This is a genomic window from Microvirga brassicacearum (genome assembly GCF_008757455.1).
Classification (GTDB): domain Bacteria; phylum Pseudomonadota; class Alphaproteobacteria; order Rhizobiales; family Beijerinckiaceae; genus Microvirga; species Microvirga brassicacearum.
This window is the reverse complement of record NZ_VCMV01000010.1, coordinates 57,672-98,642: the sequence shown is the minus strand read 5'-3', so window position 1 is coordinate 98,642 and position 40,971 is coordinate 57,672. Positions and strand designations below refer to the sequence as shown.

The window sequence follows — 40,971 nt, the reverse complement described above, 5'->3', positions numbered from 1 at the left end:
CACCCCTGCCCCTCCCCGCAAGGGGGAAGGAAGAGAGATCCTACTCCTCCCCGTCGATCGCCATCAGCTTCTGCCGCACCCCTTCGAGCCCACGGCTGAGCACCGTCAGTTCCTCGGTCATGGCGGTCTGCATGGCGATGGCGGCTTTGGGGAACTCCTCCAGCACGCGGCGCATGAGGCTCGGCGAGATGCGCATCACGGTCGAGGGTTCGCGCGCGGTGGCGGTGGCCGGGCGCTCGATGCGGGTGAAGAGCGCGGCCCGTCCGATCACCGCGCCGGGAGCGGCAATGAAGGTGGCGGGCGAGCCGTCATCCTGGGCATCGAGCGCCACGGCGCCGCGCGTGACCACGTAGCCTCCATCCGATTTGTCGCCCTTTCGAAACAGCATGTCGCCCGCGCGCAGCTGCCGGCTTTCCGCCGCGAAGGCGACGAGCCTCAGGGCATCCCGGTCGAGCAGGTTGAAGAGCGGCGCGCCGGAGAGGGTCGCGATGTCGTCGTCGAGGGCCATTTCAGGGAATCAGCTTGTAGCCGCCGGGCTCCGTCACAAGGATGCTCGCCTTGGATGGATCGGTCTCGATTTTCTGACGCAGGCGATAGATATGGGTCTCGAGCGTATGCGTCGTGACGTTGGAATTGTAGCCCCACACCTCCGCCAGCAGGGTTTCGCGCCCCACCACATTCTGGCCCGCGCGGTAGAGATAGCGCAGGATCGCGGTTTCCTTTTCGGTCAGCTTGAGCTTGGAGCCCTTCTCGCTGGTGAGCAGCTTCGAGCCCGGCCGGAACGTATAGGGGCCGATCTGGAACACCGCGTCCTCGCTCGCCTCGTATTGGCGCAACTGGGCGCGGATGCGGGCGAGCAGAACCGCGAACTTGAACGGCTTCACCACATAATCGTTGGCGCCGGCCTCGAGGCCCATCACGGTGTCGTTCTCGGAGGCCTGACCGGTCAGCATGATGATCGGGCTGCGAAAGCCGTCGCGGCGCATCTGCTTCACGGCGTCGCGTCCATCCATGTCCGGCAGGCCCACATCCATGATGGCGAGATCGATCCGGTCGCCCTTGATCGCCTGCAATGCACCTGCGGCGGTTTCCGCGGTGGTGATCTGAAATTCTTCGTAAAGTCCGAGCTGTTCGACGAGGGTATCGCGCAGGTCCTGATCGTCGTCCACGACGAGGAGGCGGCTCGCATTCGACATCTCAAACCTTTCAAGAGGATAAACGCACAATCGGCTCGCGATCTTGGCGCTATAGACAGATTTGGCGCTTTGGACAGATAGAGTATTCGTTCCCGGCTTGACAACAAGAGGACGGGGCGACCCTTCCACTGCTCATGATACGATCCTACGTCAACACCATTCGCGTTTATCGATCCGCTCTCGATCATTCGAAAGGCCGGATCGTCGCAGGCCCTCTCGTCATACCCTGCGCACTGGGACGCGGCGGCACCCGCCACGACAAGCGCGAGGGCGACGGTGCATCGCCGATCGGCCGCTTCGGCCTCTTAGGCGCGTTCTACCGGGCCGACAACCTGTCGCGACCGCGCACCGGCTTGGCTCTGCGCCGGATCCGGCGGCAGGACGGCTGGTCCGACGACCCGCGCGACCGGCGCTACAACCGGCTGATCCCGTTGCCATGCGCGACCGGCCACGAAAAGATGTGGCGCGACGACCATCTCTACGACGTGGTGGTCGATATCGGGTGGAACCGCGCGCCCACCGTGCGCGGCCGCGGCAGCGCCATCTTCCTCCACCTGGCACGACCGGGATTCACGCCGACCGAGGGGTGCATGGCTGTCGATAAGCGCATGATCGCCCGATTGCTGGCGCTGATCGGGCCGAGGACGCGGATCGAGATCGTCGGATGACCTGCGATCACGCCCTCTCGCGCATCACCGCCTCGTAGAACACCTCCGGCGCGTCGATTTCCCTCATCTTCGCGCCTTCGACGAGCAGAAACCGGGTGCCGATGGTCGCAACGAAGGTCCGGTCGTGCGACACCACCAGGCAGGTCGCCTTGGCGGCGAGGATCTCGGCCTCCAATTGCTCGCGGCCGGTGATGTCCACATGGTTGGTGGGTTCGTCCATGAGATAGAAATTCGGCTCCGTGAGACGCAGTCCGAGCAGCGCGAGCCGGGCCTTCTCGCCTGGCGACAATCGGGCGATCGGCTGTTTCTGCTTCTCAACGCTGAACCCCGCTCCCGCCAGAAGCGCCCGGCTGCGCTGATCGCCGAGGCGGAAAGCCGATAGGATGAAGTCATGGGCGGTGGCTTTTTCCGGCAGCTGCGACATCTCCTGATCGGTGTAGCCGACGACCACTGATGGGCTCACCTTCACGCTCGGATTCGCATCCGGCGCGCCCATCGCTTCTTGCAGCAGCCGCACGAGCCGCGACTTGCCGACGCCGTTGCGGCCGAGAACGATAACGCGATCGCCCTGTGCCACGATCAGCTTGGGAATGCCGAACAGCTTGTCGCCATCGGGCTTTCGCACCACCACGTTGTCCAGCGACACGAGCACCCGCGCATGGGTGCCGCGATTGGAGAGCTTGATCTCGCCCGATCGCTCCTGATGCGCAGCCTGCAGCCCCTGTTCGAGCGCGTCGGCGCGCCCGCCGAGCTGCTTGGCTTTCTTGAGCAGCAGATCGCTGCCGCTGTTGACGCCGATATTGCGCAACTCGCCCGCATTCTGCCGCAGGCGGCGAAGCTCGCGACGATCCTTTTCCAACCGGTTCGCCTGCGCGTCGTCATGCGCGGCCAAGAGGGCGCGGGCACGACCATACGGATGATGGAACGCGATGCAGGTATCGGGCCGCAGAAAAAGCGTCCGGGTCGTGCAGGCATCGAGAAAATTCCGGTCGTGGCTCGCAATCACGACCGGAATCTGCTGCGCCGTCGTGTTGATCCAGGATTCGAGCTGGTAGAGCTTGGCGAGATCGAGATGATTCGTCGGCTCGTCGAGCAGCAGCGCGTCCGGCTCGGCGATCCACGCGCGGGCGATCAGAGCCAGCCGCTGCCAGCCGCCGCTGAGCGCGCGCAAGGGCAGGCGGCGCATGGCGAGCGGCGTCTCGAATTCGTCCAGCACAATTTCAGCCCGCCATTCCTGCCCGTCGCGTTCCAAAGGAGGAAGCGCCTCCAGGATGGCGTCGCTCAAGGGCATATCGCGCAGGCGCGCAGGCACATCCTGCTCCACGAGGCCTACGCGCATGCCCCGCGGGCGGGTTATCTCGCCGTGGGTCGGCTCGAGCGTTCCGGCGAGGCACTTCAACAAGGTGGTCTTGCCGGCGCCGTTGCCGGCCACGAGACCGAGCCGGTCGCGCTCACCAAGAACGAGATTAAGGTCCTGGAAAAGCGGAGTCTGGGCGAGGAACGTTACATTGCGAAGGCTGATCGAGCCCATCTGTCATCTCATCGGTGCTGCGCGTCGGCCCGGGGAGGGCTCAAATCGCGCGGATACGTGAACGTCTGTCAGACACGCCGGCCGAGGGGGCAGCGGCGCGGTAAGCCGTTCAGAGCTGACCGGGATGAGATTTCGTCGACGCCGAGAAGCGTCAGATCGGTAGCGACCTCAGATCCGTGGCCGGCCCTGCAACAAGCTGCTGCAGGGCGTTCCAGGGGCCGAACATGCGAAGATGGTGACGCTCACACATGCAGCCCTCCTGTGGTTGGTGCCGGATCGACGCAGGACCATAGCGGGGCAAAGCGATCGTTTCAACTCTACCATCGGGGCTCGCAGGCAAGGCCGCGAGCTTCGCGGTGTGAAACGTCACATCAATCGCATTCTGACGATATAATGTATCTCGCATGAACATTAACTCAGGTCTCAAACCATGATCCGTGCGTCCCTCCGTGCCCTCGCGAGTATCGCATTCCTAGGGCTGGCGTCGGCTGTCAGCTCAGCGCAAGATCTTGGCGAATGGCGAGCGCTGACGGCGGAGGAAGAGCGAGCGCGCATCGCGGATACGCCGAGCGCCTCGATTGACCCCTCAATGATCGAGGCCGATTTCGACGGCAATGGGATCAAGGATCGCGCGCAAATCGCTATCCGCAAGTCCGATCAGGCCCGCGGCGTGATCGTGACCACGAAAGGCCGTGTCCACCTTCTGCTGATCCTCAGCGAAGGTGACGAGATCAGGGCCGATCACAGCGATCTGAAAGATAATGGCCTTGGATTCGCCAAGCCCGGTCGTTGGGATACCGTTTGCGGCAATGCCTTTCGTGAGTTTCAAGAAGAGTCCTGCGAGGATTATCCGAAATCCGTCAGGCTGAGGAATCCTGGAATTCTCGTCGTGAGCAATACGTATGCCCTCCTCTACTTTTGGGACCGAAAGAAAGAGAAGTTCGACGTGGTATCGTTGAGAAATTAGGTGGCGTAACCGTCGCCGGTCGCTGTCACGGCTTCATCCGCTCCCCGAAAATCGCGCTCCCGACCCGCACATGGGTGGCGCCGAGTTGGATCGCCGGGTCGTAATCGGCGCTCATGCCCATGGAGAGGGTCTTGAGATCGTGCCTTGCCGCCATGCTGTTGAGCAGGGCGAAATGCGGCGAGGGCGGGTCTTCGGCCGGCGGGATGCACATCAGGCCCTCGATGACGAGGCCATGGCGGGTCCGGCAGAGGTCCAGAAAGGCGTCGAGATCCGCCGGCATGACGCCGCCCTTCTGCGGCTCCTCGCCGGTATTGACCTGGACCAGCAGGCGCGGCGTTTTTCCCTGCCGGGCGATTTCCTTCGCCAGCGCCTCAGCGAGCGAGGGGCGGTCGAGGCTCTCGACGACGTCGAACAGCGCCACCGCGTCCCGCGCCTTGTTGGATTGCAGCGGGCCGATCAGATGCAGTTCCACGTCCGGATAACGCTCGCGCAGCGGCGGCCATTTCTCGGCGGCTTCCTTGACGTAATTTTCGCCGAAGACCCGGTGGCCGGCGGCCAGAACCGCCTCGATATCCGCAGACGGAAAGAGTTTCGAGACCGCAACGAGCGTGATCGAGGCGGGATCGCGGTCATAGTCCGTTGCGGCGCGTGCGATGCCGGCTTCGACCTCTTTCAGGCCCGCGACAGGATCGTGTTCGGTCATGGATTCGTGTGCCTTGCTTCTTGCGACGCCCTCGTGCGCGACGACCTGCGCCGGGAGGCGTTGACCCCGCGGGAGAGCTGTGTCCTAGTCCGCGCAAACCCGGCGGCGCAAGCCGCCTGATGCATTGGCGCATTTTCCCGACGGGAAATGCTTTGAGACGGATGTGTTACGAAAAATGAGGCCCGAGCGCTACAACGCCAAGGAAGCCGAGCTGAAATGGCGCAAGGTCTGGAACGACCACGACCTCTTCAAGACCGAGAACGACGATCCGCGCCCGAAATATTACGTGCTCGAGATGTTTCCCTATCCGTCGGGGCGCATCCATATGGGCCACGTGCGCAACTACACCATGGGCGACGTGGTGGCGCGCTACAAGCGGGCGCGCGGCTTCAACGTTCTGCACCCGATGGGCTGGGATGCCTTCGGCATGCCGGCCGAGAACGCCGCCATGCAGAACAAGGTCCACCCGCGGGAATGGACCTACGCCAATATCGCCAGCATGCGCGCGCAGCTGCAATCCATGGGGCTTGCGATCGACTGGAGCCGTGAGATCGCCACCTGCGATCCGAGCTATTACCGGCACCAGCAGCGCATGTTCCTCGATTTTCTTGGGGCCGGGCTGGTCGACCGCAAGACCGCGAAGGTGAACTGGGATCCGGTCGACCACACGGTGCTGGCGAACGAGCAGGTCATCGACGGCCGCGGCTGGCGCTCCGGCGCCCTCGTCGAACAGCGCGAGCTCACCCAGTGGTTCCTGAAGATCACCGATTACGCGCAGGATCTGCACGACGCGCTGGACGGCCTCGACCGCTGGCCTGACAAAGTGCGCCTGATGCAGCGCAACTGGATCGGCCGCTCCGAAGGGTTGCTGGTTCGGTTTGCCCTCGACGCCACCACCACGCCGCGTGGCGAGGATGAGGTCGAGATTTATACGACCCGGCCCGATACGCTGTTCGGCGCGAAGTTTCTGGCGCTGGCGCCCGACCATCCGCTCGCGAAGGCCGCGGCCGAAACCAATCCGGAGCTTGCCGTCTTCATCGAGACCGCCAAGCGCACCGGCACCGCGCAGGAGGCCATCGACAAGGCCGAAAAACTCGGCTTCGACACCGGCATGCGCGCGGTCCATCCGCTTGATCCGAACTGGACGCTGCCCGTCTATGTGGCGAATTTCGTGCTGATGGAATACGGCACCGGAGCGATTTTCGGTTGCCCGGCGCATGACCAGCGCGACCTCGATTTCGTCAACAAATACGGCCTCGGCAACACGCCGGTGGTGTGCCCGCCGGATGTAGACCCGGCCTCGTTCGTCATCACCGACACCGCCTATGACGGCGACGGCCGCATGATCAATTCTCGCTTCCTCGACGGCATGTCCATCACTGACGCCAAGGAGGAAGTCGCTCGCGTTCTCGAAAGCGAAACCCGCCAGAACCGGCCGGTGGCCGAGCGCAAAGTGAATTTCCGCCTGCGCGACTGGGGCATTTCGCGCCAGCGCTATTGGGGCTGCCCGATCCCGATCATCCATTGCGATGATTGCGGCATCGTTCCGGTACCGAAAGATCAGCTTCCCGTGGTGCTGCCCGAGGATGTGTCGTTCGACGTGCCGGGCAACCCGCTCGATCGTCACCCGACCTGGAAGCATGTGGATTGCCCGCAATGCGGCAAGGCGGCCCGACGCGAAACCGACACCATGGACACCTTCGTGGATTCGTCGTGGTATTTCGCGCGCTTCACCGATCCGACCCTCACCGACCGGCCGACCGATCGCGAGACGGTGGATGCCTGGCTGCCGGTCGATCAATATATCGGCGGCATCGAGCACGCGATCCTGCACCTGCTCTATTCGCGCTTCTTCACCCGCGCCATGTCGAAGACCGGCCATGCCGGCATCGACGAACCCTTCGCCGGACTGTTCACGCAAGGGATGGTGGTGCACGAGACCTACAAGGACGCGAGCGGCGGCTGGGTGCTGCCGAGCGACGTGCGCTTCGAGCAGGATGGCGCGGCGCGCAAGGCCGTCCACATTGCGACCGGCGCGCCGATCGAGATCGGCTCGATCGAGAAGATGTCGAAATCGAAGCGCAACACGGTCGATCCGGATGAGATCATCGGCTCCTACGGCGCCGATACGGCCCGCTGGTTCATGCTCTCCGATTCGCCGCCCGAGCGCGACGTCATCTGGACCGAGGAGGGCGTCCAGGGCGCCGGCCGCTTCGTTCAGCGCGCGTGGCGCCTCGTGTCGGAGATCGCGGATCGCACGGCGGGGGACACCGACGGGCGCTCCGAAGGTCCCATCGGGCTTGCGGTGCGCAAGGCGGCCCACAAAGCTCTTGCGGCTGTGGGCGAGGATGTAGAGCGCCTGCGCTTCAACCGCTGCGTGGCGCATCTCTACGAACTCGCCAACAGCCTGTATGACCTGCTGGCGCAGTCGAAGGGCACTTCAGAACCGGGGCTTGGCAACGCGTTCGGCGAAGCGGGCCGGATCTTCGTGCAGCTTCTCGCCCCCATGATGCCGCATCTGGCGGAGGAGAGCTGGCAGGCGCTGGGGCAACCCGGGCTCGTCGCCGACACCGCCTGGCCCGTTTTCGACCCGGCGCTGCTGGTGGAGGATTCCATCACGCTTCCGGTTCAGGTCAACGGCAAGAAGCGCGCCGACGTCACGGTGGCGCGCGATGCGGATCAGGCGGCGATCGAGGCCGCCGTGCTTGTGCTCGACGCCGTGCAAAGGGCGCTCGAAGGCAAGCCGCCTCGCAAGATCATCGTCGTCCCACAGAGGATCGTGAATGTCGTCGCTTAACCTCACCCACCTTCGCGGGCTGGCGCGCATCGCCATCGTTGCCGGTCTGGCGCTCGGTGTTTCGGCTTGTTTGCGGCCGCTTCACGGCCCGACAGCATCGGGCGCATCGCTCCAGACGGTCATGGCCGCCATCGAGGTGCCGGAGCTGGATTGGGCCGACGCGCAGGCGCGCATCGGCCATTATCTGCGCAGCGAACTGGTCTATGGCCTCAACGGGTCCGGCTCGGACACGACCAAGCAATATGTGCTCAACCTGTCGTTCGAAGAGCGGCTGAGCACGCCAATCGTCGATTCGATCTCGGGCCGCGCGCAATCCGCCACCCTGGTCGGAAAACTGACCTATACCTTGACCAATCGTGACGGCTCCAAGGTCATCACCAGGGGCACCGCCACCGCGGAGGCGACCTACGATCGTTTCAAGCAGCGCTTTGCCACCGTGCGCGCCGCCCGCGATGCGGAAATCCGGCTCGCCAAGGCGCTCGCGGAACAGGTCAAGACACGGCTGGCCGCGACCCTGTCGCAGATGTGAGGCCGCATGGTCGCCGTCAAAGCCGCTGACGTGGAAGGGGTGCTGCGGCGCTCCGATCCGCGGATTGGCGTTTTCCTCGTCTATGGGCCGGATATCGGCCTGGTGAACGAGCGCGCCCGGACCCTGGCCGAGCGTTCGGTCGACGACGCGGCCGATCCGTTTCAACTGATCCGCATCGACGGCGATGACGTTGCGGCCGATCCCGGACGACTTGCCGACGAGGCCGGGACCATGGGTCTCTTCGGCGGCCGGCGTGCGCTCTGGATCCGTGCCACCTCGCGTAATATCGCGCCCGCCGTCGATGCCGTTCTGAAGACCGAGTTACAAGACACGGCGATTGTCATCGAAGGCGGCGATCTTGCCAAATCCTCCCCCTTGCGCACCCTGTGCGAGAAGTCGCCGCGCGCCCTGGCGCTGCCGTGCTACGCCGATACGGGCCGCGATCTCGGCGCCGTGGTCGATGAGGCGATGAAGGCCGGCGGTTTCTCGATCTCACGCGAGGTGCGGGCGGCCATCGTGGCATCCCTCGGCGGCGACCGGCTGGCGACCCGTGGCGAATTGGCGAAGCTGATGCTCTATGCGCACGGCCAGCAGGACATCAGCCTCGATGATGTGGACGCCATCATGAGCGATGTCTCAGGCTTGGCCATGGACGCCGTGGTCGACGCCGCCTTCGCCGGCATGGGAGCGGAGCTAGAGATCGGCTCGAGGCGCCTCGCCGCAGAGGGAATTCACGCATCCGTCGTGCTGGGTGCAGCCCTTCGTCATGCGCTCACGCTGCTTGCGGCCCGCCACGCGGTCGAGGAAGGGCGTTCAATCACGAATGTGATCGAGGGTATGCGCGGCCTGCATTTCAGACGCAAACCTCTCGTCGAGCGCCAGCTTCAACGGTGGAATGCCGCCACCCTGAAGGACGCCGTGGCGTCGATTCAGGACGGCATTCTGCAGACGCGAAGGCTTGCCGCGCTCGGCGATGTGGTGACGGCCAAAACCCTGCTCGATCTCGCGCGTTCGGCGCGACGATAACTGAAGGCCGCAAGAGGTTGTTTCGCGCCGATTACGGTGAGCGAATCCTGCTGCGTCTCCCGGTCACGGAAAACCTCTTTCCTATTGCGGATTGAGCCGCCGGCAGAGACCGTCGAGTTGCTCCAACGTCTTGTAGCGAATGCGCAATTCGCCCCCCTGCCCCTTGTGGGCGATCTCCACATTCAGGCCGAGCACATCCTGCAGGGCCCGTTCCAGCGCCCGGGTGTCGGGGTCCTTGCCGGGCTTGTGCGCCGACTTGGTTTCCAGGTTTCGCGGCATGGTCTGATCGGCCTGCGCAATCTCCTCGACCTGACGCACGCTCATGCCCTGGTCGACGATGCGCCGCGCCACCGCTTGCGGATCGTTGACGGCCAAAAGCGCGCGGCCGTGGCCGGCAGTGATCTGGCGGCTGACCAGCAAGGCTTTCACGGGTTCGGGCAGATCCGATAGCCGCATCATGTTGGCGATGTGGCTGCGACTCTTGCCGATGATTTTCGCGAGATTCTCCTGCGTGTAGGAAAACTCGGCCATCAGGCGCGAATAGCCCTGCGCTTCCTCGATCGGGTTGAGATCGGCGCGCTGAACGTTTTCGAGAATGGCATATTCGAGCGAAGTCTTGTCGTCGATCTCCACCACCACGACCGGCACTTCATGCAAGCCCGCATGTTGCGCCGCGCGCCAGCGGCGCTCGCCGGCGACGATCTCGAAGGCGTCGGACTTGTTGGGCAGCGGACGGACGATGATGGGCTGGATGATGCCGCGATCACGAATCGACTGGGACAATTCCAGCAGCTCGCTTTCCTCGAAAAACTTGCGCGGGTTGCGCGGATTGGGGCGCAGAAACTCGACCGGAACGCGTCGCTGGCCACGCCCGCGCTCGACGACCGACATTTCATCCCCGACCTCGCCGATGAGTGCAGCCAGTCCTCGTCCCAGGCGCGGCTTAACGTCTTCTGCCATTGCGTGTCTTTCGGGTCTTTAAGCGGCGCGAAGCGCGCGCTCTCGTTGAATGATTTCGGAAGCGAGACGAAGATAGGCCTGAGAGCCGGCGCATTTCAGATCGTAGAGCAGAACCGGCTTGCCGTGGGACGGCGCCTCGGACACTCGCACATTGCGCGGAATCATCGTCTCGTAAACCTTGCTGCCCATGAACTGCCGAACGTCCGCGACCACCTGCCCCGAAAGGTTGTTGCGCGGGTCGAACATGGTCAGGACGACACCATGAATCGTCAGGGTGGGATTGAGAGCGGACCGGACCTGTTCGACCGTCTTGAGCAGCTGGCTGAGGCCTTCCAGCGCGAAGAATTCGCATTGGAGGGGGACCAGAACGGCGTCAGCTGCGGTCAAGGCGTTGATGGTCAGAAGATTCAGCGAAGGCGGGCAGTCGATCAGAATATAGGTAAAGGGATCACTTACCTCAGAGGTCATGAGAGCGGAAATCGCCTTCTTGAGCCGCTGCACGCGATCCCGCTCGCCGGAAATCTCCAACTCGACTCCCAGGAGGTCGAGGGTCGACGGCGCGACGAACAGGCGCGGCACCGCGGTGGGCGTAATGGCGCTCTCAAGCGACGCTTCACCGGTCAGAACATGGTAGGTCGAGACCGGGCGATTCTTGCGATCCAACCCTAAGCCGGTCGAGGCGTTGCCTTGCGGGTCAAGGTCGAGAATCAGAACCTTCTCGCCGATGGCGGCGAGCGCCGTTCCCAGATTGATGGCCGTCGTGGTTTTGCCTACGCCGCCTTTCTGGTTGGCAAGCACCAACGTGCGCGGCAGGGCCGGGCGCGCTCCGGCGGGAGATTCGCTGCGTTCGGTGATCATGACATTCTCTCGATGGAGGTTATGCGAAGAATCCGGGCATCAGAATCAGTCTGGCTTGGCAGGATCTCCGCATTGAACTTCCACGATCGCGCCGCTTCGGTCAATTCCGCATCCACGTCCCGTCCCTTGGGGAACAGGCCGGTTGTCCCCGTTTTCAACAGGGGCTCGGTCCATTCGAGGAGCTTGGTTAACGGCGCCAGGGCCCGCGCCGACACCACCTGAGCGCGCCCGACGAATTGCGGAATGACCGCCTCAAGCCGCGCTTCATGGATTTTCGCGTTGGCGCCGGTCAGTCGCGAGACGTGCCGCAGGAACGCGCATTTCCGGGAATTGCTCTCCACCAGATCCACGCTCAATCCCCGCTCCTGCCCCGCGATAGCGATCACCAAGCCGGGAAACCCCGCACCGGAGCCGAGATCGAGCCAGGTTTTTGCCCCCGGCGCTGCAGCGAGAAGCTGCAGTGAATCGACGATATGGCGGGTCCAGATGTCGTCCAGGGTCCCCGGTCCCACAAGATTCTTGATCGCCTGCCAGCGCAGCAACTCCGATTCGAGCAGCTTCAACCGGTCGAGTGTTTCACGTGAAACATCGGCGAGGGACGTCTGCGAAACCGTCATGACGGCTCGACTTTCCTGGTCTGCGGCGCGCTTTCGCGTTTGGCAAATGCCGCCAGCAGCGTGAGGGCAGCCGGGGTGACCCCCTCAATCCGCGCCGCCTGGCCGAGGGTCAGGGGTCGAACCCGGTCGAGCTTGCCCCGGACCTCATTCGAGATGCCCGGCAGGCCCGCGAAGTCGATGGCGCCGAGCTCGATGCTTTCGTCGCGCCGGAACGCCGCGATATCGGCGCGCTGACGGTCGAGATAGACCGCGTAGGTCGCGTCGGTCTGGATACGATCCTTCACGGCCGCCGGAACTTCGGCGAGCATCGGCCAGACGCGCTCGAGGTCGGGCCAGGCAATCGTCGGGTAAGAGAGCAGCTGGTAGGCGCTGCGGCGAACCCCATCCTGATTGATCCCGAGTCCGTGTTTCGCGGCCTCCTTCGGGGTGATCATCAACTCTCGCAGCTCGGCTTCCGCTTCCCTGAGTTTGGTATGCGAAGCGGCGAAATGGCTTCTCCGCGCCGCCCCCACGCACCCGATCTCCACACCCTTCCCGGTCAAACGCTCATCGGCATTGTCGACGCGGAGGCTCAGGCGATACTCGGAACGGGAGGTAAACATCCGGTAGGGCTCGCTGACGCCGCGCGTCACGAGATCGTCGACGAGCACTCCCATGTACGATTCGGCGCGGTCCAGGACGATGCCGGGCTGGTCTCCGGCGAGACGTGCCGCATTGATGCCGGCGAGCAGGCCCTGAGCCGCCGCCTCCTCGTAGCCGGTCGTGCCGTTGATCTGTCCGGCGAGGAAGAGACCCCTGACCGCCTTGGCCTCGAGCGTCGGCGACAGATTACGCGGATCGACGAAATCATACTCGATGGCGTAGCCCGGCTGCATCATGCGGGCCCGCTCGAGACCCGGAATATGCGTCAGGAGTTCAAGCTGCACATCTTCCGGCAGCGAGGTGGAGATGCCGTTCGGATAAACCGTGATGTCGTCGAGGCCTTCCGGTTCGAGGAAGATCTGGTGCCCCTCGCGGTCGCCGAAGCGCACGACCTTATCCTCGATGGAGGGGCAATAGCGCGGGCCGAGGCTCTGGATCTCGCCTGAATACATGGGCGCCCGATGCAGGTTCCGGCGGATGAGATCGTGGCCGGCGCCGGTCGTGCGAGTGATGCCGCATTCGATCTGCGGCACGGTGATCCGCTCGGTCAGGCTGGAAAACGGCACCGGTTCGTCGTCCGCCGCTTGCTTGTCGACGCCAGCCCAATCGATGGTGCGGCCGTCGAGGCGCGGTGGCGTTCCGGTCTTGAGACGCCCGAGGGTGAAGCCGAGCCGCGCGAAAGTCTTCGGCAGGCCGATGGAGGCGGCCTCGCCCATTCGCCCGGCCGGGATCTTTCGTTCGCCGATATGAATCAGGCCGGACAGAAACGTCCCGGTGGTGAGGATCAGCGCGCCGGTGGCGAGCACGCGGCCATCGGCGAGCACCAGGGCGGTCACGCGGCCGTCGGCGCAGACGAAATCCGCCGCCTCGCCTTCGATGATGGTGAGATTTTCGGTGCCGGCGAGTTCGGCCTGCATGGCGCGCGCGTAGAGTTTGCGGTCAGCCTGCGTCCGTGGGCCGCGAACGGCGGGGCCCTTGCGGCGGTTGAGGAGGCGAAACTGGATGCCCGAGGCATCCGCCATCCGGCCCATCACCCCGTCGAGAGCGTCGATCTCGCGAACCAGATGCCCTTTACCGAGGCCGCCAATGGCGGGGTTACAGGACATGACGCCGATCGTGCGGGCCTTGTGCGTGACGAGGGCGGTGCTTGCGCCGAGGCGCGCGGACGCGGCCGCCGCTTCCGCGCCCGCGTGTCCCCCGCCCACCACAATGACGTCGAAACTCTTCATGCCTGACTCTCCGAGAGGTGGAAGTACGCGCTAGGCTCCATCAGGTCAAAGGGCAAAATGTTTCACGTGAAACATCGCCGCCGGGGTGCGGTTTTCCCCTGCCCGTCCACAGGCTATCGACTCCCTGTCGACTCCTTGCGCACAGCCTGTCCACGGCCACGCGGTCACGGCTTCTGCTCGCACAAACCGACATTTCGAAGGAGCAGCCGGGGACACACACGCTCACTTGCCGATGCAAAAGCTGGCAAAGAGCCGGTCCAGAACGTCGTCCACATCGACGCGCCCGGCGACCCGACCGAGGGCTCGCGCGGCTAGGCGCACCTCCTCGGCCGCCAATTCCACTGGTCCCCGGCGTTCCAGCATTTCGATCGCCTTGGTTAAGCAATCCTTAGCGCTCTCCAGGGCGAGCCGATGGCGCTCCCGCGTCACCAACGCGTCGGAACCGCCGCCAAGAAGCTTGCCCGCCTCGATCTGAAGCCGGTCGATCAATTCCGGGATCCCCGCCCCGGTCGCCGCCGAGACGACAAGATCGCAATCGTGCCGGGTCCGATTCAAATCGCTCTTGGTGCCGACCCGCAGGACGAGCCGTCCCGGCGGTGGCTCGATCACGCCGTCCTCCGGCGGTATCAGCCACAGCACGATATCGGCCTGTCGCGCCCGCGCCTCGGCCCGCGCCACGCCCTCGCGCTCGATCACGTCGGTGCTTTCGCGCAGGCCTGCCGTATCGACGATGATCACCGGCAGCCCGCCCAGGTCGCAGCGCACCTCGATGGCGTCGCGCGTGGTTCCGGCAATCGGCGATACGATGGCGACATCGCGCTGGGCCAGCGCATTCAGAAGCGTCGATTTGCCGGCATTCGGCGCCCCCGCCAGCACCACCATCAGGCCCTCGCGAAGCCGCTCGCCGCTGCGGTTGGCCAGCGTCTCGCCGATGGCGGTGGCGAGGATCCGCAAGCGCCGCAGGATCTCCTCCTCCAGCGCCTCCGGCACATCCCCTTCGTCCGAAAAGTCGAGGCTCGCCTCCAGCATGGCCAGCGCCTGAAGCACGTCCTCGCGCCAGCCCTCGGCGGCGTTGCCAAGGCGGCCCTCCAGCTGCAGCAGGGCCTGGCGGCGCTGCGCCTCGGTCTCCGCATCGATCAGATCCGCCAGCCCCTCGACCCGGCTCAGATCCATGCGGCCGTTCAGGAACGCCCGGCGGGTGAATTCCCCGGCTTCCGCCGCCCGGCAATCGGGCAAGTCGCCCAAGGTCCGCAGCACCGCCGCCCGCGAGGCAAGACCGCCATGAACATGAAGCTCCACCTGATCCTCGCCAGTAAAACTCCCCGGGCCCGGCATCCACGCCACCAGGGCCTGGTCCAGCGCGTCGCCGGTTTCGGGATCGCGCAGGGTCCGCAGCGCCAGACGGCGGGCCGACGGCACCGGCCCGGCAATCGTTTCGATGATGAATCGACTTTTCGGGCCGCTGATGCGCACCACGCAAACCGCGGCCCGCCCGAACCCCGACGCAGGAGCAAAAATGGTGTCGTCCGACCGCATGACCCGACCTCGAAAAAATGATCTCTCGTCCGAAAAAGTGAACCCGCTACCGCGATGAGCTTTAAGATGGAGACGATTAACGTTTGGTCCCGGCCAGCCTGCGGCTCGCCCATCGCGGTCCGCAAACGAGAAGGCGCACCATCATGAACCGCCTCCAACAGGCAAGCTCGCCCTATCTCCTCCAGCACCAGCACAACCCGGTCCACTGGTGGGAATGGGGTCCGGCGGCGCTGGCCGAAGCGCAGCGGCTGAACCGGCCGGTGCTGCTCTCGATCGGATACGCCGCCTGCCACTGGTGCCACGTGATGGCCCATGAGAGCTTCGAGGACGCGCGCGTCGCGCAGGTCATGAACGAGCTCTTCGTCAATATCAAGGTCGATCGGGAAGAGCGGCCGGACGTAGATCAGGTCTATATGAGCGCCCTGCACGCGCTGGGCGAACAGGGCGGCTGGCCGCTGACCATGTTCCTGACGGCGCAAGGCGAGCCGTTCTGGGGCGGCACCTATTTCCCCAAGGAGCCGCGATTCGGCCGGCCCGGCTTCGTCAGCGTGCTGCGGGAGATCGCGCGGATTCATCAGGCGGAGCCGGAGCGGGTTGTCCAGAACGCCCAGGCGCTGAAGGCGCATCTGACCCAAGCGACGCCAGCGGAAGGCAGCGCCCTCACCGCGTCCGAGCTGAACGATCTGGGTCGGCGCTTGTCCAGCGCCCTCGACCCAGTCCATGGGGGCCTTCCCGGCGCGCCGAAATTCCCCAACCCGCCGATCCTCGAATGCGTCTATCGCCATGCGCGCCGGAGCGGCGATGTCACCGCCCGCGAGCGTTTCCTGCTGTCGATGGAGCGGATGGCGCTCGGCGGTATTCATGACCACCTGGGCGGCGGCTTTGCCCGCTACGCCGTCGACGAACGCTGGCTGGTGCCGCATTTCGAAAAGATGCTCTACGACAACGCGCAGCTGCTCGAACTTTACGCGCTTGCCTTCGCGGAGAGCGGGCGCGCGCTTTTCCGCCATGCTGCCGAGGGGATCGTGGCGTGGCTCCGGCGCGAGATGGTGACGGCGGAGGGCGCCTTTGCGGCGAGCCTCGATGCCGATTCGGAGGGCGTCGAGGGGAAGTTCTACGTCTGGAATCTCGACGAGATCCGCGCGGTGCTGGGTGCGGACGCGACTGTCTTTGCCGCCGCCTATGACATTTCTTCGCACGGCAACTGGGAAGAGACCAACATCCCGAACCTGCTGATCACCGGGGAACTCCCGGCTGATCTCGACCAGCGCCTGGCGCCGATGCGCGAAAAGCTTCTCGCGCGAAGGGCATCGCGCATCCGGCCGGGGCTCGACGACAAGGTGCTGGCGGATTGGAACGGCCTGATGATAGCAAGCCTCGTACGCGCATCCTCCCTGCTCGATCGGCCGGACTGGATCGACTTGGCCGCGACGGCCTATCGTTTCATTGCCGAATCGATGAACCGGGACGGCCGGCTCGGGCATTCGTGGCGAGGCGGGTCGTTGATCTTTCCCGGCTTCGCACTCGATCACGCCGCCATGATGCGCGCCGCCCTGGCGCTATTCGAGACGACCGGCGAACCGCCTTATCTGGACGACGCGCAGTCCTGGAGCGAGACGCTCCGGCGGGACTTCACCGTCGCGGAGACCGGCACGCTGGCGATGACGTCGAGAGACGGGGATGCGCTCGTGGTCCGCCCGCAGCCGGTCCATGACGACGCGGTGCCGAACGCCAATGGGGTCTTTGCCGAGGCGCTCGTGCGCCTGGCGCAAATCACCGGACGCGACGAGGATCACCGGCGCGCCGAAGATGCGCTCGCGACGTTGACGGCGATGGCGCGCGCGAGCCCCTTCGGCCACACGTCGATCCTGAACGCGCTCGATCTGCACTTGCGCGGTCTCACCATCGTCATCACGGGGACGTCGAGTGACGCCCTGCGCGAGGCGGCGCTGCGGGTGCCATACACGGATCGAAGTGTGCAAGTGATGCGCGAGGGCGAGGTTCTCGACGCCCATCACCCGGCGCATGCGGCCGTCGCCGGCCACGAGCCGCAGGCTCTCATCTGCGCCGGCATGCACTGCTCCCTGCCCGTCCGCGATCGCGAGGCCTTCGCCCGGCAGGTCCGGGAGATGCTGTCGCCGGCGTGACCGGTCCGGAATGGAAATTGCCCGTGCGACCTTGGGTGTATCTCCACCCCATCCTGAGGGCCGCGTAGCGGCGTCTCGAAGGATCTCCAGTGGTCTCTGGAGACGCCTCGTCCTTCGAGACAGCGCTGTCGCGCTTCCTCAGGATGAGGCTCCGAGACAGACCTGGCGATTTCTTCCAGCTCGAGGCGCGCGAAAAGGGGCCGGCCGCACGACGCGCTCGCAACGAAAAACCCCGCCCTCGTTTGCCGGGGACGGGGTTGATAAACCGGACGCTATCGCGCTGCCTCAGGTGTTCATCGAATCGAAGAACTCGGCGTTCGATTTCGTCTGGCGCAGTTTGTCGAGCAGGAACTCGATCGCGTCGACCGTGCCCATCGGATTGAGGATGCGGCGGAGGACGTACATCTTCTTGAGCGTGTCGGAGGCCACCAGCAATTCCTCCTTGCGGGTGCCGGAGCGCGTGATGTCGATCGCCGGGAAGGTGCGCTTGTCCGAGACCTTGCGGTCGAGGATGATTTCCGAGTTGCCGGTGCCCTTGAACTCTTCGAAGATGACCTCGTCCATGCGCGAACCGGTATCGATGAGCGCGGTCGCGATGATGGTCAGCGAGCCGCCTTCCTCGATGTTGCGCGCCGCACCGAAGAAGCGCTTCGGACGCTGGAGGGCGTTGGCGTCGACACCGCCGGTCAGCACCTTGCCGGATGACGGCACGACGGTGTTGTAGGCGCGGCCCAGGCGGGTGATCGAATCGAGCAGGATAACCACGTCGCGTCCATGCTCGACGAGGCGCTTGGCCTTCTCGATCACCATTTCGGCGACCTGCACGTGGCGCGAAGCCGGTTCGTCGAAGGTCGAGGCCACGACCTCCCCCTTCACCGAGCGCTGCATGTCGGTCACTTCCTCCGGCCGCTCGTCGATGAGCAGGACGATGAGGTAGCAATCGGGATGGTTGGTGGTGATCGATTGCGCGACGTTCTGCATCAACACCGTCTTGCCGGTGCGCGGCGGCGCCACGATGAGGGCGCGCTGGCCTTTGCCGATCGGCGACACGATGTCGATGATGCGCGACGAGTAATCCTTGCGCGTCGGATCGTCGATTTCGAGCTTGAAGCGCTCGGTCGGGAAGAGCGGCGTCAGGTTGTCGAAATGAACCTTGTGGCGGATCTTCTCGGGATCCTCGAAATTGATGGTGTTGACCTTGAGCAGCGCGAAATAGCGCTCGCCCTCCTTGGGTCCGCGGATCGGCCCGTCGACGGTGTCGCCGGTGCGAAGGCCGAATTTCCGGATCTGGCTCGGCGACACGTAGATGTCGTCGGGACCGGAAAGATAGTTCGAATCCGCCGAACGCAGGAAGCCGAAGCCGTCCTGGAGCACTTCGACGACGCCAGCACCGATGATCTCGACCTCGCGGGTCGCCAGTTGCTTGAGGATGGCGAACATCAGTTCCTGCTTGCGCATGGTGCTGGCGTTCTCGACCTCGAGCTCCTCGGCAAAGGCGATGAGTTCGGTCGGAGTCTTGGATTTCAGGTCTTGTAGTTTGATTTCCCTCATGGGGGGAGCACTCTCGAAGGTGGGTGCGCGGGCAGGCAGAATCTGAACGCGGGAGAGATTAAAAGGAACGTTCGACAAGGCGCTCAGTTCACGACCGCGACTCGGAGAGAGTCTCTGGGGGCCGGGCAGCGCAACCTGTCTTTGAGGAAGGAGAATTGTTCTTTAGCCGCAAACGTTGCGCGCCTCAAGTCCCTTCACCCGAAGTTCCCGCAGGCGGGCGCGGGAGTCTCCGAATCGTGAGCGCAAACGGCCTCAAAACGGCTTCACGATGACCAGTATGACGATGAGAATCATCAGCACGGTCGGCACCTCGTTGATCATGCGGTAGAATTTGGCCGGGCGCGTATTCTGGTCGGCGGCGAAGATCTTCACGGTCTTGGACAGGAAGCCGTGCACGCCGCTCAACACGAGCACCAGCAGGATTTTGGCGTGCAGCCAGCCCGACGTGATCCATCCGCCCTGCCAGATCAGGATCAGGCCGAGCACCCAGGTGAGCGCCATGGCCGGATTGATGATCGCCTTCAGAAGCCGCCGCTCCATGATCTTGAAGGTGTCGGACTGGATCGACCCCTTCGGCGTCTCGCTGTGATAGACGAAAAGCCGCGGCAGGTAGAGCATGCCGGCCATCCAGCTGATGACCGCGATCACGTGGGCGGCTTTGATCCAGAGATAAACCATGTCGGCTCCCGGCGCCTCTAGTTCACGGTGAGATTTCACCGATTTGGGGCAATCTCACAAAACGTGAGCGATTCCAATCGATTGGAGCATGAGACCGCCCAAAAACACACTTTTCGGCCTCATGCTCTGACGCGAGCAATCAGTTGCGCCACGTGTTCGGTCGGGGTTTCGGGCAGGATGCCGTGTCCCAGGTTGAAGATATGCGGACGCCCGCGCACCGCGGCCAGAATATGATCGATGCCGCGATCGAGCGGCTCGCCCCCGGCGATCAGCGCCAGCGGATCGAGATTGCCCTGCGTGGCGATTCTGTCCGGCAGAGTCGGTAGAACACGCGCCGGGTCGAGCGTCCAGTCGAGCGCCAGCCCGTCGCCGACACCGGCCGCCGCGAAGCGGTGGAGATTGGTGCCGCCGCCGCGCACGAACACGATAACTTTGGCGCGCGGCCGTGCCGCTTTCAGGCCCTCGACCATGCGGCGGATCGGGTCGAGCGACAGCATGTCGAACAAGGCCGGGGGCAACGCGGACCCGAAACTCTCGAAGATCTGGACGGCTTCCGCACCGGCGTCGATCTGGCGGATCAGATAGGCGGTGGAGGCAACCACCAGCTTGTCGATCAGCGCCTGCATGAAAACCGGATCGCGGTAGGCGGTCAGTCGGGCGGGCGCCTGATCGGGCGTGCCCTTCCCGGCGATCATGTAGCTCGCCACCGTCCAGGGCGCGCCGCAGAAACCCAGAAGCGTGGTCTCCGGCGGCAGCGACGAGTGCAGGCGATCCAGCGTTTCGAAAACAGGGTCGAGTCGATCGAGCGGCATCTCGTCGGCAAGCCGCTTGAGATCGGCCATGGTGGTGACCGGATCGAGCTTGGGCCCTTCGTTCTCGACAAAACGGACGTCCTGCCCAAGCGCATGCGGGATCACCAGGATGTCGGAGAACATGATGGCGGCATCGAACCCGAACCGGCGGATCGGTTGCAGCGTCACCTCTTCGGCGAGACGCGGTGTGTAGCAGAGATCGAGGAACGAGCCCGCCCGTTTCCGGGTCTCCCGATATTCGGGAAGATAACGTCCGGCCTGACGCATGATCCAGATCGGCAGAGGCCAGACCGGCTCGCCATCGAGAACGCGGAGAATCGTTTTAGCGGGGCGTTGGTGCACAGGGCCTCTCTACGCATGATGCCGAAAAGTGTGAAGCGGTTTTCGGACGACATCATGCTCTGGGATGAGAATCGATCACGTTTTCATGGGTTGGGCCGCTTCGGTCCAGCCCATCCTGATCTAATAAAGAAAAGAGATTGATCTAGAATCTGTTGTTTCTCTTGGGCCGTGATTCACGACGCCGCAAGCCCGTCCACAACCCGTCCACATGGGTGCGGTCGTTAACCATCCGTTAACGAGTAAGGCAGGGGCGCCACAATCCTTGCCGAATTCTTAAAGCTTAACAAATCCCTAACGGGCCGTTGCGAGATTCGAGTCGAGGCGGTTTTGCTGATTCGTACCGGATTTTCCCAAAATGCCGGCGCGATCGACGCACATCGGACGGTGCTGTTGATGGATTGCCGAACGGCCCACAGGGCTCCGTGCTGGACCTTCCCGAACAAGCGCTCTATCCACACTTATCAACCCCTCATACAGGAGCCTGTTCGTGGGGCGCAGCTACTTCCATCTCCACCTGGTGTCGGATTCGACCGGCGAAACGCTGATCACCGTCGCGCGGGCGGCGGTCGCCCAATACGAAGGCATTGCCGCCATCGAACACGTCTACCCGCTGGTGCGCTCGACGACGCAGCTCGAGCGCGTGCTGTCGGAAATCGAGGCGGCGCCGGGGATCGTCCTCTACACGCTGGTCGAGCGCGATCTGGCGAGCAGGCTCGAAGAGGTCTGCCGCGCCACGAGCTCGCCTCACCTCTCGGTGCTCGAACCGGTCCATTCCCTGCTGCAATCCTATCTCGGTGCCGCCTCGACGGCCCGTCCGGGCGCGCAGCACATGCTGAATGCGGAATATTTCAAGCGCATTGACGCCATGAATTTCACGCTCCTGCACGATGACGGGCACCTGCCGCACGATCTCGAGGAAGCCGACGTGGTGCTGCTCGGCGTCAGCCGGACGTCGAAAACACCGACCGCGATCTATCTTGCCCATCGCGGCATGAAGACCGCCAATATCCCGCTCATTCCGGGCATGCCGCCGCCGGGCGTGCTCGAGACGACGCGCAAGCCGCTCATCGTCGGATTGGTGGCGAGCCCGGAACGCATCGTGCAGATCCGCCAGAACCGCCTCCTGTCGCTGAAAGCCGATGACGACACGGCCTATGTGGACCGGGACGCGGTGGCGGAGGAGATCGCGGCGTCGCGGCGGCTCTTTGCGCGCCATAACTGGCCGTCCATCGATGTGACCCGTCGCTCGATCGAGGAAACTGCGGCGGCCATTCTCGATCTTTACCGCGATCACCGCCTGCGCTTCATCGCCGAGTGACGCGCATGACGGCTCTCTGGACCGCCCCCGATCCCCTCATCCTGGCATCCACCAGCGCCACGCGGCGCGGCCTGCTGGAGCGCGCCGGTCTGCCGGTGGAAACGGAAAATCCGCGCATCGATGAGCGCCAGGTGGAGGAAGCATCGCGCATTGCCGCACCTGAGAGGCTTGCGGCGCGGCTTGCCGCCGAGAAGGCGCTGGCGGTGAGCCGGCGGCGACCCGGCCGGCTGGTGCTCGGGGCCGATCAGGTTCTCTCCTGCAACGGGCAGGTCTTTCATCGCCCCTACGACCGCGAAGCCGCGTTCCGGCAATTGCGCGATCTCGCAGGGCGCACCCACAGCCTCCACAGTGCCGGCTGCCTGGCGCGCGACGGCGAGCCGGTCACGTGGTTCTACGATGCGGCGCATCTTGCCATGCGGGCCCTGAGCGAGGATTCGCTCAATGCTTATCTGGACATCGCGGGCGAGCAGGCGCTGTCCGGCGTCGGCTGCTATCAGGTGGAAAATCTCGGCGTCCATCTGTTCGAGAAGATCGACGGGGATCACGCCACCATTCTGGGATTGCCGCTTCTTCCGCTGCTGGCGGCCCTGCGTCGTCTCGGCTGCCTCGCGTTCTAGAGCATGGTACGGAACGGTGTAGCGGCTTCGGACGACATCATGCTCCAATTCATGAAAATCGATCGCGTCCGATGCCTTTGGGCAGCTCGCCCAATGGCATCGTGATCCAGGAACCTGACGAATGACGAAAGCCTTCGTGGTCGGACACCCGATCCAGCATTCCCGCTCCCCGCTGATCCACGGCTACTGGCTTCGGCATTACGGGATCGAGGGTTCGTACGAGCGGATCGACGTGGCGCCCGCCGATTTTGCCGCCTTCCTCGAGTCGTTCGCAGCGCGGGGCTTCGCCGGCGGCAATGTGACGATCCCCCACAAGGAAGCGGCGTTCGCTGGCGTCGACCGGCGCACCCGACGCGCCGAACGGGTGCAGGCCGTCAACACCCTCTGGATCGAGGATGGCGTCCTCTGGGGCGACAATACCGATGTGGCGGGATTTGTGGATAACCTCGATCAAAACCTGGGGGAAAACTGGGTACAGAACGTGGATACGGCGCTGCTGATCGGGGCCGGGGGCGCTGCGCGCGCGGTGGTTGCGGGGCTGCAGGATCGCGCCTTGCGGCGCATCGTCGTCATCAACCGCACCGCTGCCAAAGCCGAGGAGATCGTGCGCGATTTCGCGCCGGTTGCCGGCCCTGCCATCGTCGCGGCGAACTGGCGGGATCTCGACCGGCTGGTCATTGAGGCGGGCCTGATCGTCAACAGCACTTCGCTGGGCATGGCGGGCCAGCCGCCGCTGGAAATCGATCTGACGAGCGCGCGCCGGGACGCCATCGTCACCGACATCGTCTATGTGCCGCTGAAGACGGCGTTGCTTCGCGAGGCGGAAAACCGGTCTTTGCGGATTGTCGGCGGTCTCGGCATGCTGTTGCATCAGGCAGTGCCGGGATTCGCGCGGTGGTTCAACGTGACGCCGGAGGTCACGCCCGAGCTGGAAGCGCTGATCGTCCGCGATATCGAGGCCGCCGCATGAGCCTGATCCTATGACGTTCATTCTCGGATTGACCGGCTCCATCGGCATGGGAAAATCCGCCACCGCGGGGATGTTTCGGGATCTCGGGATCCCGGTCCACGACGCCGATGCGGCGGTTCACGCGCTCTATCAGGGCCGGGCCGCGCCGCTCATCGACGCCGCCTTTCCGGGCACGGTGGTCGCGGGCGCCGTCGACCGCGCAAAACTCGGCGCCGCCGTGCTCGATGATGCCGATCGCTTGAAACAACTCGAAGCCATCATCCATCCGCTGGTGCGCGAGGAGGAAGAGGCTTTCCTGCGCCGCATCGCCGGTGCCGCGTCGCTCGTGGTGCTGGATATCCCGCTTCTGTTCGAGACCGGCGGCGAAAGCCGCTGCGACGCAGTGGTGGTGGTGACCGCGCCCGCGCTGATCCAGGCCCAACGCGTGCTGAGCCGGGCCGGAATGACCGAGGACAAGTTCAAGGGCATTCTGGACAAACAGATGCCGGACGCCGAAAAGCGCAGGCGGGCGCATTTTCTGGTGGATTCGAGTCGCGGCTTCCCTTCCGCTGAGGCGCAGGTTCGTTCCATTGTGGTCTGCCTGGCCGGCAGGCCGGGACGGAATCGGCGTCGATGCGGTGAGGTAAAGCCTGATGTTGCGTGAAATCGTCCTCGATACGGAAACGACCGGCATCGACCATGGCAAGGGCGACCGCGTCATCGAAATCGGCTGCGTCGAACTCGTCAATCACGTGCCGACGGGCAAATTTTATCACACCTACCTCAATCCGGAATATCCGGTGTCGCCGGGCGCGTTCGGCGTGCACGGATTGAGCAATGAATTCCTTGCCGACAAGCCGGTGTTTTCGGCGGTGATCGAGGAATTCGCGGCTTTCATCGGCGAGGGACGGCTGGTGATTCACAACGCGGCCTTCGATGTGGGCTTCCTCAACGCCGAATATGCGCGCCTCGGCCGTCAGGCGATTGTCCTGAACGATTGCGTCGACACCCTGTCGTTGGCGCGGCGCAAGCATCCCGGCGCGTCGAACAATCTCGATGCGCTCTGCTCGCGTTATGGCATCGACAATTCGCGGCGCACCAAGCACGGCGCGCTTCTTGATGCGGAAATTCTGGCCGAGGTCTATATCGAGCTGATCGGCGGCAAGCAGACCGGCCTCGACCTCACGGTCCGCCCGAGCATTCGCGGCATCCCGGTCCTTCAAACGGGAGCGGCCGCATCCCGGGAGATGCGGCCGCGTCCATTTCTCTCACGCCTGACGGATGCCGAGCGGGCGGCTCACCGCGCCTTCGTTGAAACGCTCGGCGCCGATACCCTGTGGGGCGCCTACATCGTCGAGGCGGAATAGCCGGTCATCGAGGCCGGAGGGGCCTCGACAATCAGGTCACGACAGGGTGACGCCGGCTTTGTTCTCGGTCTGCAACTCCGAGGCGCGCTGGCGATAGAGCGCCACGAAATCGATCGGATCGATGTAGAGCGGCGGGAAGCCGCCATTGCGCACGGCGTCGGCCACGATCTGCCGCGCGAACGGGAAGAGCAGGCGCGGGCACTCGATCATGACGACGGGATGGATCTGATCCGCCGGCACGTTCGCGACGCGGAAGATGCCCGAATAGGTCAGTTCGAACGCGAACAGCGTTTCGGTGCCGCCGACCTTGGCGCTGCCCTCGAGGGTGAGTTCGACTTCGAAATCCGCCTCGGCGAGCTGTTTGGCGTTGACGTTGACCTGCAGGTTGATCTGCGGGCCTTCGCTCTGCTGCTGCAGCGAGCGCGGCGCGTTGGGATTCTCGAATGAGAAATCCTTGCAATATTGTGCGAGGGCATTGAGCGCCGGCATGGCGTTCTCCTGCGCTCCGTTGGTTGCCGTGTTGTCGGCCATGTCTTCATGCTCCGAAGAGAGTAATCGGTCGCGCCCGTGTGGAGCGCTCGTGAACAAGCGTGTGTCGGCGACGGGCCGTGGATCTTCGCGCTACCATGTTCCCGCCGCAGGAACAAGATTCGGTCGCGACCTTCGCTTGTCCCGGCGAGAGGTGGATGTTACGACCCATGAGCCCCATATGCGCAGAACACCTTTTGTGCCCGGATCGCGGGCGATAGCCCGGCCACTCTCCGGGCCGGATCGGGAAGGCCGACAACGGATCGACGATGCAGGATTCCTTCGACATCACGACCCTCATATTCATCGTTCTGGCCGTCTTCGTCGTGTGGCGGCTGCGATCGGTGCTGGGGCAGAAGACGGGTAGCGAACAGCCGCCGCTCGATCCCATTTCCCGTCGGGAACCGCCCTTGCGCCCGAAGGCGCCGTCGGGCGAGCCGGACAACGTCGTGCGATTGCCGGGGGCCAACGGCGCCCATGCGGCCGGCGATGCGCCCGCGACCGCCGCTGAACGGTGGAAGGGCTTTGCCGAGCCGGGCACGCCGATGGCGCGGAATCTCGACGAGATCGCCCGCGCCGAACCGAACTTCGACGCCGCCACCTTCATCGAGGGCGCGCAAGCCGCCTACGAGATGATCGTCAGCGCGTTCGCGCAGGGCGACCGCAAGACGCTCAAGGATCTGCTGTCGAAAGAGGTCTATGAGGGCTTCGAGCGCGCCATCACTGAGCGCGAGCAGCGTGGCGAAAAGGTCGAGACCACCTTCGTGTCGGTCGACAAGGCCGAGATCACCGGCGTCGAGATCCAGGGCAAGACGGCCCAGCTCAGCCTTCGCTTCCTGTCGAAACTCATCACCGTGACGCGCGATGCCTCCGACAAGGTGGTGGATGGCAGCCCGGACGCGGTCGTCGACGTCACGGATGTGTGGACCTTCGAGCGTGTCCTCGGAAGCCGCGATCCGAACTGGAAGCTGGTCGCGACCGAAGCGGGGCAATGAACCATGCGGGGCCGATCCGTCTCGGCCTCCTCGGCTTCCTCTTCTGGGCATTGACCATGGCGGCGTTCGACCAGCCCTCGGCGCTGACGGGAAAAGCCCGCCTCGAACCCGTCTCGTTTGAGGACTTGGCCGGGTGGTCGCAGGACGATCACGGGCTGGCTTTCGCGACCTTCCTGCGAAGCTGCAAGGCGCTCGAGGCCAACGCCGCCGAATTGCGCCCGGCGCAGAAGCCCGGCTTCGACCTGACCGCGATCTGCCGCGGCGCCTCAAGCGCGAATATCTCGAGCGGCGCGGAGGCACGGCGTTTCTTCGAGACGCAGTTTCGGCCAATGCGCGTGGTGCCCGTGACCGGCGAGGGTTTTCTCACCGGCTATTACGAGCCCGAATTCCGGGGCTCGCGCCGTCCCGACGCCACCTATCGCGTCCCCTTGCTCGATCGGCCGGACGATCTCGTCACCGTGCCGCAGGGCGAAAAATTCCCCGGTCTGGATCCGGTCCTTCAGGCCGGCAGACGCAGCGCCAGGGGCTACGAGCCCTATCCGGACCGCGCCGCCATCGAGGACGGCGCGCTGGGCGGGCGGGCCAAACCGGTTGTCTATCTGCGCGAGCCGGGAGAAGCCTTCATCATTCACGTTCAAGGCTCCGCCCGCATTCGGCTTCAGGACGGGAGCGTAATGCGCGTCGCCTATGCGGGGCGCAACGGCCATCCCTACACGTCGATCGGCAAGCTGCTGGTGCAGCGCGGCGAAATGGACCTTGAGACCATGACGTTGGCGCGGCTGATGGGGTGGCTCCGGGATAATCCGGAGCCCGCCAAGGCGCTGATGCGGCAAAACCGCTCCTACATCTTCTTTCGCGAGGCGAGCGAACTTGCCCACGCTGAGGGGCCGATCGGCGGCGCTGGCATTCCCCTCACCCCGGGCCGCTCGTTGGCGGTCGATCGCAGCATCTGGGCCTACGGGCTGCCGATCTGGCTCGACGGAACGCTGCCGCACGCGCTCGACCGGAGCGAGCCTTTGCGCCGCCTGATGGTGGCGCAGGATACCGGTTCGGCCATTGTCGGACCGGCGCGGGGCGATTTTTTTGCCGGGACTGGACCGGGGGCCGGAGCGCAGGCCGGCTTGATGCGCCATAAAGTGGCGTTCGTCGTCCTGCAGCCCAAAGCCCGCCCATGACCCGACGCAAGCGGTCCCTGAGCGGCGAGGAGCGAAAGCTCTGGGCGCATGTGGCCCGCGGCGTCCGGCCCATGAAGGGCCGCGTTCTCCCGCTCGACCCGGTCTCACCCGACGCGCCCGCAAAGGAGCCGAAGCCGGAGCCGGTCCTGCGGCCCGCGCCCCTGCCGCTCGCCACCCCGAAGCCGAGCCTGCTTCCGCTCGCGCCCCTCGAACGCAAGACGATGATCGGCCTCAGGCGCGGCACGCGCAGCGTCGATGCGCGAATCGATCTCCACGGCATGCGCCAGAGCGAGGCTCATGAGGCGCTGTTGCGGTTCCTTTACCGGGCTCAGGGGCAGGGGCATGGCTTGGTGCTGGTGATCACCGGCAAGGGCGGCACCGGCCGCATCGGCGGCCTCTACGAGGAGCGCGGAATTCTGCGCCGGCTGGTGCCCCATTGGCTGGGGTTGCCGGAGCTGCGGGCGCTGGTCATCGGCTTCGAGGAGGCCGCCGCCCATCATGGTGGATCGGGTGCGCTTTATGTGAGGCTGCGCCGGAGGCGCGGGGCGGAATGACATGACCCCTTTTGGCGAAAAGGTACGACGGCTGCGCCGCGAGCGCGGCCTCCTGTTGAAGGACATGGCGGCGCATCTGGGCGTTTCGAGCGCCTATCTGTCGGCGCTGGAGCGCGGCGAGCGCGGCAAGCCGACCTGGGCGTTGATTCAAGGCACGCTGCAATATTTCCACATCATCTGGGATGAGGCCGACGAACTGGCCCGGCTCGCCGATATGTCGGATCCCCGGGTCAAGATCGAGACCGGCGGCACCCATCCGCGCGCCACCCTCTTCGCCAACCGGCTCGCCCGCGAAATCGGCACCTTGTCGGAAACCGAGATCGAAAAGCTGCTGGCGGTTCTCGACGATGCGCAGGAACGATCCCGGCGCTCCGCGCTTCCCACAGCCTGAATGATGATCCTTCGAGACGGCCTGCGGCCTCCTCAGGATGAGGTCCAGTGGAGGCGCGCTTCCACCGCCTGAGACTTGACCGGATCGTCAACGGGTGCGAAAGCGCGCTTCCTTCAACAGTCTGGTTGCTCATGTCCCATCATCGTATCGACGTGCTCACGCTCGGCAACGCCATCGTGGATGTTCTCGCCCATACCGACGAGGCGTTCCTGGTCAGGAAGAACGTCCACAAGGGCGCCATGCAGCTCATCGACGAGGCGCGGGCCGAGGAATTGTTCGGCGATATGGGCCCTGCGACCGTCATTTCGGGCGGCTCGGCGGCCAACACGGCGGCGGGCGTGGCGTCGCTGGGCGTCAAGGCGGGTTTCATCGGCAAGGTGAAGGACGACCAGACCGGCCATCATTTCGCCCACGACCTGAAAGCCATCGACGTCCATTACGACGTCGCCTTGGCCAAGGACGGGCCGGCCACGGCCCGCAGCTTCATTCTGGTGACGCCCGACGGCGAGCGCACCATGAACACCTATCTGGGCGCCTGCCAGAACCTGACCCCGGACGATGTGAATCCCGAGACCGTTCGCGCGTCTTCGATCGTCTATCTCGAAGGCTATCTGTGGGACCCGCCGGCCGCCAAGGAAGCGTTCCGCAAGGCCGTCAAGATCGCCCACCAGGCCGGCAACAAGGTCGCGCTGACGCTCTCCGACCCCTTCTGCGTCGATCGTTATCGGGACGAGTTCCTCGGCCTCATCCGCGACGGCAGCCTCGATATCCTGTTCGCCAATATCCACGAATTGCAAAGCCTCTATGGCGCCTCCGATCCCGACACGGCACTCGCGGCCCTGCGGGAGGAGAACATCCTCGGCGTCGTCACCCGTTCGGCCGAGGGGGCGCTGGTCGTGACCCGCAGCGAAACCCGCGCCGTTCCGGCTTTCCCGGTCGAGCGCGTGATCGACACCACCGGCGCAGGCGACCTGTTCGCATCCGGCTTCCTCGCCGGACTGACTCAAGATCTCGACCTCGTCTCCTGCGCGCGCCTCGGCGGTCTCGCCGCCGCCGAAGTGATCAGCCACCTCGGCGCTCGGCCGCAGACGAATTTGCGCGATCTCGCGCGGCAGGAAGGGCTTCTGGGCTGACCATCGCTTCCCGGCCCCTCAGCCGCCTGTCCGCCCGAACCAGATGCTGAGCAAGGCCGCCAGCGCGACGACCACCAGGAAACCGTTCATCCCCACGAGCAGGAGGGGCGGGATCCGCCGCACATCGGGCATGGGCGGCGGCGCGCCGGCGAAGACCTGCCGCCAGACCGCCGCCGCGAAGCAGAATCCGCTGAAGATCACCAGCAGCGTACCGGTGGCGACGATCATCCACTCCGGCACCACTCCGGCGAGAAGGCTTTTGGCGCCGATGCCCGAGGCAAGCGCCCCCAGACCGGTGCGGACCCAGGCCGCATAGGTGCGCTCGGCGGCAAAGACCGTCCGGTCGGCGGCAAGCTCGGTTCTTCGATCCGCGCTGTCCTTGGTGACCTCGGCCGCGACGGCGGTTCGCTCGGCCGCCTCCTCGGTGTGTTCCGCGGCCTGCTCGGCGTGATCGGCGCTGCGCTTCAGTTCCGCTTCGCCCTGTTGCGTCGCCATGATGCCTCCATCGATCATCGTTGAGGCAAAACGCGCGGAGGGCGGATTTTGATCGGCCGCCGCGGAGTTGCGCAAGCGCATGGCTTCCGGCTAGGCTTGGCGCGAAATCGAGGCTTGGCCCATGGCAAGCAACCTTCTGTCGATCGGCGTCCTGGCGCTCGCGGTGCTGGCGCAGAGCGTTCCGGTGCCGGCTGCCGAATTGCTGGCAAGGAATGCCGCGGCGGTTGAACCAAACCGCGCCTGCACCAGCCAGGGAGCCGGGTTCTTCTCCATCCCAGGGTCCGAGACCTGCCTGCGGGTCAGCGGTCGGGTGCGTTCGGATTACCGGGTTGTGCAGCCGCGCACGCGCTCTGAAGGTTCGAGCGGTTTTCGCACCGGCGCCCGGGTGCAGCTCGATGCCCGCACGCCGACGCCCTATGGGACGTTGCGGACGGTGGTCCGCTACGACACGCGCGGGATGCGCAACTGAAGCGCGGCGCTCACAGCCGCCTGAGCGCGACCGCCTCGATCCGGTGGCTCGCGCCCTTCTTCAGGATCAGGCTCGCGCGCTGGCGCGTCGGCACAATATTTTCGCGCAGGTTGGTGAGGTTGATGCGGTTCCACAGGCCCTCGGCCGTGGCGATCGCCTCTTCCTCGGGGATTTCCGCATAGCGGCGGAAATACGAGAGCGGGTCGCGAAACGCCGTGTGGCGCAGGCGCAGGAAGCGGTTGACATACCAGCGGTGCAGATCCGCCTCGTCGGCATCGATATAGACCGAGAAATCGAAGAAGTCGGACACGAACGGGATCGCCATGCCGTCCTTCGGCATGCGCGCCGGCTGCAGCACGTTGAGCCCTTCGACGATGAGGATATCCGGCAGGTCGACGATCTTCTCCTCGCCCGGCACCACGTCATAGACGAGATGCGAATAGAGCGGCGCCCTCACATTGCGCCGGCCCGCCTTGATGTCGGCGAGGAAGCGCAGCAGCGCGCCGGTATCATAGCTCTCCGGAAAACCTTTCCGCTCCATCAGCCCGAGCCGGTCGAGCTCGGCATTGGGCAAAAGGAAACCATCGGTGGTGACGAGATCGACCTTCGGTGTGTTGGGCCAGCGCGCCAGCAGCGCCTTGAGAACGCGCGCGGTGGTGGATTTGCCCACCGCGACCGAGCCGGCGACGCCGATGATGTAGGGCACCTTGGCGTCGTTCTCGGCCAGCAGGAAGCGCTGCGTCGCCCGGAACAGCCCCTGGGTCGCTGCCACATAAAGCGACAGCAGGCGCGAGAGCGGCAGATAGATCGCCGCCACTTCGTCGAGGGAGATCGGATCGTTGAGGGATTGCAGCTGCAACACCTCTTCGGCTGTCAGCGTCATCGGCGTGTCGGCGCGCAGCTTTGCCCATTCGTCGCGCGAAAAGCGCCGGTAGGGAGAGAGCCCGTCGCCGTTTTCCGCCGACACCACGTTTCGCTGGTCCATGAGAGGCGCCTTCCCGGCCGTCAAAGCTTGCGCGCGGCCTTTTCGGCCAATCCCGATCGCCCGGTGCGCCGCTCGAGTTCCGCCATCACATCACTTAACGGAATGCGCGCACCCTGCAAGACGACGAGAAGATGATATAGCACATCGGCGGCCTCGGCCGTGAGATTCGCCCGGTCGCCGGAAATCGCCGCGATGACGGCCTCCACCGCCTCCTCGCCCAATTTCTTCGCTGCCTTCGCGGGACCGTCGGCCAAAAGCTTCGCCGTATAGGATTCGGCAGCCGGTGCGGAGGCGCGCTCGGCGACGATACGGGCGAGGTCGTCGAGGGTGAAGGCGGTCATCGGATTATCCTGCTGTTGCGACAGGCGCGGTCGTTGGATCCAACCGCACGCGCAGCCCCGCCGCCGCCATATGCTGCTTCGCCTCGCTGATGCTGTGCGTGCCGAAATGGAAGATCGAGGCGGCCAGCACCGCGCTGGCATGGCCGTCGCGGATCCCGGCCACCAGGTGATCGAGATTGCCGACGCCGCCCGAGGCGATGACCGGTACGGACACCGCACCGGAGATGGCGCGCACCAATGCCAGGTCATAGCCGCCCTTGGTGCCGTCGCGGTCCATGGAGGTCACGAGCAATTCGCCCGCGCCGAGCTCGGCTACTTGCCGGGCGAACGCGACGGCGTCGAGGCCGGTGGCCTTGCGACCGCCATGGGTGAAGATCTCCCAGCTTTCCGGCTCGCCTGAAGCCGACACCTTCTTGGCGTCGATCGCCACGACGATGCATTGGCTGCCGAACTTTTCCGCCGCCTCGCGCACGAATTCAGGATTGGCCACGGCCGCGGTGTTGATCGACACCTTGTCGGCTCCGGCGAGAAGCAGCTTGCGGATATCGTCTACCGTGCGAACGCCGCCGCCGACGGTGAGCGGCATGAAGCACGCTTCAGCCGTGCGCCGCACCACATCGAACAGGATGCCGCGTGCCTCGACGCTCGCGGTGATATCGAGAAAGCAGAGTTCGTCGGCACCCGCCGCGTCATAGGCCTTGGCGGCCTCCACCGGATCGCCCGCATCCACCAGATCGACGAATTGCACGCCCTTGACGACGCGGCCGTCCTTGACATCAAGGCAGGGGATGAGGCGGACCTTGAGCATCAGGCCGTCTCCCGCCGGATGGAGCGCAGCAGCGCCAGCGCCTGATCGGGATCGATGCGGCCGTCATAGAGCGCGCGGCCCGAAATGGCGCCGCCGAGGATCGCGCAATCCGCTTGCGTCAACCGCTCGATATCGGCCATGGAGGCAAGCCCGCCCGAGGCGATGACGGGGATTTTCACCGCGCGCGCCAGCGCCAGCGTCATCGGAATGTTGAGCCCTTTGAGAATGCCGTCGCGGGCAATGTCCGTGTAGATGATCGCTGCGACCCCTGCATCCTCGAAGCGGCGGCCAAGCTCTTCGGCGGTGAGCGTCGAAGTCTGCGCCCAGCCCTCGACCGCCACCAGACCGTCCTTGGCATCGATGCCGACCGCGACCTTGCCCGGATGCAGCCGCGCCGCCTCACGCACGAAGGCCGGGTCGCGCACCGCCGCGGTGCCGATGATGACACGGGAAACGCCCTTGGCGAGCCAGCCCTCGACGGTCTTCATGTCGCGAATGCCGCCGCCGAGCTGCACTGGAATGCGAATGCGCCGGAGGATGGCTTCCACTGCTGCCGCATTCATCGGCTTGCCGGCGAAAGCCCCGTCGAGATCGACTACGTGCAGCCATTCGAAACCCTGGCTTTCGAAGGCGGCGGCTTGGGCTGCCGGGTCGTCGCTGAACACGGTCGCCTGGTCCATGTCGCCCTGGATGAGACGGACGCAGCGGCCTTCCTTCAGGTCGATGGCTGGAAAGAGAATCACGGGCGCCACCTCAGGAAATTGGCAATGAGCTTGAGACCGAGAGCCTGGCTTTTCTCGGGGTGGAATTGCGTGCCGGCCATGTTGTCCTTCGCGACGAGCGCCGTCACCGCGCCGCCGTAATCGACGGTCGCCACCACATCGGCGGGCTCCTTCGCCTCCAGCGCAAAGGAATGGACGAAATAGGCATGCAGCCCGTCATCGCCGGTTGAGATGCCGTCGAGGAGCGGGTGCGGGCGGTGCTGGCGCAGGTTGTTCCAGCCCATATGGGGAATCTTCAGGGCCGGATCGTTAGGTGCGATGGCCTTCACGTCGCCCGGAATCCAGTCGAGCCCTTCGCTCGTCACATGTTCGAGCCCGCGCGTCGCCATCAACTGCATGCCGACGCAGATGCCGAGGAATGGCCGGCCGCCTTCGCGCACGCTGCGGGTCAGCGCTTCCACCATGCCCGGCACGGCATCAAGCCCGCGCCGGCAATCGGCGAATGCGCCGACGCCCGGCAGCACGATGCGATCCGCCGCGGCGACGCGTGCGGGATCCGCCGTGACGGTGATCGTCTCGTTCAATCCGGCTTCGCGCGCGGCACGTTCGAAGGCTTTGGCGGCCGAGTGCAGATTGCCCGAGCCGTAATCGACGATAGCGACGTTCACCGGAAGCGCTCCGGGTCGGGGAAGAGGCCGAGCACCGGTTCGCCGGTGGGCCGCGGCCGCACGGCCGGTCCTGCGGGGCGCGGCAGTGGCGCGGTGCGTGCCAGCCAGCGGGCGTAGGACTTGGCCTCCGCCTCATCCTGGTCCGGCGCGCTCACCACATCGAAAGCGGGCAGGCCGCGCCGGGTCAGCGTCCAACGGCGCAACGAATTGGCCTCGAGGCCAATCAGCCAACACAGCAGCACCTGCGCGACGAAGGCCGCCAACGGATAAATGTCGAGCACCGACATCAGGCCGTTCAGCGTCACGACGGCAATCAGCACCAGAAGGCCGGCAATCCAGCATCGATGATAGAAGAACCACAGGGCGGTGAAGAAGAAAGCGCCCCACGAAAACGCGTCCTTCACGACCTCGGCCCGCTCCAATGCGCCCGGATCACCGGGGCGCGCATCGCGCGGCAGATGCAGGGTAAAACTGGCCATCGGCGATTGTCCTTCGGGGTATTCCGGGAAAGCGCCGGCGAGCGGCGTTCTCACAGGAAGACTCATATCATCAAAACCCGGATCGCTTCTGCGGGATTCCCGGGTCGCGATGAAAAACGCTACAGCGTGCCCTTGGTGGAGGGAACGCGGCCTCCCTCTTTCGGGTCCACCGCGACGGCGCGACGCAGCACCCGCGCCAGGCCCTTGAAGCAGCTCTCGGCAATATGATGCGAATTGGCGCCGTAGAGCGTCTCCACATGCAGGGTCACGCCCGCCTGAATGGCGAAGGCCTGGAAGAATTCGCGCACCAGCTCGGTGTCGAAAGCGCCGATCTTCTCGGTCGGAAACGTGGTGTTGAACACAAGGAACGGCCGGCCCGAAATATCGAGCGAAACGCGCGTCAGCGTCTCGTCCATGGGCATGTGGATGTCGGCGTAGCGCGCGATGCCCTTCTTGTCGCCGAGCGCCTGGGCGAAGGCCTGGCCGAGGGCGATGCCGGTATCTTCCGTCGTGTGATGCTGGTCCACATGCAGGTCGCCCGTCACCTTCACGGTGACGTCGAACAGGCCGTGACGGGCGAAGAGCTCGAGCATGTGGTCGAGGAAGCCCACGCCAGTCGCGATCTCGGCCTTGCCGATGCCGTCGAGGGCGATCGACACGTTGACGTCGGTTTCGGCGGTGCGGCGGCTGACGCTCGCTTCACGCATCGGAAAATCCTTGGCAGACACATTGAGAAGACGGCGCGTTCTAACAAGACCCGCGACGAAACGCTACCCGCGTTGCTTTTGCATGATGAATGCTTAAGTCAGGATCGTCCCTTTCGGAGTTTGCCGCTTGTCCGACGCCCCTCCCACCATGCATGCCACCACCATCCTGATGATCCGCAAAGGCGGCCGCGTCGTCATCGGCGGCGACGGTCAGGTCAGCCTCGGCCAGACCATCGTCAAGGGCAATGCCAGAAAAGTGCGACGCCTGAGCAAGGGCGAGGTCATCGGCGGCTTCGCGGGCTCGACGGCCGATGCCTTCACGCTGTTCGAGCGCCTCGAGGCCAAGCTCGAACAATATCCGGGCCAGCTCACCCGCGCCTGCGTCGAGCTCACCAAGGATTGGCGCACCGACCGCTACTTACGCCGGCTCGAGGCGATGATGCTGGTGGCCGACAAGCAGGTCGGGCTGCTGCTGTCCGGCTCCGGTGACGTGCTGGAGCCCGAAGGCGGCATCATGGCGATCGGCTCCGGGGGTAATTACGCGCTGGCGGCTGCCCGGGCACTGTCGGATTCAGGCATGGATGCCGAGGCGATGGTGCGCCGCTCTCTCGGCATCGCCGCGGAAATCTGCGTCTATACGAACGGCAACATCGTCATCGAGACGCTCGACGAAAAATAACTCCCATCTGGGCCAAGACAGATCATGACCTCCTTCTCTCCCCGTGAAATCGTCTCCGAACTCGACCGCTATATCGTTGGCCAGAACGACGCCAAGCGCGCCGTCGCCATCGCGTTGCGCAACCGCTGGCGGCGCCAGCAGCTCGAAGGGGCGTTGCGCGAGGAAGTGGCGCCGAAAAACATCCTGATGATCGGGCCCACAGGCTGCGGCAAGACCGAGATTTCGCGCCGGCTGGCGCGGCTCGCCAATGCGCCGTTCCTGAAGGTGGAGGCGACGAAGTTCACCGAAGTCGGCTATGTGGGCCGCGACGTGGAGCAGATCATCCGCGACCTCGTCGAGATCGGAATCGGCCTTGTGAAGGAAGATCGGCGCCGCCAGGTCGAGGCGAAAGCGCATCTCGCAGCCGAGGAGCGGGTGCTCGATGCGCTGGTGGGAACGACCGCGAGTGCCGCGACCCGCGATTCGTTTCGTCGCAAGCTGCGCGCCAACGAACTCGACGACAAGGAAATCGAGATCGAGGTGCAGCAAAGCGGCGGCCAGGGCCTGCCGATGTTCGAGATTCCCGGCATGCCCGGCGCCTCGATGGGCGCGATCAACCTTGGCGACATGTTCGGCAAGGCCTTCGGCGGCCGCACCAAGGCCCGCCGCACCACCGTGGTCGATGCCTATGCGCCCCTGCTGGCAGAGGAAGCCGACAAGCTGATCGACCAGGATGCGATCGTGCAGGACGCAATCAGCCAGGTGGAGAATAACGGCATCGTGTTTCTCGATGAGATCGACAAGATCTGCGCCCGGGAAGGTCGTGGCGGCGCCGATGTCTCGCGCGAAGGCGTTCAGCGCGATCTGCTGCCGCTAATCGAGGGCACGACCGTTGCGACCAAGCACGGCGCGGTCAAGACCGACCACATCCTGTTCATCGCCTCGGGCGCGTTCCATGTGTCGAAACCCTCCGACCTGCTGCCCGAATTGCAGGGGCGCCTGCCGATTCGCGTCGAATTGGCGTCGCTGACGGTGGAGGATTTCAAGCGCATCCTCACCGAGACGGAGGCGAGCCTGATCAAGCAGACGGTGGCGCTGATGCGTACCGAAGGCATGGAGTTGATCTTCACCGACGATTCCATCGATGCGCTGGCCGAAGTCGCCGTGCAGGTAAACAATTCGGTCGAGAATATCGGGGCGCGGCGCCTGCAGACGGTGCTCGAGCGGGTGCTCGACGAGATTTCATTCACGGCGCCCGACCGTTCCGGCGAGACCATGACCATCAACGGCGCCTATGTGCGCGGCGAGGTGGAGAGCCTGGCCAAGAACACGGATCTGAGCCGGTTTATCCTCTAGAATTCGAGCATCTGTCAGCGCTCAAACCGCACGGCCGAAGGTTCGGCCAATCCGCTCCCTCGCTGAAGAGCCAAGGGACTCACATCAGCGCGAGGCGGGTGATTTTGCGCCGCAGCGCGGAACGTCTCCGGGCAATTTGAGTTCGGTCAGCATGGAAGGAGTTTCCCATGCGTAAGATGATAGTGGCTGTTGCTGCCACCGGGGCTTTGGCCGCGGGAGCGTTCTTCGCCGATACGAGGCCGGTCGAGGCGCAGAGCGCAACCTTCACCGCCCCGCTGGCGGCACTTCAGAATGACGAATTGCAAACAACCTACGCGCAATACCGAGGCCGGGGAGGCTACCGTGGCGCTTATCGCGGCGGCTATGGCGGTGCATATCGCGGCGGTCCGCGTTATGGCTATGCGCGTCCGTATTACGGTCGGCCCTATTACGGCTATCGCCGGGGCTACAATTACGGCGGCGCGGCTGCGGCCGGCGCCCTCGGGTTGGCGACCGGCGCGATCATCGGCGGCGCCATTGCGCAGCAGCAGGCAGCGCCCGTCTACGCGGCGCCGGCCTACGGAGCGAACAGCTCGGTTGCCTATTGCGCGCAGCGGTACAGATCCTATGACCCCGGCAGCGGCACCTATCTGGGATATGACGGGCTGAGACACCCCTGCCCGTAAAGCACCTGTGGTACAAAGTCGAAAGCGGGCCCATCGCGGGCCCGCTTTTTTGTGTCGCGACGGATTTGTTGATGTCGTCGGGTTACTTGGCGGCGATGACCGCGATCTCGACCTTGTACTGAGGCGCCGCGAGCTTCGCCTCGACGGTGGCGCGGGCCGGGGTGTTGCCCTGGGGCACCCAGGAATCCCAAACCGCGTTCATCTCCGTGAACGTCGCCATGTCGGTGATCCAGATATTGACCATCAGCAGCTTGGTCTTGTCGGTGCCGGCCTCAGCCAGCAGCCCGTCGATGATCGACAGGATGTCCTTGGTCTGCTCAGTGACGCTCTGGCCGGCCGCATTCTGGGCGACCTGACCCGCCAGGTAGACGGTGTTGCCGTGGACGACGGCGCCGCTCATGCGCGGGCCGGGCTTGATGCGTTGAATGGTCATGGTTTCCTCAAGAAGTGACACGAAAGGGACCCTGCTTTGTCACGGGCGACTCGCCCAAGGTCAAGGGCAGACGATCAATAGAGCGTCTTGCTGACCCGCTCCGGCAGCGCGCGGTCATATTCCGTGCCGCCAAGTTGGTTTTTGCTCAACGCTGCCAGCATTTCGCCCGCGCTCGGGAGAGATTCGCGCGCCACCTGTGTCTCCGGCTTCCACAATTGCGAACGCACGATCGCGCGGGAGCATTGGAAGAAAACCGTCTCGACCGCGATGACCAGAACGGTCTTCGGCGGCTTTTCCGCCACGGCGAAACTCGCCAGCAATTGCGGATCGGTCGAGATCGCCGCGCGGCCATTCACGCGCAGGGTCTCGCCGATGCCGGGGATCAGGAACAGCAGCGCCACGCGCGGATCGTGCAGAATATTGCGTAACGAATCGATGCGGTTGTTGCCGCGTCTATCGGGCAGCAGCAGGGTCTTGTCGTCCGCCACGCGCACGAATCCCGGCCCGTCGCCGCGCGGTGAGCAATCGAGCCCTTCGGGACCGCTGGTCGCCAGGGTGGCAAAGGGTGCCGCCTCGATGAAGGCGCGGTAGACCGGCACCACGCGATCCGTTTCCTTGACAAGCGAGGCCTCGACGGCGCCGCCGTAGAGCGCTTCGAGATCGGCAAGATGCGTGATGAGGTTCGTGTTTGACGCGGGATTCTGCAAGCCGGGCTCGTTTCGGGCTGAAAGGGTCATCCGCTTGTAGCGGCGCGGCGCAGGTTTGGCGATCCGCTACGCATTGCCGATGAGCACGCCCGCCGCAAAAACCAGCGACCCGCCGAGCACCACCTGGAACGCGGCGCGCAGGAAGGGCGTGTCCATGTAGCGGTTCTGGATGAACGCGATCGCCCAGAGCTCGACGAAGACGACGGCGATCGCCACCGTGGTGGCGGTCCAGAAATGCGGGATGAGATAGGGCAGCGCGTGGCCGAGCCCGCCGATCGCCGTCATGATGCCGGAGGCGAGCCCCCGTTTGACCGGCGAACCGCGCCCGGACAACTTGCCGTCGTCATGGGCCGCTTCCGTGAACCCCATGGAAATGCCGGCGCCGACGGAGGCCGACAATCCGACCAGAAAGGTCTGCCAGGTATCCTGGGTGGCGAAGGCGGCGGCAAAAATCGGCGCCAGGGTCGAGACCGACCCGTCCATCAGGCCCGCAAGACCCGGCTGGATATAGGTGAGAATGCGTTGGCGCCGTTCCGTCTGGCGCTCGTCGTCCTTCACGGATTCGGGCGTGTGGGTCAGGCCGAGCTGGCGCGCGAGCGATTGATGCCCCTGCTCGGCCGCCGCGAGATCGCCCAGCAGCTTGCGGGTCGACGCATCGGTCGTGCGCTTGGCTGCTTCCATATAGAAGCGATGCGCCTGTTCCTCCATGTCTTCGGCGGCCGCGCGCACCTTTTCAATCCCCAGCGGCCGCACGAGCCAATCCGGTTTGCGCTCGTAATAACCGCGCACATGCTCGCGCCGGATCAGCGGAATGGTATCGCCGAAGCGCCGCCGATGCGCCTCGATCAGCGCGGTCCGGTGCCGGTCCTCCTCATCGGCCATGTCGTCGAAGACCTTGGCGGATTGCGGAAACGAGTCGCGCAAACCGGCCGCATAAGCCCGATAAATCCGCCCGTCATCCTCCTCGGACGAGATGGCGAGCGCAAGGATCTCCTGCTCGGAGAGGGAATCGAAGGGACGTCGGGAGAAGCCGAAGACGCGGGAGAGCATGGGGACGAACCAGACTAATGCGCCTTCTGAATTTCGGGCTACGCATAATGTCTTTCAAAAGGCGAACAGGGTGTTCGGCTAATGACCAAACAGTTGTGAAAGACAAATCTCGTCCGAGAGGCGGAGCTTAGTAGCTCAATTTGAGTTTAGGATCGGCGTCTGCAGCCTTTTGGAGAGCGGGCTCTAAAGCCAAAACGTAGTCTCTGAAATCCGCAACGTAACGCTCAGCGAGCTGCCTGTTAACATTCTCAGTCAGATTTGTAGGTTCCTCAAGGCGAGACGGCACTATTCGGGACATTTCCTCAGCCAACCAACGCATGTCAACCTGCAGGTGCATGGCCATAACAACTCTCCCAAATTGCTGTATTCTTATAGCCGAATCAGTCTAGCACCTCAGCGAATCACGGTCACCCTAGTATCGTCATGAATGGTAAAGCCGAGCTTTAAAAGATGACATCAAAACTAGTCGAGTATCCGGAGCTATTTTTCTGTCTAGCAGGCCCAATAGGTGTCGATCTTGACGAAACTGCAGAAGCTATTGAGCAGAAATTAAAATTATTCGGTTATGATGTTGAAAATATACATATCACAAAATTGATACCACTTCTCGAT

General features: G+C 64.6%; 45 protein-coding genes (1 of these 45 cut by a window edge). 21 read left to right on the top strand and 24 right to left on the bottom strand.

The window, feature by feature from the left end; translation table 11 throughout:
* Positions 1 to 40 precede the first annotated feature (40 nt).
* The gene (locus tag FEZ63_RS07275) at positions 41 to 508 is read right to left on the bottom strand and encodes a cyclic nucleotide-binding domain-containing protein (protein ID WP_150942974.1); all 468 of its coding nucleotides are present in this window, start codon (positions 506 to 508) and stop codon (positions 41 to 43) included.
* A gap of 1 nt (position 509) precedes the next feature.
* The gene (locus FEZ63_RS07270) at positions 510 to 1,196 is read right to left on the bottom strand and encodes a response regulator transcription factor (protein WP_150942973.1); all 687 of its coding nucleotides are present in this window, start codon (positions 1,194 to 1,196) and stop codon (positions 510 to 512) included.
* 134 nt (positions 1,197 to 1,330) lie between these two features.
* Here FEZ63_RS07270 and FEZ63_RS07265 point away from each other — a divergent pair, with 134 nt between their 5' ends.
* Positions 1,331 to 1,864 (top strand): L,D-transpeptidase family protein, encoded by a 534-nt coding sequence (locus tag FEZ63_RS07265; RefSeq protein WP_150942972.1) that lies wholly within the window; start codon positions 1,331 to 1,333, stop codon positions 1,862 to 1,864.
* Between the two features lie 7 nt (positions 1,865 to 1,871).
* On the opposite strand, the gene FEZ63_RS07260 is transcribed toward FEZ63_RS07265, so the two are convergent.
* A complete protein-coding gene (locus FEZ63_RS07260) occupies positions 1,872 to 3,395 on the bottom strand; it encodes an ATP-binding cassette domain-containing protein (protein ID WP_150942971.1) in 1,524 nt (507 codons plus the stop codon).
* 589 nt (positions 3,396 to 3,984) lie between these two features.
* On the opposite strand from FEZ63_RS07260, the gene FEZ63_RS07255 reads away from it, so the two are divergent.
* Complete coding sequence (locus tag FEZ63_RS07255) at positions 3,985 to 4,362, top strand: hypothetical protein (protein WP_150942970.1); 378 nt, start codon at positions 3,985 to 3,987, stop codon at positions 4,360 to 4,362.
* 25 nt (positions 4,363 to 4,387) lie between these two features.
* On the opposite strand, the gene FEZ63_RS07250 is transcribed toward FEZ63_RS07255, so the two are convergent.
* Complete coding sequence (locus tag FEZ63_RS07250; RefSeq protein ID WP_150942969.1) at positions 4,388 to 5,065, bottom strand: YggS family pyridoxal phosphate-dependent enzyme; 678 nt, start codon at positions 5,063 to 5,065, stop codon at positions 4,388 to 4,390.
* 175 nt (positions 5,066 to 5,240) lie between these two features.
* Between FEZ63_RS07250 and leuS the strand changes: the two genes are divergently transcribed.
* From leuS to holA, 3 genes are read left to right on the top strand one after another with little or no spacing between them, the layout of a single operon-like run.
* Positions 5,241 to 7,862, top strand: coding sequence for a leucine--tRNA ligase (gene leuS / locus FEZ63_RS07245; RefSeq protein ID WP_150942968.1), 2,622 nt, complete (start codon positions 5,241 to 5,243; stop codon positions 7,860 to 7,862).
* Positions 7,849 to 8,391, top strand: a complete 543-nt coding sequence (lptE, locus tag FEZ63_RS07240; RefSeq protein WP_150942967.1) for an LPS assembly lipoprotein LptE — start codon at positions 7,849 to 7,851, stop codon at positions 8,389 to 8,391. Before leuS ends, lptE begins: the two co-directional genes overlap by 14 nt.
* Before the next feature lie 6 nt (positions 8,392 to 8,397).
* Positions 8,398 to 9,417 carry a DNA polymerase III subunit delta gene (holA, locus tag FEZ63_RS07235; RefSeq protein ID WP_150942966.1) on the top strand — a complete coding sequence of 340 codons (1,020 nt, stop codon included), beginning with the start codon at positions 8,398 to 8,400 and terminating at the stop codon, positions 9,415 to 9,417.
* A gap of 81 nt (positions 9,418 to 9,498) precedes the next feature.
* Here the strand turns inward: holA and FEZ63_RS07230 are convergent, their stop codons facing one another.
* The 5 genes from FEZ63_RS07230 to mnmE all read right to left on the bottom strand — a co-directional run bounded on the left by FEZ63_RS07230 (position 9,499) and on the right by mnmE (position 15,259).
* A complete protein-coding gene (locus FEZ63_RS07230) occupies positions 9,499 to 10,377 on the bottom strand; it encodes a ParB/RepB/Spo0J family partition protein (protein ID WP_150942965.1) in 879 nt (292 codons plus the stop codon).
* An 18-nt stretch (positions 10,378 to 10,395) separates the two neighbouring features.
* The gene (locus FEZ63_RS07225; RefSeq protein WP_150942964.1) at positions 10,396 to 11,235 is read right to left on the bottom strand and encodes a ParA family protein; all 840 of its coding nucleotides are present in this window, start codon (positions 11,233 to 11,235) and stop codon (positions 10,396 to 10,398) included.
* Entirely contained in the window at positions 11,232 to 11,852 is a 621-nt protein-coding gene (gene rsmG, locus FEZ63_RS07220; RefSeq protein ID WP_150942963.1) for a 16S rRNA (guanine(527)-N(7))-methyltransferase RsmG, read from the bottom strand. The genes FEZ63_RS07225 and rsmG overlap by 4 nt, the downstream gene beginning before the upstream one ends.
* A complete protein-coding gene (gene mnmG / locus FEZ63_RS07215; protein WP_150942962.1) occupies positions 11,849 to 13,723 on the bottom strand; it encodes a tRNA uridine-5-carboxymethylaminomethyl(34) synthesis enzyme MnmG in 1,875 nt (624 codons plus the stop codon). The genes rsmG and mnmG overlap by 4 nt, the downstream gene beginning before the upstream one ends.
* 222 nt (positions 13,724 to 13,945) lie before the next feature.
* Positions 13,946 to 15,259, bottom strand: a complete 1,314-nt coding sequence (mnmE, locus tag FEZ63_RS07210; RefSeq protein WP_150942961.1) for a tRNA uridine-5-carboxymethylaminomethyl(34) synthesis GTPase MnmE — start codon at positions 15,257 to 15,259, stop codon at positions 13,946 to 13,948.
* Positions 15,260 to 15,402: 143 nt separating this feature from the next.
* Here mnmE and FEZ63_RS07205 point away from each other — a divergent pair, with 143 nt between their 5' ends.
* Positions 15,403 to 17,406 carry a thioredoxin domain-containing protein gene (locus tag FEZ63_RS07205; RefSeq protein WP_201274106.1) on the top strand — a complete coding sequence of 668 codons (2,004 nt, stop codon included), beginning with the start codon at positions 15,403 to 15,405 and terminating at the stop codon, positions 17,404 to 17,406.
* A gap of 285 nt (positions 17,407 to 17,691) precedes the next feature.
* Here the strand turns inward: FEZ63_RS07205 and rho are convergent, their stop codons facing one another.
* The 3 genes from rho to hemE form a co-directional block, all read right to left on the bottom strand.
* Complete coding sequence (rho, locus tag FEZ63_RS07200) at positions 17,692 to 18,957, bottom strand: transcription termination factor Rho (RefSeq protein WP_150942960.1); 1,266 nt, start codon at positions 18,955 to 18,957, stop codon at positions 17,692 to 17,694.
* 252 nt (positions 18,958 to 19,209) lie between these two features.
* Positions 19,210 to 19,635: a protoporphyrinogen oxidase HemJ gene (gene hemJ, locus FEZ63_RS07195; RefSeq protein WP_150942959.1), complete on the bottom strand. Its 426-nt coding sequence runs from the start codon at positions 19,633 to 19,635 to the stop codon at positions 19,210 to 19,212.
* A gap of 119 nt (positions 19,636 to 19,754) precedes the next feature.
* Positions 19,755 to 20,789: a uroporphyrinogen decarboxylase gene (gene hemE, locus FEZ63_RS07190; RefSeq protein ID WP_150942958.1), complete on the bottom strand. Its 1,035-nt coding sequence runs from the start codon at positions 20,787 to 20,789 to the stop codon at positions 19,755 to 19,757.
* Between the two features lie 487 nt (positions 20,790 to 21,276).
* Between hemE and FEZ63_RS07185 the strand changes: the two genes are divergently transcribed.
* The 5 genes from FEZ63_RS07185 (at position 21,277) to dnaQ (ending at position 25,040) form a co-directional block, all read left to right on the top strand.
* A complete protein-coding gene (locus FEZ63_RS07185; RefSeq protein WP_150942957.1) occupies positions 21,277 to 22,107 on the top strand; it encodes a pyruvate, water dikinase regulatory protein in 831 nt (276 codons plus the stop codon).
* Between the two features lie 5 nt (positions 22,108 to 22,112).
* Positions 22,113 to 22,724 carry a Maf family protein gene (locus FEZ63_RS07180; protein ID WP_150942956.1) on the top strand — a complete coding sequence of 204 codons (612 nt, stop codon included), beginning with the start codon at positions 22,113 to 22,115 and terminating at the stop codon, positions 22,722 to 22,724.
* Between the two features lie 121 nt (positions 22,725 to 22,845).
* On the top strand, positions 22,846 to 23,694 hold the full coding sequence (locus FEZ63_RS07175; protein WP_150942955.1) for a shikimate dehydrogenase: 849 nt from the start codon (positions 22,846 to 22,848) through the stop codon (positions 23,692 to 23,694).
* Positions 23,695 to 23,704: 10 nt separating this feature from the next.
* The gene (gene coaE, locus FEZ63_RS07170; protein WP_150942954.1) at positions 23,705 to 24,337 is read left to right on the top strand and encodes a dephospho-CoA kinase; all 633 of its coding nucleotides are present in this window, start codon (positions 23,705 to 23,707) and stop codon (positions 24,335 to 24,337) included.
* Entirely contained in the window at positions 24,327 to 25,040 is a 714-nt protein-coding gene (gene dnaQ, locus FEZ63_RS07165) for a DNA polymerase III subunit epsilon (protein WP_150942953.1), read from the top strand. The genes coaE and dnaQ overlap by 11 nt, the downstream gene beginning before the upstream one ends.
* A gap of 36 nt (positions 25,041 to 25,076) precedes the next feature.
* On the opposite strand, the gene secB is transcribed toward dnaQ, so the two are convergent.
* Positions 25,077 to 25,571 carry a protein-export chaperone SecB gene (gene secB, locus FEZ63_RS07160; protein ID WP_150942952.1) on the bottom strand — a complete coding sequence of 165 codons (495 nt, stop codon included), beginning with the start codon at positions 25,569 to 25,571 and terminating at the stop codon, positions 25,077 to 25,079.
* 266 nt (positions 25,572 to 25,837) lie between these two features.
* Between secB and FEZ63_RS07155 the strand changes: the two genes are divergently transcribed.
* The 5 genes from FEZ63_RS07155 (at position 25,838) to FEZ63_RS07135 (ending at position 29,816) form a co-directional block, all read left to right on the top strand.
* Positions 25,838 to 26,563: a Tim44/TimA family putative adaptor protein gene (locus FEZ63_RS07155; RefSeq protein WP_150942951.1), complete on the top strand. Its 726-nt coding sequence runs from the start codon at positions 25,838 to 25,840 to the stop codon at positions 26,561 to 26,563.
* The gene (gene mltA, locus FEZ63_RS07150; RefSeq protein ID WP_150942950.1) at positions 26,560 to 27,738 is read left to right on the top strand and encodes a murein transglycosylase A; all 1,179 of its coding nucleotides are present in this window, start codon (positions 26,560 to 26,562) and stop codon (positions 27,736 to 27,738) included. The genes FEZ63_RS07155 and mltA overlap by 4 nt, the downstream gene beginning before the upstream one ends.
* Positions 27,735 to 28,292 carry a Smr/MutS family protein gene (locus FEZ63_RS07145; protein ID WP_150942949.1) on the top strand — a complete coding sequence of 186 codons (558 nt, stop codon included), beginning with the start codon at positions 27,735 to 27,737 and terminating at the stop codon, positions 28,290 to 28,292. The genes mltA and FEZ63_RS07145 overlap by 4 nt, the downstream gene beginning before the upstream one ends.
* A 1-nt stretch (position 28,293) precedes the next feature.
* Positions 28,294 to 28,683 (top strand): helix-turn-helix domain-containing protein, encoded by a 390-nt coding sequence (locus tag FEZ63_RS07140; protein WP_150942948.1) that lies wholly within the window; start codon positions 28,294 to 28,296, stop codon positions 28,681 to 28,683.
* A gap of 131 nt (positions 28,684 to 28,814) precedes the next feature.
* The gene (locus FEZ63_RS07135) at positions 28,815 to 29,816 is read left to right on the top strand and encodes an adenosine kinase (RefSeq protein WP_150942947.1); all 1,002 of its coding nucleotides are present in this window, start codon (positions 28,815 to 28,817) and stop codon (positions 29,814 to 29,816) included.
* An 18-nt stretch (positions 29,817 to 29,834) separates the two neighbouring features.
* Here the strand turns inward: FEZ63_RS07135 and FEZ63_RS07130 are convergent, their stop codons facing one another.
* Entirely contained in the window at positions 29,835 to 30,311 is a 477-nt protein-coding gene (locus FEZ63_RS07130) for a YidH family protein (RefSeq protein WP_150942946.1), read from the bottom strand.
* Positions 30,312 to 30,432: 121 nt separating this feature from the next.
* Between FEZ63_RS07130 and FEZ63_RS07125 the strand changes: the two genes are divergently transcribed.
* Positions 30,433 to 30,780: a porin gene (locus FEZ63_RS07125; RefSeq protein ID WP_150942945.1), complete on the top strand. Its 348-nt coding sequence runs from the start codon at positions 30,433 to 30,435 to the stop codon at positions 30,778 to 30,780.
* A gap of 10 nt (positions 30,781 to 30,790) precedes the next feature.
* Here FEZ63_RS07125 and coaA read toward each other — a convergent pair whose 3' ends face one another.
* The 7 genes from coaA to hisB form a co-directional block, all read right to left on the bottom strand.
* Complete coding sequence (gene coaA / locus FEZ63_RS07120) at positions 30,791 to 31,765, bottom strand: type I pantothenate kinase (protein WP_150942944.1); 975 nt, start codon at positions 31,763 to 31,765, stop codon at positions 30,791 to 30,793.
* 20 nt (positions 31,766 to 31,785) lie between these two features.
* Positions 31,786 to 32,106 carry a phosphoribosyl-ATP diphosphatase gene (locus tag FEZ63_RS07115; RefSeq protein WP_150942943.1) on the bottom strand — a complete coding sequence of 107 codons (321 nt, stop codon included), beginning with the start codon at positions 32,104 to 32,106 and terminating at the stop codon, positions 31,786 to 31,788.
* A 4-nt stretch (positions 32,107 to 32,110) separates the two neighbouring features.
* Positions 32,111 to 32,914: an imidazole glycerol phosphate synthase subunit HisF gene (gene hisF, locus FEZ63_RS07110; RefSeq protein WP_150942942.1), complete on the bottom strand. Its 804-nt coding sequence runs from the start codon at positions 32,912 to 32,914 to the stop codon at positions 32,111 to 32,113.
* A complete protein-coding gene (hisA, locus tag FEZ63_RS07105) occupies positions 32,914 to 33,666 on the bottom strand; it encodes a 1-(5-phosphoribosyl)-5-[(5-phosphoribosylamino)methylideneamino]imidazole-4-carboxamide isomerase (RefSeq protein WP_201274105.1) in 753 nt (250 codons plus the stop codon). The genes hisF and hisA overlap by 1 nt, the downstream gene beginning before the upstream one ends.
* Entirely contained in the window at positions 33,654 to 34,304 is a 651-nt protein-coding gene (gene hisH, locus FEZ63_RS07100) for an imidazole glycerol phosphate synthase subunit HisH (RefSeq protein ID WP_150942940.1), read from the bottom strand. The genes hisA and hisH overlap by 13 nt, the downstream gene beginning before the upstream one ends.
* Entirely contained in the window at positions 34,301 to 34,837 is a 537-nt protein-coding gene (locus FEZ63_RS07095; protein WP_244622685.1) for a DUF2628 domain-containing protein, read from the bottom strand. The genes hisH and FEZ63_RS07095 overlap by 4 nt, the downstream gene beginning before the upstream one ends.
* 65 nt (positions 34,838 to 34,902) lie before the next feature.
* Positions 34,903 to 35,490 carry an imidazoleglycerol-phosphate dehydratase HisB gene (gene hisB / locus FEZ63_RS07090; protein ID WP_150942939.1) on the bottom strand — a complete coding sequence of 196 codons (588 nt, stop codon included), beginning with the start codon at positions 35,488 to 35,490 and terminating at the stop codon, positions 34,903 to 34,905.
* A gap of 148 nt (positions 35,491 to 35,638) precedes the next feature.
* Here hisB and hslV point away from each other — a divergent pair, with 148 nt between their 5' ends.
* The 3 genes from hslV (at position 35,639) to FEZ63_RS07075 (ending at position 38,169) form a co-directional block, all read left to right on the top strand.
* Positions 35,639 to 36,169 (top strand): ATP-dependent protease subunit HslV, encoded by a 531-nt coding sequence (gene hslV / locus FEZ63_RS07085; RefSeq protein ID WP_150942981.1) that lies wholly within the window; start codon positions 35,639 to 35,641, stop codon positions 36,167 to 36,169.
* A gap of 24 nt (positions 36,170 to 36,193) precedes the next feature.
* Positions 36,194 to 37,504, top strand: coding sequence for an ATP-dependent protease ATPase subunit HslU (hslU, locus tag FEZ63_RS07080; protein ID WP_150942938.1), 1,311 nt, complete (start codon positions 36,194 to 36,196; stop codon positions 37,502 to 37,504).
* A gap of 167 nt (positions 37,505 to 37,671) precedes the next feature.
* The gene (locus FEZ63_RS07075) at positions 37,672 to 38,169 is read left to right on the top strand and encodes a BA14K family protein (RefSeq protein ID WP_244622684.1); all 498 of its coding nucleotides are present in this window, start codon (positions 37,672 to 37,674) and stop codon (positions 38,167 to 38,169) included.
* 82 nt (positions 38,170 to 38,251) lie between these two features.
* Here FEZ63_RS07075 and FEZ63_RS07070 read toward each other — a convergent pair whose 3' ends face one another.
* The 3 genes from FEZ63_RS07070 to mbfA form a co-directional block, all read right to left on the bottom strand.
* Positions 38,252 to 38,602 carry a RidA family protein gene (locus FEZ63_RS07070; RefSeq protein ID WP_150942937.1) on the bottom strand — a complete coding sequence of 117 codons (351 nt, stop codon included), beginning with the start codon at positions 38,600 to 38,602 and terminating at the stop codon, positions 38,252 to 38,254.
* Positions 38,603 to 38,676: 74 nt separating this feature from the next.
* Complete coding sequence (locus FEZ63_RS07065; RefSeq protein ID WP_244622683.1) at positions 38,677 to 39,309, bottom strand: pyridoxamine 5'-phosphate oxidase family protein; 633 nt, start codon at positions 39,307 to 39,309, stop codon at positions 38,677 to 38,679.
* 66 nt (positions 39,310 to 39,375) lie between these two features.
* Positions 39,376 to 40,359, bottom strand: coding sequence for an iron exporter MbfA (gene mbfA, locus FEZ63_RS07060; RefSeq protein ID WP_150942935.1), 984 nt, complete (start codon positions 40,357 to 40,359; stop codon positions 39,376 to 39,378).
* A 450-nt stretch (positions 40,360 to 40,809) separates the two neighbouring features.
* Between mbfA and FEZ63_RS07055 the strand changes: the two genes are divergently transcribed.
* Positions 40,810 to 40,971, top strand: the 5' portion of a protein-coding gene (locus FEZ63_RS07055; RefSeq protein WP_150942934.1) for an anti-phage dCTP deaminase. Its footprint extends 1,341 nt past the window's final position; the window shows 162 of its 1,503 coding nt (coding positions 1–162); it begins with the start codon at positions 40,810 to 40,812; its stop codon lies beyond the right edge, outside the window.

Bases quoted from the DNA above. Each gene is read 5' to 3' on its own strand.
- hslV (WP_150942981.1), top strand. From the start codon at position 35,639: ATGCATGCCACCACCATCCTGATGATCCGCAAAGGCGGCCGCGTCGTC.
- hemJ (WP_150942959.1), bottom strand. From the start codon at position 19,635: ATGGTTTATCTCTGGATCAAAGCCGCCCACGTGATCGCGGTCATCAGC.
- FEZ63_RS07115 (WP_150942943.1), bottom strand. From the start codon at position 32,106: ATGACCGCCTTCACCCTCGACGACCTCGCCCGTATCGTCGCCGAGCGC.
- hisF (WP_150942942.1), bottom strand. From the start codon at position 32,914: ATGCTCAAGGTCCGCCTCATCCCCTGCCTTGATGTCAAGGACGGCCGC.
- FEZ63_RS07255 (WP_150942970.1), top strand. From the start codon at position 3,985: ATGATCGAGGCCGATTTCGACGGCAATGGGATCAAGGATCGCGCGCAA.
- FEZ63_RS07225 (WP_150942964.1), bottom strand. From the start codon at position 11,235: ATGATCACCGAACGCAGCGAATCTCCCGCCGGAGCGCGCCCGGCCCTG.
- lptE (WP_150942967.1), top strand. From the start codon at position 7,849: ATGTCGTCGCTTAACCTCACCCACCTTCGCGGGCTGGCGCGCATCGCC.
- FEZ63_RS07135 (WP_150942947.1), top strand. From the start codon at position 28,815: ATGTCCCATCATCGTATCGACGTGCTCACGCTCGGCAACGCCATCGTG.
- hisB (WP_150942939.1), bottom strand. From the start codon at position 35,490: ATGCGTGAAGCGAGCGTCAGCCGCCGCACCGCCGAAACCGACGTCAAC.
- FEZ63_RS07250 (WP_150942969.1), bottom strand. From the start codon at position 5,065: ATGACCGAACACGATCCTGTCGCGGGCCTGAAAGAGGTCGAAGCCGGC.
- FEZ63_RS07075 (WP_244622684.1), top strand. From the start codon at position 37,672: ATGCGTAAGATGATAGTGGCTGTTGCTGCCACCGGGGCTTTGGCCGCG.
- mnmE (WP_150942961.1), bottom strand. From the start codon at position 15,259: ATGCGGTCGGACGACACCATTTTTGCTCCTGCGTCGGGGTTCGGGCGG.
- FEZ63_RS07275 (WP_150942974.1), bottom strand. From the start codon at position 508: ATGGCCCTCGACGACGACATCGCGACCCTCTCCGGCGCGCCGCTCTTC.
- mbfA (WP_150942935.1), bottom strand. From the start codon at position 40,359: ATGCTCTCCCGCGTCTTCGGCTTCTCCCGACGTCCCTTCGATTCCCTC.
- mltA (WP_150942950.1), top strand. From the start codon at position 26,560: ATGAACCATGCGGGGCCGATCCGTCTCGGCCTCCTCGGCTTCCTCTTC.
- FEZ63_RS07230 (WP_150942965.1), bottom strand. From the start codon at position 10,377: ATGGCAGAAGACGTTAAGCCGCGCCTGGGACGAGGACTGGCTGCACTC.
- hslU (WP_150942938.1), top strand. From the start codon at position 36,194: ATGACCTCCTTCTCTCCCCGTGAAATCGTCTCCGAACTCGACCGCTAT.
- FEZ63_RS07270 (WP_150942973.1), bottom strand. From the start codon at position 1,196: ATGTCGAATGCGAGCCGCCTCCTCGTCGTGGACGACGATCAGGACCTG.
- secB (WP_150942952.1), bottom strand. From the start codon at position 25,571: ATGGCCGACAACACGGCAACCAACGGAGCGCAGGAGAACGCCATGCCG.
- FEZ63_RS07265 (WP_150942972.1), top strand. From the start codon at position 1,331: ATGATACGATCCTACGTCAACACCATTCGCGTTTATCGATCCGCTCTC.
- FEZ63_RS07180 (WP_150942956.1), top strand. From the start codon at position 22,113: ATGACGGCTCTCTGGACCGCCCCCGATCCCCTCATCCTGGCATCCACC.
- FEZ63_RS07205 (WP_201274106.1), top strand. From the start codon at position 15,403: ATGAACCGCCTCCAACAGGCAAGCTCGCCCTATCTCCTCCAGCACCAG.
- leuS (WP_150942968.1), top strand. From the start codon at position 5,241: ATGAGGCCCGAGCGCTACAACGCCAAGGAAGCCGAGCTGAAATGGCGC.
- FEZ63_RS07260 (WP_150942971.1), bottom strand. From the start codon at position 3,395: ATGGGCTCGATCAGCCTTCGCAATGTAACGTTCCTCGCCCAGACTCCG.
- FEZ63_RS07145 (WP_150942949.1), top strand. From the start codon at position 27,735: ATGACCCGACGCAAGCGGTCCCTGAGCGGCGAGGAGCGAAAGCTCTGG.
- FEZ63_RS07140 (WP_150942948.1), top strand. From the start codon at position 28,294: ATGACCCCTTTTGGCGAAAAGGTACGACGGCTGCGCCGCGAGCGCGGC.
- FEZ63_RS07175 (WP_150942955.1), top strand. From the start codon at position 22,846: ATGACGAAAGCCTTCGTGGTCGGACACCCGATCCAGCATTCCCGCTCC.
- FEZ63_RS07070 (WP_150942937.1), bottom strand. From the start codon at position 38,602: ATGACCATTCAACGCATCAAGCCCGGCCCGCGCATGAGCGGCGCCGTC.
- FEZ63_RS07155 (WP_150942951.1), top strand. From the start codon at position 25,838: ATGCAGGATTCCTTCGACATCACGACCCTCATATTCATCGTTCTGGCC.
- coaE (WP_150942954.1), top strand. From the start codon at position 23,705: ATGACGTTCATTCTCGGATTGACCGGCTCCATCGGCATGGGAAAATCC.
- coaA (WP_150942944.1), bottom strand. From the start codon at position 31,765: ATGGACCAGCGAAACGTGGTGTCGGCGGAAAACGGCGACGGGCTCTCT.
- rsmG (WP_150942963.1), bottom strand. From the start codon at position 11,852: ATGACGGTTTCGCAGACGTCCCTCGCCGATGTTTCACGTGAAACACTC.
- FEZ63_RS07125 (WP_150942945.1), top strand. From the start codon at position 30,433: ATGGCAAGCAACCTTCTGTCGATCGGCGTCCTGGCGCTCGCGGTGCTG.
- holA (WP_150942966.1), top strand. From the start codon at position 8,398: ATGGTCGCCGTCAAAGCCGCTGACGTGGAAGGGGTGCTGCGGCGCTCC.
- mnmG (WP_150942962.1), bottom strand. From the start codon at position 13,723: ATGAAGAGTTTCGACGTCATTGTGGTGGGCGGGGGACACGCGGGCGCG.
- rho (WP_150942960.1), bottom strand. From the start codon at position 18,957: ATGAGGGAAATCAAACTACAAGACCTGAAATCCAAGACTCCGACCGAA.
- FEZ63_RS07130 (WP_150942946.1), bottom strand. From the start codon at position 30,311: ATGGCGACGCAACAGGGCGAAGCGGAACTGAAGCGCAGCGCCGATCAC.
- dnaQ (WP_150942953.1), top strand. From the start codon at position 24,327: ATGTTGCGTGAAATCGTCCTCGATACGGAAACGACCGGCATCGACCAT.